The organism is Alteromonas sp. 5NW40-0090, assembly GCF_057552975.1.
This window is the reverse complement of record NZ_BAAJLT010000003.1, coordinates 230,686-288,356: the sequence shown is the minus strand read 5'-3', so window position 1 is coordinate 288,356 and position 57,671 is coordinate 230,686. Positions and strand designations below refer to the sequence as shown.

Annotated in this window: 46 protein-coding genes and 4 tRNA genes (2 of these 50 only partly in view); 12 read left to right on the top strand and 38 right to left on the bottom strand. The window is 45.4% G+C overall.

Translation table 11 applies throughout. The annotated features are described in order from the left end of the window. From mltG to yceD, 10 genes are all read right to left on the bottom strand, one after another. Positions 1 to 756: the 5' portion of an endolytic transglycosylase MltG gene (gene mltG / locus AC27KT_RS05260; RefSeq protein ID WP_487127998.1), read on the bottom strand. Its footprint begins 264 nt before the window's first position; only the first 756 of its 1,020 coding nucleotides appear in the window; its start codon is at positions 754 to 756; its stop codon lies off the left edge, out of view. A 113-nt stretch (positions 757 to 869) separates the two neighbouring features. Beyond that, entirely contained in the window at positions 870 to 1,721 is an 852-nt protein-coding gene (gene pabC, locus AC27KT_RS05255; RefSeq protein ID WP_487127996.1) for an aminodeoxychorismate lyase, read from the bottom strand. Between the two features lie 233 nt (positions 1,722 to 1,954). Beyond that, positions 1,955 to 3,193, bottom strand: coding sequence for a beta-ketoacyl-ACP synthase II (gene fabF, locus AC27KT_RS05250; RefSeq protein ID WP_014949215.1), 1,239 nt, complete (start codon positions 3,191 to 3,193; stop codon positions 1,955 to 1,957). 80 nt (positions 3,194 to 3,273) lie between these two features. Further along, the gene (acpP, locus tag AC27KT_RS05245) at positions 3,274 to 3,513 is read right to left on the bottom strand and encodes an acyl carrier protein (RefSeq protein ID WP_012518211.1); all 240 of its coding nucleotides are present in this window, start codon (positions 3,511 to 3,513) and stop codon (positions 3,274 to 3,276) included. 199 nt (positions 3,514 to 3,712) lie between these two features. Beyond that, the gene (fabG, locus tag AC27KT_RS05240) at positions 3,713 to 4,453 is read right to left on the bottom strand and encodes a 3-oxoacyl-ACP reductase FabG (RefSeq protein WP_014976326.1); all 741 of its coding nucleotides are present in this window, start codon (positions 4,451 to 4,453) and stop codon (positions 3,713 to 3,715) included. Between the two features lie 9 nt (positions 4,454 to 4,462). Continuing rightward, positions 4,463 to 5,392 (bottom strand): ACP S-malonyltransferase, encoded by a 930-nt coding sequence (gene fabD, locus AC27KT_RS05235; protein WP_487127993.1) that lies wholly within the window; start codon positions 5,390 to 5,392, stop codon positions 4,463 to 4,465. 79 nt (positions 5,393 to 5,471) lie between these two features. Next, positions 5,472 to 6,437, bottom strand: a complete 966-nt coding sequence (locus AC27KT_RS05230; RefSeq protein WP_014949212.1) for a beta-ketoacyl-ACP synthase III — start codon at positions 6,435 to 6,437, stop codon at positions 5,472 to 5,474. Then, on the bottom strand, positions 6,434 to 7,459 hold the full coding sequence (plsX, locus tag AC27KT_RS05225) for a phosphate acyltransferase PlsX (protein ID WP_487127990.1): 1,026 nt from the start codon (positions 7,457 to 7,459) through the stop codon (positions 6,434 to 6,436). The genes AC27KT_RS05230 and plsX overlap by 4 nt, the downstream gene beginning before the upstream one ends. A gap of 15 nt (positions 7,460 to 7,474) precedes the next feature. Continuing rightward, a complete protein-coding gene (rpmF, locus tag AC27KT_RS05220) occupies positions 7,475 to 7,645 on the bottom strand; it encodes a 50S ribosomal protein L32 (protein ID WP_012518206.1) in 171 nt (56 codons plus the stop codon). A gap of 3 nt (positions 7,646 to 7,648) precedes the next feature. After that, complete coding sequence (gene yceD, locus AC27KT_RS05215; RefSeq protein ID WP_179983187.1) at positions 7,649 to 8,182, bottom strand: 23S rRNA accumulation protein YceD; 534 nt, start codon at positions 8,180 to 8,182, stop codon at positions 7,649 to 7,651. Between the two features lie 153 nt (positions 8,183 to 8,335). Between yceD and AC27KT_RS05210 the strand changes: the two genes are divergently transcribed. Then, a complete protein-coding gene (locus AC27KT_RS05210; RefSeq protein WP_487127987.1) occupies positions 8,336 to 8,956 on the top strand; it encodes a Maf family protein in 621 nt (206 codons plus the stop codon). 51 nt (positions 8,957 to 9,007) lie between these two features. Here the strand turns inward: AC27KT_RS05210 and AC27KT_RS05205 are convergent, their stop codons facing one another. Both AC27KT_RS05205 and rluC read right to left on the bottom strand, forming a co-directional pair. Continuing rightward, positions 9,008 to 9,715, bottom strand: a complete 708-nt coding sequence (locus tag AC27KT_RS05205; RefSeq protein ID WP_487127985.1) for an HAD-IA family hydrolase — start codon at positions 9,713 to 9,715, stop codon at positions 9,008 to 9,010. A 3-nt stretch (positions 9,716 to 9,718) separates the two neighbouring features. Further along, positions 9,719 to 10,660 carry a 23S rRNA pseudouridine(955/2504/2580) synthase RluC gene (gene rluC / locus AC27KT_RS05200; protein ID WP_014979112.1) on the bottom strand — a complete coding sequence of 314 codons (942 nt, stop codon included), beginning with the start codon at positions 10,658 to 10,660 and terminating at the stop codon, positions 9,719 to 9,721. An 812-nt stretch (positions 10,661 to 11,472) separates the two neighbouring features. Between rluC and rne the strand changes: the two genes are divergently transcribed. The 5 genes from rne to AC27KT_RS05175 all read left to right on the top strand — a co-directional run bounded on the left by rne (position 11,473) and on the right by AC27KT_RS05175 (position 19,603). Next, positions 11,473 to 14,898, top strand: a complete 3,426-nt coding sequence (gene rne / locus AC27KT_RS05195; RefSeq protein ID WP_487127983.1) for a ribonuclease E — start codon at positions 11,473 to 11,475, stop codon at positions 14,896 to 14,898. 106 nt (positions 14,899 to 15,004) lie between these two features. Beyond that, entirely contained in the window at positions 15,005 to 16,147 is a 1,143-nt protein-coding gene (locus AC27KT_RS05190; RefSeq protein ID WP_487127981.1) for a phosphotransferase, read from the top strand. Positions 16,148 to 16,406: 259 nt separating this feature from the next. After that, complete coding sequence (locus tag AC27KT_RS05185; protein ID WP_487127979.1) at positions 16,407 to 17,972, top strand: sensor histidine kinase; 1,566 nt, start codon at positions 16,407 to 16,409, stop codon at positions 17,970 to 17,972. A gap of 44 nt (positions 17,973 to 18,016) precedes the next feature. After that, a complete protein-coding gene (locus AC27KT_RS05180) occupies positions 18,017 to 18,694 on the top strand; it encodes a response regulator transcription factor (RefSeq protein ID WP_487127977.1) in 678 nt (225 codons plus the stop codon). 81 nt (positions 18,695 to 18,775) lie between these two features. Further along, positions 18,776 to 19,603 carry a haloacid dehalogenase type II gene (locus tag AC27KT_RS05175; protein WP_487127975.1) on the top strand — a complete coding sequence of 276 codons (828 nt, stop codon included), beginning with the start codon at positions 18,776 to 18,778 and terminating at the stop codon, positions 19,601 to 19,603. A 133-nt stretch (positions 19,604 to 19,736) separates the two neighbouring features. On the opposite strand, the gene AC27KT_RS05170 is transcribed toward AC27KT_RS05175, so the two are convergent. Beyond that, a complete protein-coding gene (locus tag AC27KT_RS05170; protein ID WP_487127973.1) occupies positions 19,737 to 20,201 on the bottom strand; it encodes a GNAT family N-acetyltransferase in 465 nt (154 codons plus the stop codon). 210 nt (positions 20,202 to 20,411) lie between these two features. Continuing rightward, positions 20,412 to 20,810: a LysR substrate-binding domain-containing protein gene (locus AC27KT_RS05165; protein WP_487127971.1), complete on the bottom strand. Its 399-nt coding sequence runs from the start codon at positions 20,808 to 20,810 to the stop codon at positions 20,412 to 20,414. 296 nt (positions 20,811 to 21,106) lie between these two features. On the opposite strand from AC27KT_RS05165, the gene AC27KT_RS05160 reads away from it, so the two are divergent. After that, entirely contained in the window at positions 21,107 to 23,431 is a 2,325-nt protein-coding gene (locus AC27KT_RS05160) for an FdhF/YdeP family oxidoreductase (RefSeq protein WP_487127969.1), read from the top strand. Positions 23,432 to 23,492: 61 nt separating this feature from the next. Here AC27KT_RS05160 and fdhD read toward each other — a convergent pair whose 3' ends face one another. From fdhD to topA, 6 genes are all read right to left on the bottom strand, one after another. After that, positions 23,493 to 24,272: a formate dehydrogenase accessory sulfurtransferase FdhD gene (gene fdhD / locus AC27KT_RS05155; protein ID WP_487127967.1), complete on the bottom strand. Its 780-nt coding sequence runs from the start codon at positions 24,270 to 24,272 to the stop codon at positions 23,493 to 23,495. After that, positions 24,262 to 24,900 carry a molybdenum cofactor guanylyltransferase gene (mobA, locus tag AC27KT_RS05150; protein ID WP_487127965.1) on the bottom strand — a complete coding sequence of 213 codons (639 nt, stop codon included), beginning with the start codon at positions 24,898 to 24,900 and terminating at the stop codon, positions 24,262 to 24,264. Before mobA ends, fdhD begins: the two co-directional genes overlap by 11 nt. Next, positions 24,893 to 25,804, bottom strand: a complete 912-nt coding sequence (locus tag AC27KT_RS05145; RefSeq protein WP_487127963.1) for a LysR family transcriptional regulator — start codon at positions 25,802 to 25,804, stop codon at positions 24,893 to 24,895. Before AC27KT_RS05145 ends, mobA begins: the two co-directional genes overlap by 8 nt. 206 nt (positions 25,805 to 26,010) lie before the next feature. Continuing rightward, positions 26,011 to 26,850 (bottom strand): leishmanolysin-related zinc metalloendopeptidase, encoded by an 840-nt coding sequence (locus AC27KT_RS05140; RefSeq protein WP_487127961.1) that lies wholly within the window; start codon positions 26,848 to 26,850, stop codon positions 26,011 to 26,013. 348 nt (positions 26,851 to 27,198) lie between these two features. Continuing rightward, complete coding sequence (locus AC27KT_RS05135) at positions 27,199 to 27,750, bottom strand: DUF2058 domain-containing protein (RefSeq protein WP_014976306.1); 552 nt, start codon at positions 27,748 to 27,750, stop codon at positions 27,199 to 27,201. A gap of 139 nt (positions 27,751 to 27,889) precedes the next feature. Beyond that, positions 27,890 to 30,544 (bottom strand): type I DNA topoisomerase, encoded by a 2,655-nt coding sequence (gene topA / locus AC27KT_RS05130; protein ID WP_487127958.1) that lies wholly within the window; start codon positions 30,542 to 30,544, stop codon positions 27,890 to 27,892. Positions 30,545 to 30,939: 395 nt separating this feature from the next. Between topA and astB the strand changes: the two genes are divergently transcribed. Continuing rightward, positions 30,940 to 32,280, top strand: a complete 1,341-nt coding sequence (gene astB / locus AC27KT_RS05125) for an N-succinylarginine dihydrolase (RefSeq protein WP_487127956.1) — start codon at positions 30,940 to 30,942, stop codon at positions 32,278 to 32,280. Positions 32,281 to 32,334: 54 nt separating this feature from the next. On the opposite strand, the gene AC27KT_RS05120 is transcribed toward astB, so the two are convergent. Then, positions 32,335 to 34,875, bottom strand: coding sequence for a beta strand repeat-containing protein (locus tag AC27KT_RS05120; protein ID WP_487127954.1), 2,541 nt, complete (start codon positions 34,873 to 34,875; stop codon positions 32,335 to 32,337). Between the two features lie 114 nt (positions 34,876 to 34,989). On the opposite strand from AC27KT_RS05120, the gene AC27KT_RS05115 reads away from it, so the two are divergent. Continuing rightward, the gene (locus AC27KT_RS05115) at positions 34,990 to 36,336 is read left to right on the top strand and encodes a dicarboxylate/amino acid:cation symporter (RefSeq protein WP_039223919.1); all 1,347 of its coding nucleotides are present in this window, start codon (positions 34,990 to 34,992) and stop codon (positions 36,334 to 36,336) included. Between the two features lie 258 nt (positions 36,337 to 36,594). Here the strand turns inward: AC27KT_RS05115 and lolE are convergent, their stop codons facing one another. The 10 genes from lolE to dnaQ all read right to left on the bottom strand — a co-directional run bounded on the left by lolE (position 36,595) and on the right by dnaQ (position 43,351). Then, positions 36,595 to 37,821: a lipoprotein-releasing ABC transporter permease subunit LolE gene (gene lolE / locus AC27KT_RS05110; protein ID WP_487127952.1), complete on the bottom strand. Its 1,227-nt coding sequence runs from the start codon at positions 37,819 to 37,821 to the stop codon at positions 36,595 to 36,597. Beyond that, on the bottom strand, positions 37,808 to 38,518 hold the full coding sequence (lolD, locus tag AC27KT_RS05105) for a lipoprotein-releasing ABC transporter ATP-binding protein LolD (RefSeq protein ID WP_487127950.1): 711 nt from the start codon (positions 38,516 to 38,518) through the stop codon (positions 37,808 to 37,810). Before lolD ends, lolE begins: the two co-directional genes overlap by 14 nt. 77 nt (positions 38,519 to 38,595) lie before the next feature. Then, positions 38,596 to 40,158 carry an EAL domain-containing protein gene (locus tag AC27KT_RS05100; protein ID WP_487127948.1) on the bottom strand — a complete coding sequence of 521 codons (1,563 nt, stop codon included), beginning with the start codon at positions 40,156 to 40,158 and terminating at the stop codon, positions 38,596 to 38,598. 311 nt (positions 40,159 to 40,469) lie between these two features. After that, positions 40,470 to 40,546, bottom strand: a tRNA-Asp gene (locus tag AC27KT_RS05095). Positions 40,547 to 40,575: 29 nt separating this feature from the next. Further along, positions 40,576 to 40,652: transfer RNA gene (locus AC27KT_RS05090), tRNA-Asp, on the bottom strand. A 30-nt stretch (positions 40,653 to 40,682) separates the two neighbouring features. Next, a tRNA-Asp gene (locus AC27KT_RS05085) sits at positions 40,683 to 40,759 on the bottom strand. Between the two features lie 29 nt (positions 40,760 to 40,788). After that, a tRNA-Asp gene (locus AC27KT_RS05080) sits at positions 40,789 to 40,865 on the bottom strand. Continuing rightward, positions 40,856 to 40,984: a hypothetical protein gene (locus tag AC27KT_RS05075; protein ID WP_487127946.1), complete on the bottom strand. Its 129-nt coding sequence runs from the start codon at positions 40,982 to 40,984 to the stop codon at positions 40,856 to 40,858. The genes AC27KT_RS05080 and AC27KT_RS05075 overlap by 10 nt, the downstream gene beginning before the upstream one ends. A 96-nt stretch (positions 40,985 to 41,080) precedes the next feature. Continuing rightward, complete coding sequence (locus tag AC27KT_RS05070) at positions 41,081 to 42,577, bottom strand: TIGR03503 family protein (protein WP_487127944.1); 1,497 nt, start codon at positions 42,575 to 42,577, stop codon at positions 41,081 to 41,083. Positions 42,578 to 42,631: 54 nt separating this feature from the next. After that, on the bottom strand, positions 42,632 to 43,351 hold the full coding sequence (gene dnaQ, locus AC27KT_RS05065; RefSeq protein ID WP_136781242.1) for a DNA polymerase III subunit epsilon: 720 nt from the start codon (positions 43,349 to 43,351) through the stop codon (positions 42,632 to 42,634). A gap of 111 nt (positions 43,352 to 43,462) precedes the next feature. On the opposite strand from dnaQ, the gene rnhA reads away from it, so the two are divergent. After that, positions 43,463 to 43,933, top strand: a complete 471-nt coding sequence (gene rnhA, locus AC27KT_RS05060; RefSeq protein WP_014949181.1) for a ribonuclease HI — start codon at positions 43,463 to 43,465, stop codon at positions 43,931 to 43,933. 71 nt (positions 43,934 to 44,004) lie between these two features. Here the strand turns inward: rnhA and AC27KT_RS05055 are convergent, their stop codons facing one another. Further along, positions 44,005 to 44,982 (bottom strand): NAD(P)H-quinone oxidoreductase, encoded by a 978-nt coding sequence (locus AC27KT_RS05055; RefSeq protein ID WP_487127941.1) that lies wholly within the window; start codon positions 44,980 to 44,982, stop codon positions 44,005 to 44,007. 214 nt (positions 44,983 to 45,196) lie between these two features. On the opposite strand from AC27KT_RS05055, the gene AC27KT_RS05050 reads away from it, so the two are divergent. Next, positions 45,197 to 46,390, top strand: coding sequence for a class I SAM-dependent rRNA methyltransferase (locus tag AC27KT_RS05050; protein WP_487127939.1), 1,194 nt, complete (start codon positions 45,197 to 45,199; stop codon positions 46,388 to 46,390). A gap of 109 nt (positions 46,391 to 46,499) precedes the next feature. Here AC27KT_RS05050 and AC27KT_RS05045 read toward each other — a convergent pair whose 3' ends face one another. The 6 genes from AC27KT_RS05045 to AC27KT_RS05020 form a co-directional block, all read right to left on the bottom strand. After that, complete coding sequence (locus AC27KT_RS05045; protein ID WP_487127937.1) at positions 46,500 to 46,757, bottom strand: DUF2061 domain-containing protein; 258 nt, start codon at positions 46,755 to 46,757, stop codon at positions 46,500 to 46,502. Between the two features lie 287 nt (positions 46,758 to 47,044). Beyond that, positions 47,045 to 47,347 carry a PilZ domain-containing protein gene (locus AC27KT_RS05040; RefSeq protein ID WP_039223891.1) on the bottom strand — a complete coding sequence of 101 codons (303 nt, stop codon included), beginning with the start codon at positions 47,345 to 47,347 and terminating at the stop codon, positions 47,045 to 47,047. A gap of 322 nt (positions 47,348 to 47,669) precedes the next feature. After that, positions 47,670 to 51,665 (bottom strand): ATP-dependent RNA helicase HrpA, encoded by a 3,996-nt coding sequence (gene hrpA, locus AC27KT_RS05035; RefSeq protein WP_487127935.1) that lies wholly within the window; start codon positions 51,663 to 51,665, stop codon positions 47,670 to 47,672. A gap of 100 nt (positions 51,666 to 51,765) precedes the next feature. Continuing rightward, on the bottom strand, positions 51,766 to 53,112 hold the full coding sequence (locus AC27KT_RS05030; RefSeq protein ID WP_039223884.1) for a Na+/H+ antiporter NhaC family protein: 1,347 nt from the start codon (positions 53,110 to 53,112) through the stop codon (positions 51,766 to 51,768). A gap of 418 nt (positions 53,113 to 53,530) precedes the next feature. After that, the gene (locus tag AC27KT_RS05025) at positions 53,531 to 54,715 is read right to left on the bottom strand and encodes a helix-turn-helix domain-containing protein (protein WP_487127933.1); all 1,185 of its coding nucleotides are present in this window, start codon (positions 54,713 to 54,715) and stop codon (positions 53,531 to 53,533) included. Positions 54,716 to 54,803: 88 nt separating this feature from the next. Next, the gene (locus tag AC27KT_RS05020) at positions 54,804 to 55,715 is read right to left on the bottom strand and encodes a diguanylate cyclase domain-containing protein (protein WP_487127931.1); all 912 of its coding nucleotides are present in this window, start codon (positions 55,713 to 55,715) and stop codon (positions 54,804 to 54,806) included. Positions 55,716 to 56,087: 372 nt separating this feature from the next. Between AC27KT_RS05020 and AC27KT_RS05015 the strand changes: the two genes are divergently transcribed. Then, positions 56,088 to 57,671, top strand: partial view of a TonB-dependent receptor gene (locus AC27KT_RS05015; RefSeq protein ID WP_487127929.1) — the 5' portion only. It continues 1,122 nt past the right edge of the window; the window shows 1,584 of its 2,706 coding nt (coding positions 1-1,584); its start codon is at positions 56,088 to 56,090; its stop codon lies beyond the right edge, outside the window.

Here is a 57,671-nt window from a genome sequence, read left to right as displayed (position 1 = left end):
GGTGGGATCGGTTTGAAGGCGCATATTTCTGTTGAGCCTATTGACGAAAACGCCTGAAATCATGTCACGCTCTTCAGGCACAGCCGTTTCTTTTTCGATGATACTCGCCAAGACAAGAGCTTCGTAAGGTGTTGCCAATGGCAGTTCAGCATCCCGTTGCTCCCATTCGCGAGAAACAAAATCAATTAACGCGCGGTGTGCTCTTTTTAATATCTCGCTTGCGGTTGTGCCTTTGGTAAAGAAATACGTATCAGCCAAATATACGCCCTCTGTCTGCGAAACGTTTTCGCAACACCAATCTACGCCATTATCCTGAGTGAGCTGGTTTAATTTCCCTTCGTTTAAATCAAACACCAAATCTGTGTTTTGTTTAAGCGACTCAAGCCACTGTGCAAGGGTTAGTCCTTCGACTAAACTCACTGCAAAAAGGTGCTCATCACCCTCGGTAAACAAGGTAAACACATCTACTAGTGACTGCCCTGGGCGCAGCATGTAGGTGCCAGACTTAACAGACGTACTGCCTGCAAAGAATTTGAGCCACACCTTAGCAACAAAGGGCGACACATCGGTCATGCCTATTTTACGCAAGTGTTTCACGGTACGATAAGCGTTACTGCCGCTCTCTATCGTAAATAAGGTTTCACTTTTTAATGCTAGTTCATCGGTAACCTTGCTCGAGACATACATTACGCCAGAGGCTGCCCCAACAACGGCAAGCATGACAAGAGATAATAGAATAACAATTACCCGCTTCATGCTTGAACTTCCCCTTTCTTCATTGCTTTACATTCCATTTTATTTCTTTTTACTACTAATCTGGTGAAGCTCGTAAAACGTTGACGAACCCCGTTGTGAGAAGTGCGTTTTAGTTAATTTTGAAGCGCAGTCTGAAGCCGTTTCTTTAACGCTACAATCGCATCGCTTCTTACATCAAAATAGACATAAGAGAAATCCGGCATTTGTATTTTCTGTACCGGCATTACGCCCATTAGTGCATTGGTAATTACCACTGCACTCGCTTTTCGCAAATAAGAAAGGTCATATTCCCCCACGTGAAGCGAACAATTGTCGTTTAACAGCGAATCAATAAGACACTGCCTGACTACGCCATTGACACCACTTCCTTTCAAAGACGGGGTATACCATTGTTCATTGAGGTAGAAAAATACATTGCCAGCACTCGCTTCAATAATGTTATCTTGGGTATCGCAAACAATAGCATCGTGTGCGCCAGCGTCGTCTACTTCGTGCTTAACTAAGACTTGTTCTAGCCTGTTCATATGCTTTACACCCGCAAGCAATGGTTGAATGGCTAACCGCGTTTGAGCGCATATTACCGTTGCACCTTCATTCGCAAGACTATCGTAATGGACGGGGTACGGGTGCTGGCTGAATCTAACTAATGCTTCACTGTCTTCGCTTCGCGCATACCCTCTTCCGGCTTGACCTCCCGACACGTGAATTTTTAGCACATATTTTGGAGAAGCGTTATCACCTGAGCCGCTCTTTATCGTCTTAACCTGTTCAGCAATTGCGGCTTCAAGCGCGCGGATATCAATATTGAGCTTGATGGCTGCCGCATCGTGCTCTAAACGTGAAAGATGATAAGGCAATAATTCTACATGATGTTCACTTACCAACAATGTGGTAAATACACCGTCGCCATAATTAAACGCCCTGTCACTTGATGAAATAGGCGTAGCGCTAGGAATAATTCTCACTGCCTACTCTTGTTCGCCGTTATTGTGGTTGTTGGAAGTATACCAACTTGCGTTGGTCAGACAACGTCTAGCTGAATTGATTTGGCTGTAGCGGTGCTCAAAGAGACCTGAGTTTTATGATAATCACTGTGAGATTTAACTGTATTAACAACAAAAGGCAGCCGAAGCTGCCTTTTAAATATACGTGAAGTTCACATAATCAGCGATAATTACGCTATATTAGTCACGCCGTATTAGATACGCTTGAAAATCAATGAGCCGTTCGTACCACCAAACCCGAATGAGTTACACAGTGCGTAGTCTTCATTGAATGCCTTTGCTTTGTGTGCAACAAAGTCTAAGTCACAGCCTTCACCTGGTTCGTCCAAGTTAATGGTTGGCGGCGCCATTTTGTCACGCAGTGCCAAAATAGTGAAAATTGCCTCAACTGAACCTGCGGCCCCTAGCAAATGGCCTGTCATTGACTTGGTAGAGCTAACAAGTAGCTTGTGAGCATGGTCATTGAACACGCGTTTTACTGCTGCCACTTCCGCAATGTCACCTGCAGGCGTAGACGTACCATGTGCGTTAACATAGCCGATTTCGCTTGCATCCAACTTCGCATCATTTATCGCGTTTTGCATAGACGCAGCCGCACCTTCGCCATCTTCAGGTGGAGAAGTCATGTGGTATGCGTCGCCGCTCATGCCAAAACCAACCAGTTCTGCATAAATGGTCGCACCACGCGCTTTTGCGGCTTCGTATTCTTCTAGCATTACCACGCCAGCGCCCTCACCCATGACAAAACCATCGCGGTCTTTATCCCATGGGCGGCTTGCGGCTTGTGGGTTGTCGTTGCGAGATGACAACGCACGTGCTGCGGCAAAACCAGCCATGCCTAGCGGAGTAATAGACGCTTCTGCGCCTCCGGCCAACATGGCATCAGCATCGCCATAAGCAATTGTTCTTGCGGCAATACCAATGTTATGAACGCCTGTTGTACAAGCAGTCACAACGTTTAAATTCGGTCCTTTCAACCCTTCCATGATAGACAAAAAGCCTGAGATCATGTTGGTGATGGTTGAAGGTACAAAAAATGGCGATACGCGCTTAGGTCCGCTATTTGTCAGTTTCAAGTGGTTTTGTTCAATTTGTTCTAAACCACCAATACCTGAACCAATAGCTACACCTACACGATGCGCATTATCTTGTGAAATAGTTAAACCAGAATCGACCAAGGCTTGCTTGCCTGCTGCTATACCCAGTTGGATAAAGCGGTCCATTTTCTTGGTTTCTTTCTTTTCAATGTATTCCTGCGGATCAAAATCATTAATTTGACCTGCGAAACGGGTTGAATAGTTACTACAATCGAAATGGGTGATTTCACCGATGCCGCTTTCGCCCGCGAGCAATTTGCGCCATGTGTCTTCGCTATTAAGACCTAATGGTGAAAGCATTCCAAGACCAGTAACCACTACGCGACGTTTTGTCACAAAAAGCCCTCGCTTTGGAACTAAGGTAGGAGATACAAAAACGGCTCTGTTAGAAGAGCCGTTTTGTCGCTACTTAAGACTTAAGCGTCTTTGTTAGCGTTGATGTAATCAATTGCTGATTGAACAGTAGTAATTTTTTCTGCTTCTTCGTCAGGAATTTCAGTATCGAATTCTTCTTCCAAAGCCATTACTAGCTCAACAGTGTCAAGTGAATCAGCGCCTAAATCGTCAACGAATGAAGCTTCTGCTTTTACTTCTTCTTCTTTCACGCCAAGTTGTTCAACGATGATTTTCTTAACGCGTTCTTCAATGTTACTCATAATTCTAGGTTTCCCTTAAACGTCACTAGATAATAAAAGTGCCGCTAGTTTATTTTGCAAGGTGCATCCTTGCAAGCACCAGTTTAAACAAATTTTCTGGTCAAACCAGCGACATTCGAAATTCGTAAAATACTATTTTTACATCCAAGTTCGGGTAAATACCACCCCAAACTAAGGAAAATTCGCAATTTTTGCGAATTTACCCCATATACATACCACCATTTACATGGATAGTTTCGCCTGTAATATAGGCTGCACCATCGCTTACTAAAAAGGCAACAGTGGCTGCAATTTCATCAGGCTCGCCTAATCGGTTAGCCGGAATATCTTTGAAAATGGCTTCTTTTTGATCATCGGTCAGCGCTTTTGTCATATCGGTATCGATAAAACCAGGCGCTACAACGTTGATGGTAATACCACGAGAAGCCACTTCACGCGCCATTGATTTAGAAAAACCAATGACCCCTGCCTTCGCTGCAGCATAGTTTGCCTGTCCGGCGTTACCTGCACTGCCCACCACTGAACCAATATTCACGATGCGACCAAAACGCTTCTTCATCATACCGCGAAGTACCGCTTTTGACAGTGTGAAAATTGAAGTTAAGTTGGTGTCGATAATGTCCTGCCACTCGTCATCTTTCATGCGCATTAGCAGATTATCACGTGTGATACCTGCATTATTGACCAAGATATCGATACCACCATGTGCTTCATTAATCGCTTTAATCGTGGTATCTACGCTTTCTTTGTCGGTGACATTTAGTGCAAAGCCTTTGCCGCCGAATTCAGAAAGATAATCGCTGATCGCTTGCGCACCATTTTCACTGGTAGCGGTTCCGATAACCGTAGCACCTTGCTGAGCAAGCTGCGTGGCAATCGCTTTGCCTATACCTCGGCTTGCGCCGGTAACAAGCGCAATTTTACCGTCTAATTGACTCATTGCGTTTCCTTATTGTTTTAATGCTTCAACACCATCAGGTGTATTAACTGCAAGAGACGCTAGGCTCTTGTCGATACGTTTGTTCAATCCAGTAAGTACTTTACCTGGACCTACTTCAATAACGCGCTCAACGCCCGCTGCCGCCAAATATTCAACAGTACGCGTCCATTGAACGGGGCAATAAAGCTGTCTCACTAATGCGTTCTTGATTGCATCACCTTGGGTTTCAATAGTGACATCAACATTATTCACGATATTAATTGCAGGCTCATTAACGTTCAATGACGATAACGCGTCTTCTAACTTGTCTGCTGCAGGGCGCATTAACTCACAGTGTGAAGGAACGCTCACCGCAAGAGGAAGTGCGCGCTTAGCGCCCGCTTCTTTACATGCATTAGCGGCTTGCTCTGCTGCATTCTTTTCACCTGCAATAACCACTTGGCCTGGAGAGTTAAAGTTAACTGGCGCAACCACATCGCCCGTAGCAATAGCAGTTTGCTGACAAATATCAGCAATGGCGGCATCGTCTAGTCCGATAATGGCATACATGGCACCCGCGCCGGCCGGTACAGCTTCTTGCATATATTTACCACGGGCTTCCACAAGCTTGATAGCATCAGCAAAATCCATAGCGCCGCCACATACTAATGCTGAGTACTCACCAAGGCTGTGACCCGCTAGGTAATCTACGTCTATGCCCTGCTCGCGAATAACACGCCAAATTGCTACGCTAGCAGCAAGCAACGCTGGTTGAGTGATATGCGTTTCGTTAAGTTTACCGTCTGCATCGTTTTGGACTAAATCCCACAGGTCGTAGCCGAGCGCGTCAGAGGCTTCTTTAAACGTTGCTTCGATAATCGGAGAAGTCTCAGCAAGTTCCTTTAGCATACCTACGCTTTGAGAACCTTGTCCTGGAAATACACAGGCTGTCTTTGTCATGTCGATTCCTTATTATTTTTAATTTACTAGAAACGAGAAAACGTCGGAGTGCCCCCTAACGAGGCAAATATCAGCAAGGCTAATAGCGCACAAGCGCCGATGCCCATGCAAATCCGCCTCCGAATGCTTCTAGTAATAAATGCTGTCCGCGTTGAATGCGCCCGTCTCTGATAGCTGTATCAAGCGCTGTAGGCACAGTAGCAGCAGAGGTATTACCATACTGCTCTAACGTAAGCACTACTTGATCAAGAGACATATTCAGCTTTTTAGCTGTCGCTTTAATAATTCTAAAGTTTGCTTGGTGAGGTACTAACCAGTCAAGATCAGATTTTTGCATACCGTTGGCAGCAAGGGTTTGTTCTACCACTTCTGAAAGCTTGGTTACCGCCACCTTAAAGACTTCATTACCACGCATCACACCCCAGTTCTCGTGAACCGACTGCTCGTCACCACGGGTTGGATTACCCACGTACAGCAAATCGCCATGAGAGCCTGATGCGTTGATGTGTGTGGAAAGAATGCCAGGTTCATCACTTGCTTCAATAATCGTCGCGCCTGCCGCATCGCCAAACAATATAACCATGGTTCTGTCTTCAGGGTTTATCAAGCGGCTCAAACAGTCGGTACCGACTACAAGAATACGTTTCGCCATGCCAGACTTAATGTATTGATCGGCAACACTTAATGCGTAGCAGTAACCTGCACATGCAGCAGCTACGTCAAATGCAGGGATACCGTCAATATCAAGAATGCGTTGAATTTCACATGCTGTGCTTGGAAGCGCATAGCGACCACTCGTGGTGGCACACACAATCATGTCGATAGATTTCGGGTCAATGCCAGCCATCTCAATGGCTTTCTTACTGGCTTCGGCCCCCATGGTAGCAGCGGTTTCATCTGCTCCAATAATACGTCGCTCTTTTATCCCGGTACGGTCAGTGATCCATTCGTCACTGGTGTCCACCATTTGCTCTAAATCTGCGTTTGTACGCACGTCGCTGGGATAATAGCTACCTGTTCCTATAAAGCGTGAATATTTGCTCAAAGCTGCTCCAACAATACCGTTTCTATCTTTGTCTTTATCTTTTCAGGTAAATGCATCTTTGCTTCTTTCATTGCTTGCACGATGGCGTAATAAAAGGCGTCTTTTTGTGCATTTCCGTGACTCTTGATAACAATGCCGCGCAATCCTATCAGACTCGCACCGTTATACTGGTCGGGGTTCACGCTGTTATAGATAGATTTCAGTAATGGGAAGGCAATTTTTGCCAATAATCGGGTATAAAAGTTCTTCTGTGACTGGCGTTTTACTTCGTTTATCACTAACTTAGCCAGCCCTTCGCTCGATTTAAGCGCTACATTTCCGGTAAAACCGTCTGTTACCACTACATCGGCATGATCGGTGAAAATGTCGTCGCCTTCTACATAACCAATATAGTTTATGCCTGGCGCGTCTTTAAAAAGCTGGTCGGCAGATTTTACCTGCGCGTTACCTTTAATATCTTCTTCGCCCACGTTCAATAAGGCAACCCGTGGCGATGCTATGCCCGCCACCTCTTGCGCAAGCACTGAACCCATAACACCGTACTGGAAAAGAATTTCAGGCGTGCAGTTCACGTTAGCGCCTAAATCTAAAAGAAATACGTTATGGTGCCCTGTTGTAGGCATCATATTAATGAGTGCGGGCCTATCAATGCCTGATAAGGTTTTAAGCAAATAGAATGATAAGGTAAGTAATGCACCGGTATTACCTGCACTTACGCACGCGTTTGCCTCGCCACTTTCGACAAGTTCAATAACGCGGCGCATAGAAGAGTCTTTTTTATTTCGTAGCGCTGATGTAGGCGCTTCGCCCATTTCAACCACTTGTGAGCAATGCTTTATAGTAACGCGGTTGCGTTCAACATTGGTAAGGGGTTGTAAGCTCGAATTGATAATTTTTTCGTCACCGCACAATGTGAAATGCACATCGGGATGAAGTTGGATAGCCTTTACGGCCGCAGAAAGGATAACAGGGGGACCATGATCGCCCCCCATGATATCTAACGCGATGGTTAGTTTAGACAAAATGTAGTCGCCGTATTACGCGCCGATTACTTTCTTGCCTTTATAATAACCGTCAGCGGTCACGTGGTGACGACGGTGAGTTTCGCCCGACGTTGAATCGACAGACAAAGTCGCGCCTGTCAATGCATCGTGTGAGCGACGCATACCGCGCTTAGAACGCGTTTTACGATTTTGTTGTACTGCCATAACTTACTCCTGGTCTCGCTTAAGTTCTTTCAAAACCGCGAAAGGGTTTTGTCGCTCTTGTTCCGGTTCAATCTTTCCAAACGACATATCGTCTTGCTTCACTGTACACTCCGACTCTGCATGAAGGGGCACAATTGGCAAAGATAACAGTAGCTCGTCTTCAAAAATTTGAAGCAGATTAACTTCTCCGTGGTCGTTGACCTCTACCGGTTCGTAAGCCTCGGGAATGATGTCATCGCTTTCCTGTTCTTCTCCCTGCACTGGAGTAAAACAGAATTCCGCTTCCACGGGATAATCGAGTTCACCATTACACCTTTGACAGATAAGTGTTACCTGCGTGGCTAAATGACCGTGAAAAACAGTAAGACCCTGCGCGTCTTTTTCGAACTGCACTTCTGCGTCCACATAGTCACTGCATCGGACAACTGCTTCACTCAATCGTTCCATATCTTTAGACGCAATAACGCCCCGGTAATCGGAACGTTTCATGGCACTTTTAGTCGGTTCAACCGAATGAGGGAGTTTCACTTTCTGCATAGGGCGCGCATGATATAGGGTCAACCCCTTCCTGTCAAAGCAAAATTACGTTTTAACCTATAATAAAACACTGTATGTCACACGCTGTGATATTGTAACATTGCGCTATTAACTGAAAGTACGCAACATATTGATTTTATAAAAGGAGTAATTGTGGCCTCCCTTGTTCTCGCCTCATCATCGCAATACCGAAAAATGTTGCTCGCCAACATTGGTATTCAGGTAGACACTCACGCACCAGATATTGACGAAACGCCCTTTGCGAACGAAAGCCCTACTGCATTGAGTTTACGTTTAGCCGAACAAAAGGCGCACAAGGTTGCCGCCGAATTAGAAAAGGTAAATAGCGACACCATTATTATAGGTAGTGATCAAGTAGCTTTGGTCCAAACCGATGCGGGCCCGCAGCTACTTGGCAAGCCTGGCACGTCAGAAAATGCAGTAAACCAGCTAATGGCATGCCAAGGTAAGCAAGTGTCATTTTATACTGCACTTTGCCTTCACCAACCTAGCGCTAATAAAACGATAACACAGGTAGATGAAACACGCGTTTTCTTTCGCCATAACAGTGAAGCTGCCATTCGCGCCTATGTAGATAAAGAGCAACCACTTGATTGCGCCGGCAGTTTTAAAAGCGAAGGTTTGGGTGTGTTACTGTTTGATAAAATAGAAAGCCGCGACCCTAACAGTTTAATCGGTCTTCCGATAATGCTGCTAAATGAATTACTGGGTGCACACTTCGATGTCGATTTATTAGCAATGGCTGCTCAGTAAGGCTCTAACTTTGTAAAACAGCGCCAGCAAAGCAGTTCTATAGAACCATCGCTATTTAAGCAGCGCTGTTTCTAACTCGCTTATAGAGTGTACAAGTGCCACGGGTGACAACGCTTCTAAATGAACCTGTGCATGAACGCCGTATGATACCCCTATCCTATCCATACCGATAGATTTCGCCATTTGCATATCGTAGGTCGTGTCGCCAATCATCACGGCATCTTTTATTTCATAGCCCAGTTCATCAAGCAACTGTAGCAACATGTCGGGCGAAGGCTTGGATTCTGCCTCGTCGGCGGTGCGTGACGCACTAAAGAAAGGTCCCGTTCCTGTTTGTGCCCACGCTCTATCAAGACCTCGGCGCGCTTTACCTGTCGCAACGGCTAAGGTACATCCCGCTTCTTTCAAATCGCTAAGTAACTGTTCAACGCCATCAAACAAAGGACACGGCGTTGTATCACGGGTAACAAACGCCTCTTTATAAGCGGCGACTAAACGCTCGGCTAACCTATCGTCTTCAATATTAAAAAGCTGTTTAATGGCGGGCTTTAAACTTATACCAATAATGTGGCCTACTTCGTCGTAGGTAGGAACAGGCATCTCACACTGCTTTGCGGCAAGCTGCATGCAGCTAACAATTTTCGCCGCCGAATCCATTAGCGTGCCATCCCAATCAAAGATAACTAGTTTATACTTTGGAAGTTTTTCATTTAATGAAGTGAAAGGCTGTGCTACCACAGCCTGATTCTTTGAATGCATAACTTACAGCGCTTTAAGTGTATTTGAGAGTGTGTCGTCTAATGGCGCGGTGAATGTCACGCGCTCTTCAGTCGCTGGGTGCAGCAATGAAATACTGCGAGCGTGGAGGAAGAGTCTATTCAGCCCTTTCTGGCGCATTGCCGCATCAAAATCCGCATCACCGTATTTTGGGTCACAAGCAATAGGGTGACCTGCATGCAAACAGTGAACGCGAATTTGGTGGGTTCTACCTGTAATAGGCGACGCTTCGACCAAGGTTGCACCTGCGTATTCCTCTAATATGCGATAGCGCGTTTCTGACGGTTTACCATCGTCACTTACGCTTACCATGCGCTCACCCGATTGCAGCACATTTTTGCGAAGCGGCGCCTTAACTTTAAATCGGGTTTTAGGCCACTCACCTGCAACTAGCGCATTATATCGCTTGTCCATTTTACCGGTGCGAAGCTGCTCATGCATGTGGCGAAGGGCAGATCGCTTCTTGGCTATCAAAATACAGCCTGATGTGTCACGGTCTAGTCGATGTACCAATTCCATAAATTTGGCATCGGGACGCAAGGCTCGTAAACCTTCGATTAACCCAAAGCTTAAGCCGCTTCCCCCGTGAACGGCCATTCCCGATGGCTTGTTGATAACAAGTATACGGTCGTCCTCGAAAAGGATATGCGACTCTAATGATGCAATTTTATCGAGCTTTGGCGATGGCGCAGGCGCACCTTCCGACACGCGAACCGGTGGAATTCTGATTAAATCGTCGGCTTGTAACTTATATTCAGGCTTAACACGACCCTTATTCACCCGCACTTCACCTTTGCGTAAAATGCGATAAATCATGCTTTTCGGCACACCTTTTAGCTGGGTGCGCAAAAAATTATCGATACGTTGACCAGCCAAGTCGGCTTCAACCGTTACAAAACGTACTTTTTGGGGAGCTTCTTCTTTCATGCTCTGAGTATACCCCATTGCTATTTCTCTGGGCTAATTGAAAGTGAGAAATAATTGAAAAAAGCCCTTATCGATGCAATTTTAAACAAAGGTAGCTTTTCTTTAAGTCTCTAGCTTTCGTTACCAGCCTACATATTGAGATATACACAATTTATTCACTTGCTTTCCTTGCTAAAAAAGCGTTTTTGGTGCGATAATTAACGACGTTTTTTGGACGGTACAATTCACACATAAGTTTTTGATGTCAGGTGGTAAGTAAAGCCCCTCTCAAAAACGTGAAACCAAGCGTTATAAAAACAACAATCAAGAAAGAGATAGCAATCTATAAAGAATGACGATGCTGCTCAAACTTGTAAAACGAAAAAGTATGGCGTTCGCGTTGGTAGCATCCGCAATGAAAATTATTTTTCAGGCCAACCAAGCTAGAGAGGCAACGACTACACTGCCGTGATAAAGCAACCGCCATTGCTTGCGAACATAAAATAAGTTTGCCGTTAACTAACAGAATTAAATGACACGCAAGCAAATAAAATTGCTTGTAAAAAAGAATACAGTAATAAGGGCTAGTCGCTCCCGACATCCTTAAAGCAGTGTGGCCATTACAGTTTGCTTGAGAATTTGTCTGAAAATAAGACACAAGCGAATTCAATTGAATTTGAGTGCTAAAAACGGCGCTAACATGGCCAACCACCAGGGATAATGCGACGATACAACAAGGTCCCCGTCCAGCCGTGAGGTTGCGCGGTGAGGGTTTGCACATGTCACTTTAATTTTGTGTCTTAACGGCTGTACTAAAAACAGAGTTAGATACAATGAAAAGAATGTTAATTAATGCAACTCAGCAAGAAGAGTTGCGCGTTGCCCTTGTTGATGGGCAACGGTTGTACGATTTAGATATTGAAAGCCCAGGGCACGAACAGAAAAAAGCGAACATCTACAAAGGTAAAATTACCCGCGTTGAACCAAGCTTAGAAGCTGCTTTCGTTGACTACGGCGCAGAGCGTCACGGTTTCCTACCCCTTAAAGAAATTGCCCGCACTTACTTCCCTAAAGGTTACAAATTTGAAGGCCGCCCAAACATCAAAGATGTGATCAAAGAAGGCCAAGAAGTTATTGTTCAAATTGACAAAGAAGAACGTGGCCAAAAAGGCGCTGCTTTAACCACTTTCCTATCGCTTGCGGGTAGCTATTTGGTACTTATGCCAAATAATCCTCGCGCTGGCGGTATTTCTCGCCGTATTGAAGGTGACGAACGTACAGAGCTTAAAGAATCACTAAGCAAGTTAGATCTTCCTGACGGTATGGGCCTTATTGTCCGCACCGCTGGTGTAGGTAAATCTTACGAAGAGTTAGAGTGGGATTTAAAAGTCTTGCTTAAACACTGGGAAGCGATTTCAGAGGTAGCAGAAGAGCGAGAAGCTCCTTTCTTAATTCACCAGGAAAGTAACGTTATCGTACGCGCTATCCGCGACTACCTACGTCGCGATATTGGTGAGATACTTATTGATAAAACCAGTATCTACGAACAAGCGTTACAGCACATTCAATTAGTACGCCCTGACTTTGCCAACCGCGTAAAGCTTTATCGTGGTGAAGTACCATTATTTAGCCACTACCAAATCGAAAGCCAGATTGAGTCTGCTTTCCAACGCGAAGTGCGTTTACCGTCTGGCGGCTCAATTGTTATTGACCCCACTGAAGCACTAACGTCAATTGATATCAACTCTGCCCGCGCAACTAAGGGTGGCGATATTGAAGAGACAGCGCTAAATACTAACTTGGAAGCAGCAGACGAGATTGCCCGACAGCTGCGCCTTCGCGACCTAGGCGGATTGGTTGTTATCGACTTCATTGATATGACGCCAGTTCGTCACCAACGTGAAGTTGAAAACCGCATGAAAGACGCGGTAAGAAGCGACAGAGCACGAGTACAACTGGGTCGCATTTCTCGCTTTGGCCTTTTGGAAATGTCTCGCCAGCGTTTACGCCCTTCTCTAGGTGAATCTGCTCACCATGTGTGCCCGCGCTGTTCTGGTCACGGTACCATTCGCGGCACTGAGTCTTTGGCACTGTCTATTCTTCGTATATTGGAGGAAGAGAGCATTAAAGAAAACACAGGGCAAATTGAAGCGCAGTTACCCGTTCCGGTAGCGACTTATTTACTTAACGAAAAGCGTAAGTCTATTCAGCTTCTAGAAAAGCGCCACGGTGTTGACTTGTTACTTATTCCTAACGCAAATCTAGATACACCGCATTACCAGGTATTACGCAGACGCCCAGATGACGTTGTTTCGGAAGCGAGCTATGACGTAGAGTTAATGCCTGCGGTAGAAGCTGAGACGGAAACGACGACTTCTGCACCGGTTAAGCGTGAAGAGCCAGCACTTAAAGGCCTTGTTGCACCAACGGCTGCACCTGTTGTAGCGCCAAAAGAAGAGCCAGCGAAGAAAGCCGACGATGTGCCTTCGCTATTTGCACGATTTGGTAAGTGGATTAGTGATTTATTCGGTAGCGAAAGCGAAGAAGAAACCAATAAAGACAAGAAGCCACAGTCTGGTAATAAAAATAGAAACAACCGCAGCCGCAACAATGACGATCGTCGTCGCAAGCCGCGTAACAAGAATAATCGTCGTGGCAATCAGTCTCAAGGTAAAGACCAAAACCGCGATAGTGAGCAGCAGGATAATCGCAAACCGCGCAGCGAACAACAACGAGACCAGAGACAAGACCAGCGTCAAGATCAAGATGATAAGCGCAATAACAAAGGTCGTAAGCCTCGTAAGGCACAGCAACCACGCGATGAGCAACAAAAGCCTAAGCACGAAAGGCAAGATGGCGAGCAGCAAGAGAACCAAGCGCAGAAGAAACGTGAAGTTGCTGAACGTAGAAAACGTCGTGATAAACGCCGCAGCGTTCGTGTGAAGAAAGATGACAACGCGGTAAATACTGCTGAACAAAACGAAGCGCAGGCCGCACCAGTAGCCAAAGAAACGCCAGTGCAGCAGAAAGCTAAGGCTGACACTAAGCCGAAAGCGCCGAAAGCAGAGACTCCGGTTGAAAACACGGCAGAGCCGAAGCCGGATGCGCAAAAACCAACAGTGAAAGCAGAGAAAAAGTCAGCTGAAAAACCTGTTGAAGCGAAGCCAGTATCGGATGCTGTTAAGGGTGAAGATGACTCATCTGCGGTAACTAGTGATGCCGTTGAAAATACTGATGCAAATACCGACGCTAATAGTGAAGAGCAAGGTCAGAAGCGTGAAGGCCGTGGCCGTTCACGCCGCTCTCCACGTCATGTTCGCGCAGCAGGTCAACGTCGTAAGAAAGAGTCGCAGCAAGTTGACGATACAGACACGCAAGCTAAACAACCTGGTGAGTTGTCACCACAGCAGGCGGAAACTGAAGTTGAAGCAACAGCTAAAACCGAGGCACCTGTTGTTGAAGAAACACAAGCGCAAGAGCCTGGACAACTAGCGCCGGCAGACGAGCAACCCGTTTCTAGACAAGATAAGCAAGAAAAAGCTAAGCTCGATGTTGAAGCTGTTCAAGACGAACTTCAGTTTGATGCAGAGCCTTCAGCGGGTATAGAGCCTTTAGCGGGTAAAGAGCCTTCAGCGAGCGATAAAGTTTCTGCGGAAGAAGTAACTTCAGCAGAACCTGTTAATTCAACTCAAAAGGAAACGTCAGCTGGCGACAACGCCACGACTGAAGTCGAGTCTGCTCAAGCGACCGAAACTTCTGTGCAAGAAAGCAGCGCCGAAGAAAAGGCCCCGACAGCACAGACTGAACCTGCAGTTGAAGGTAAAGCAACGCAAGCTAATACTGCGCAAGAAGCTACGGCGCCAGAAGCTAAAGACGAAGCAACAGCATCGCCAGAGCAAGTTGAAATAAACTTGGCTGACGCACCTGTAGTTGCAGAACCAGAAGCACAGGTGCAAGAAGCGAAAGCAGATACGCCAGCGGCTAAAGAAGAAGCCGAAAAAACAGCAGCGCCTTCTTCGAGCTTAGCAGCGAGTGGCAAAGGAAAGCGTGGTGCATCGCACCCTATGGCATTGCCTGCAGCAGTAAACGACGCATTTGTTGATGTAGCGCTTACCGCTAAAGCTGACGACACACGACCTGCACTTGCAGTGTCGGGTAAAACTGCGGCAATGTCGCACGTTACTTCGCGTGCATCAGCAGTAACAACGCTTCCTCAGTCGGTAGATGACGTTGCCGAAGTAGCAGCAGTAGCTGAATAAGTTTCAGCTGCTAGTGCGCTACTAGCTAATTGACGTAAAAGCCGCTTTCGAGCGGCTTTTTTGTTTGTTAGTGTACGTTTAACATCGAGTCCGAGTTGAGAATAAAATGTCAGATACGGTAAACCAGCAGTATATAGATTGGTTAGGCCAAGTGTGTAACGCGCAAGTATTAGACACACAAATGATTCAACCTCTTTGGAGTGGCTACGGTGCGTGCTTTCGTGCCACTTTGGCCTATTCCAATAATACTTTCTCAAAGAACCACGACGAGAGTAGCCCTTTACAAGAAAGCCAGTATCACCGAGCTCAACAAAACCCACGTGACGCGCAACAAGGTGGAGAAGAAGCCGCGATAAAAGTAGTCGTGAAATGCGCCACTCCGCCACACAGGCTCTCACACCCTAAAGGCTGGAATGGTGAAGCTAGCCACAACCGTAAGCGCCAATCTTTTAAGGTAGAGAATTGTTTTTATAACGATGTTCAAGTCCAAACGGATGCTTCGTGTCGCACAGCTAAATATTTAGGGCACAGCCAACAGGGCGAAGCCTCCCTTCTTGTTATGGAGGACTTAGCACACAGCGGCTATTCTCGCACCGCCTCTTCCCTTACCGCTGCACAGTGCATCACTGTTCTAAAATGGCTAGCCAACTTTCATGCACGCTTTGTCAATGTAAGAGATGAATTTAATTGCCGAAATATACAGTTATGGCCTGAGGGCACTTATTGGCACTTGGCAACCCGTAAAGACGAGTTTCACGCCATGCCGGATGGATCACTAAAACAACATGCTGTCGCTATAGCTAACACGTTAAGCAACGCTCACTATCACACTTTGGTGCACGGCGATGCTAAAGTGGCTAACTTTTGTTTTACCGAAGATTTTTCTGACTGTGCAGCCGTCGACTTTCAGTACGTGGGGTATGGCGCAGGCATAAAGGACGTGGCGTATTTTTTGGGCAGTGCCCTGTCGACCCAAACCCATATGAAGTATCGTGATGCACTGCTTAATAGCTACTTTAAAGCGCTCGAAGATGCGCTTCACGCTCGATTGTCTAGCAATGACAGCCAAACCTATTTCAAGCGTGCTGATATTGCCCTAATCATTGCTGAATGGAAGTATTTGTATTCCTTCGCCTGCGCTGACTTTTATCGGTTCTTGGCGGGTTGGAGCCCCGAACACTGGAAAATAGATGAAGAGCTTCAGTATCAAACAGATATCGCCTTGTCTATTCTAGAGCGCAGTACTTAAACGTTTACTTTTTCATAGTGAGCATGACTAGGCCTGCTGGCCTTCGTTGTAGAACACAGGTCAACAGGCCCTAGATTCGTGCTTTTATAAACACGTTTTTTTCTTCTCCCCGCACCCTTTTGTAAGTTCAATTTTCACATCAATTCAACCGGCATATCGCTTGTAGCCCACCAGCTCAGAATCACTTTTATTGCCGTGAGACTGCACTATTAAATTACATTTAGCGTATATAGTTAAAACAATCATAATGCCGCTGCCAATGTACAAACGTAAACTTTATCTTTTTGGGCTACTGTCCACATTTATCTTGTTGATAGCATTGGCCAGTGCAGCTATTTCTGCACATTTAACACGCACTAACCTAGCGCAAGCGCAGCTCGCTCAATCTCTTCTGTCAGAACACCAACAGTTATCAAGTATTTCCTATAGGCTTTTCAAACAGCTAACCGATGAGCTTATTTTTGGCAAGAATGCGAACCAAGCGAAAGTGAGAAATAAGCAACAACAAATAGAAAACTCGTTGAACCGTATAAAATCTCTTGAACTTGCACAACGCGAAGCACTAGGGCTTGAGGCAACGCTAGGAAGCGTTGAAGATACTGATGAACTTGAGGCGCTTATTCAAGGCATTGTGGAAGAGTTTAGAGCTATCGCGCTAAGTAACGACAGCACCCCACTTAACCAACAACAGCGCCTTCAAACATTACTAGAGGTTACTATCGACAACCAGTTTAGGGAGGCCATCAACTCTGCAGTAAACCGCCAGACAGGCGTTGTATCGCGCATTAACGCTAGCATTGAAACGCTAAACACCAGCATTGTGTGGTTTACTATCAGTTTAGGCCTTATCACCTGTCCTTTTATTCTGCTGGGTTGCTATTGGCTATTCAATGCCCTGTATCAGCCGCTAACAGTCATTCGCACGGGTACCGATGCCATTACCTCGGGAAACTATCACTATCGATTGCCTGAAACCCTGGATAGCGAATTTACTGACTTGGTCAAAGCACTAAATTCCATGATAGCGCGACTACGGGAACACGAAGACCAGGCTGATGCCCATCGTAAGCACTTAGAGTTTGAAGTGGAAAGCCAAACCCGGGCGCTAAAAGAAGCCAACAATAAACTCACTCAGTTAGACACAAAGCGCCGTCAATTTATGGCTGATGTTAGTCACGAATTGCGCACGCCGTTAACCATTATTCGCGGCGAAGCTCAGGTTACTTTAAGACAAGCTGCAGCTAGCAACGAGATTTATAAAGAAACGCTAGAAACCATACTTGAGCAAGCCGTGAACTTAAGTAAGTTAGTTGATGATTTACTGCTGCTAGCGCGCGCCGAGATGCACGAATTTACAGTAGATTTGGTTAAATCGGACTTACATAACCTGCTTATACAAAATATGTCTTTATGGCAAAAGCTCACAAAGCCAAGAGACTTAGATCTCAAGTGGCTAGCCAATAAAGAGGTCCAAGTACTCATCGACAAAGACAGAGTTGTGCAGGTACTGACCATCCTTATCGAAAACGCGCACAAATATTCTTATCCCGATACGCCCGTTGTGCTGCGCGTCGAAGGCGAAGGTCCGAATATCAATGTATCAGTCATTGATAGCGGTGAAGGTATTTCTTCAAGTGATTTGCAGCACGTTTTTGAACGCTTCGTTAGGTTAAAACGCAAAGGCAATGGAATGGGGCTAGGTCTGTCCATCGCTAAAGCGATAGCAGAAGCCCACCACGGTACATTGAGTGCGCATTCCACATTAGGTAAAGGCTCGCAGTTCACGTTGACGCTGCCAGTGTTACAAGACCAACTGACGCCCTAATAACAACCGTTAAGTAACATCGAACGACTAGGATCATAACAACAATGAAAATTCTTATTGCTGATGACGAAGCCCCCTTACTACGCTTTCTTTCACGAGGCTTAAGCGCTGAAGGTTTCGAATGTATCGAAGAATCGGCATTACACAACTTAGTCACGCGCATTCGCCACGAAAGCCCTGCTATTATTGTACTTGATCGCATGTTTGGTGATGAAGATAGCGTAGCGCTGCTGCCCGCGATCAAATCGCTTCCCCATGCCCCTATGGTTTTGTTGCTAACCGCGGTGGACGAAGTGCGCGAGCGTGTGAATGGTTTAAAACAAGGCGCGGATGACTATTTGTGCAAGCCATTTGACTTTGACGAACTGCTTGCGCGCATAACGGCTTTACGCCGAAGAGTAACGAATACACCGGTTACCCATTTAGGCCTCACCATCGGACCATTAAACATCGATGACGAGTCACGTATTGCGACTTTGTCTGGAGAAGAGATTTCACTCACCAAGCTAGAATACGACATGCTCTACTACTTCGCCGAAAACGCTGAAAAAGTGCTGTCTCGAGAACGCATACTAAGTCGAGTATGGCGAAGTCACAGCGATCCACTAACTAATGTTGTTGATGTATATATCAGTAGGCTGCGACAAAAACTTCACAGCAGTGATGCCATATTTATTGAAACTCTGAGAGGCAACGGCTATCGGTTGACCATCAGAAAATAGTCGTTTCGTCTCATTAGCTATTGCATTCATGTGTTATCCCGTCTAACTTGAACACTCGTTCAAAAATTATAAAGGATAACTATGGCTCGCTCACCTTCTTCATTACTCTCTAGGCTATGTTGCGCAACCGCTGTAGGCATTAGTCTATTGTCATCACCTGCCTTTGCTCAGACAGACACCAGAGATGCCGCGCAGCCCGATAAGAATACAGCAATGTCCGCACGTGAATTGCGAGCACCAAAGGTTATCTTTTTCGATGTTAATGAGACCTTGCTTGACCTGACCGCCATGCGCAGCTCGGTAGGCAAAGCCTTGGGCGGTCGAGATGATTTATTGCCACTGTGGTTCTCTACTATGCTGCATCATTCACTGGTTGATTCAACAACGGGTCGCTTTCATACCTTTGGAGAAATTGGCGTTGCCTCCTTGCTTATGGTGGCTGAAATTGAAGGTATTGAGTTGACCGAAGCGCAAGCGAAAACGGCAATTGTCACGCCATTGCGAAGCCTTCCGCCCCACCCTGATGTGCGCGATGGCTTACAGGCACTTAAAAACAAGGGTTATAAACTAGTAAGCCTTACCAACTCGTCTAATCGAGGCGTATATACTCAATTTAAGAATGCTGATCTTTTATCTTATTTTGACGAGCGACTAAGTGTAGAAGACATCAATCTGTACAAGCCCGATACGCGCACTTACGAGTGGGCTATTGAAAAAATGGGTATAGCAGCAGAAGACGCTATGTTAGTGGCGGCACACGGTTGGGATATTGCTGGTGCAAAACAGGCAGGCTGGCAAGCCGCGTTCATTTCACGCCCCGGCAAGGTACTTTACCCGTTAGCAATAGCGCCTGACACGGTGGTAAGCGGACTAGATGAATTAGTCTCCCAATTACCCGATGCCAAATAAGCGTTAGGGTTGATGGTATCTAAGTGCACATAAAAGCACAGCTTATCGGTTGGCACGGGTGAACATAATTATGAGGTTAAACGCCTGGGCCATGAAAAGTCATGCCAACCAATATTTCGAGCAAGGCACTGAGCTACGCTGTTGCCGTGCCTGCTCTTTTCATATCGATGTGAGGAATATCGTCTTCCAAGTACATAGTCGAGGTGGCTTCAAACCCAAAGCTTTCATAAAACCGTTTTAAATACTCTTGCGCGCCAATTTCAATATCACAGCCTGGCCATAACGCCTCACAATGATCAATGGCTTCACGCATAAGTGCTCTGCCCGCCCCTTTACCTCTGAACGCTTCGCTGGTAGCTACTCGACCGATACTCACCGATGGATAACTTACCCCTTCGCCAAGTAATCGTGCACACGCTACCAATTTGTTATCTTGAAACCCCATTAAATGATGAGTTTTCGGATGGCGGTCTTTTTCGTCAAGCTCCGGATAGGCACAGTTTTGCTCAACGACAAAAACATCAACCCGCAGCTTGAGCAAGTCGAAGAGTTGATGATTAGTCAGTTCATTAAATGTAAGTGATTGCCAGGAAACCATGTTGCCTCGATGATTTTTTATTATTAACGTTTGAGTAGCGCCTTTAACAGATCCTGTTAAAGTTTTAGATGTCAAAATGCAAATTTTAAGATGCTAACTTTAAAATCTCTGCGACGATAACGATTGGTTTAGTGTAACGCAACCCATTTTACTCGCAACTTATGCTACAGCCTGAGCACCACACGCGTAGGCCAAGATACTCTGGAATATTCAGGCCTTAGGGTTAAGATACTCGTTGTTCGCCAACCCTGCCTTTACATAGTCAATGAACATTTTAACCTTAGTAAGGTTCTTACGCCCTTCAACACTTACCACCTGTATAGGCAACTTTTTGTCTTCCACATCTTCTAACAAACTTACCAAATCACCACTTCTAAGTGCTTCAGCAACCTGATAGGACATCAACCGAACAACCCCAACGCCTGCAATGGCGGCGTTAATAGCCGCTCTGTTTTGGTTGGTTTGAAAACGAGGTGTGAGCTTAATGGCAATAGGTCTGCCGTTTTTGTGATACTTCCATACCGCTGGCTCGTTAAAGCGCGTCGGTCTGTGTTTTTGGGATAATGAAACAGGTGACCTTCTGTTTATTAAAGCAAAGACGAGTATCAAATCCCTAGAATCGAATATAACCGTAATTGAAGGTGCAGAGCGCTTTGTGTCTCTTTCGGTACTCTCGGTAACCCATATTTCGGCTGTGTATCCCTACTCCCATGAGATCACAGACATGTCCCCCTATGCACTAAAGACAGGCGACTGGAAATAAGCGGTTAATTGATGAACCCTATCATCTAGTTAGCGTAATCAATTGGAATACCGTAACCAGAATGGTTACGCTGTTTAGACAATAAGTCTTGGTTAGGTTTTGTAGACAAGGGCAAATGCCCGCGTAGACACAGGGGCAGAACATGAGTGATAAGCGTAACATCAAAATGTACAACAAACCCGCTGGCGGATGGGGAGCATTAAAGAGCGTCACCCAAAGCTGGCTGCAGAGCGAAAAACCACTTAAGAATTTAAGAGCGATGCTCAAAACCAACCAAGATAAAGGGTTTGACTGTCCGGGATGTGCATGGGGTGAGTCACCAGAAAATGGATTAGTTAAGTTTTGTGAAAATGGCGCTAAAGCAGTGAACTGGGAGTCTACAGGTCGCTATGTAGACCCAATATTCTTCTCTAAATATTCGGTCGATGCACTTAAAAAACACACCGACTACTGGCTGGAGTCACAAGGTAGACTCACCCACCCAATGCGCTACAACGCCCAGACAGGCCATTATGAAGCCGTTTCATGGGACGACGCCTTTGCACTTATCGCTAAACATCTAAATGGTTTACCTTCACCTCACCAAGCAGAATTTTATACCTCAGGGCGCGCGAGTAACGAAGCCGCCTACCTATATCAACTCTTCGTACGCGCGTTCGGTACTAATAATTTTCCCGATTGCTCGAATATGTGTCACGAAGCCTCGGGACAAGGTATGAAGCCCACCATTGGCGTAGGTAAAGGCACGGTTACATTTAACGACTTCGAAAAGGCCGACACCATATTTGTTATAGGTCAAAACCCAGGGACTAACCACCCTCGCATGCTAGAGCCGCTGCGCGATGCTGTAAGAAGAGGCGCTCAGGTAGTTTGCTTTAACCCGCTAAAAGAGCGCGGGTTAGAAAAGTTTCAACACCCTCAGCATCCCATTGAGATGTTAACTAATGGCTCAACCCCAACCAATACCGCTTACTTCAGACCAGCACTTGGCGGAGACATGGCGGTTGTGCGCGGCATTGCTAAATGGCTGCTGACCTGGGAACACGAAGCCAAAGCGAACAATGCTCCCCCCGTATTCGACCACGACTTTATTAATGCACATACCAACGGCATGAATGACTATCTAACTGAAGTTGAAGCGACGAGCTGGGAGCATATTGAAGCGCAGAGCGGTTTATCAAAAGACGAAATACGCCACGCGGCTACCATGTACCAGCGTGGTGAACGGGTCATTATGTGCTGGGCTATGGGAATTACACAGCACAAGCACTCTGTTGCTACAGTTCAGGAAATAGTGAACGTCCAGCTATTACGAGGAAACGTGGGCAAGCCTGGTGCAGGACTCTCTCCCGTTCGGGGCCACAGCAATGTTCAGGGAGATAGAACCGTCGGTATTAACGAAGTACCGCCTAAAGCCTTGCTCGACGCGCTAGAAAGCAAGTTTAACTTCGCCGTTCCACGAGAAAGAGGTCACAATACCATTCAAGCTATTCAGGCTATGGAAAGTGGTGAATCTAAAGTTTTTATCGGCCTAGGCGGTAATTTCGCCCAGGCGACGCCAGATACGCCGCGTACTCATGCTGCGCTATCACGATGCGACTTAACCGTTCATATCGCCACCAAACTAAACCGCTCTCACCTAACTACAGGTAAAGACGCGCTTATCTTACCCTGTTTGGGGCGTACTGAAATTGACATGCAGGCAAGCGGGCAGCAGGGCGTGACTGTGGAAGATACGTTTTCCATGGTCCATATTTCTTATGGCCAACTTCCGCCAAGCTCGCCCGAACTTCGCTCTGAACCCGCTATTATTGCTGGCATTGCGAAGGCGACATTAGGCAACACGCCGGTAGACTGGGACTTCTTAATAAGCGACTACGACAATATTCGTGAGCTCATTGCCGATACCATAGACGGTTTTAAAGACTTTAACACCAAGCTCGCTCAACCAGGTGGTTTTCATTTAGGTAATGCAGCAGGTGAGAGACGCTGGTTAACACCATCGGGCAAAGCCGAGTTTGCTACTAACGCCCTGCCTGATTCACTGTTAAATGCTGACCTCGTTGCTAAAGGTGAAGAGCCGGACCTCATTTTACAAACACTGCGCTCTCACGACCAGTACAACACAACTATCTATGGTATGGATGACCGCTACAGAAACGTGTTTGGCGCGCGGGACGTTCTTTTTGTTAATGAACGTGATATTCAGAAGCTTGGATTTAACGATGGCGATAAAGTCGACATTACGTCAATGTGGAACGACGGCAAAACACGCCAAGTTAAACAGTTTATGTTGGTGGCTTACGACATCCCGCAAGGTCAAGCGGCAGCATATTACCCCGAAACCAATCCGTTGGTACCGCTAGAAAGCTACGGTGATGGCACGTTCACACCAACATCGAAATTCATCGCAATCAAACTTTCAAAATCAGAGGCAGATGGACGAATAGCGGTTTCTGCAGTTTAAGCTTATTAAATTTGGCCCCGAGCGCAGGGCCATTTAAATGCTCTTTGAGCCTTACGCCCCTTTAAACTTGTGGTGAATAAGCCCTTGGTGGATCATATTTAGGCACGTGGATAAGGGAAACGCCATAGCGGTTAGCCCACTTAACTGATAATGCAGTAGGTGCTGAAAGCGTGACGACCAAAGGTAATTTCGCTCGTATCGCTTTTTGTACTAGTTCTAAGCTACAGCGGCTGGTCAGTACTACAAGGAAATCCTTCTGATACAGTTTATTAGCCGCGATTGCCCCAATTAATTTATCAAAAGCATTATGCCTTCCTATATCTTCACGACACGCCAATACATTGCGCTCAGTATCAAGATAAAGTGCGCCGTGTACTGCACCGCTCTGCTGCGCTAATGCTTGAGCGTTGCTTATAAGGCTACGCAAACCTTTAAACCAGCTCACATCGGGTAAAGGCGATACATCAATAGACGTCAATTGAGGCAAAGCGTTGTCTAATGCCTCAACACCGCAGAGCCCACAGCCCGACGCTCCCGCCAATTGCCGTTTATTTTCCTTTAACTTCCAGAACGCCTGATTGGCAATTTCAACTTCAGCATTGATGTGTTCTTTGTGATGCGTTAATTCAATACCGTAAAGCTGGCGGGGATGTTCGATAATGTCGTTACTTAAACTGAAGCCCAGAATGAAATCTTCAATGTCTTTTGGCGTTATCAGCATTACGGCATAATTAATACCGTTATAACTAATGCTTAAAGCGACTTCTTCGGCAAGGGCAAACTTTTGAGTATAGGGTGCAGCATCTAAAACCAATGCGTGCTGTTCAATATTACTTTTCATGTGGCCAATCACCTGGAGTATTCACATTCAGCCACTCTACGTCATCTTCATTAGACATATTTGCGAGACGCTTTTTGTTATCGCTTTCATCTTTAAGCGCTGTTTTTTTGAGGTCGGCTTCTTTAAGAGAAACTGCATTGAGAATTTCTAAAAATCCTACCACTCGTCTTTTACTTTGCTCAACTAGATAGTTGGCTAAGAGGGCTTTGGTGTTCTGCGTAACGGGTAAATAGAAAGGCAAAAAACGTTTTTCCACATAACATGCCTTTTCAGCCTCGCGCCCTCGCGAAATTAATATTCTCAAAAGTTCGGGCGTCATCTGCGGCATGTCAACGGGAAGAACAAGTAGTTCACAAGGATTGCCATTGTGATTATCAGATTGAGATAGTGCGTCTAAAACAGCATGTACACCGCTAAGCGGACCTGCATCTTCAATTTTGTCATTCAAAAAGCCTGGCGCGTTGCGGCTAATTAACACTTTATCGCAACTCGCTGCCTGTAAAAGTAACGAAGCATTATCGATGAGAGTACGGCCCTGATAACGCATAAGTGCTTTATCTTGCCCCATTCTGCGCGATTGACCACCCGCAAGCACTAAACCGATGAGTGTCGTATTCACTTTACTCACTGCATATGCCCCCTTTGTTGAAAATCTCCTCATATCCTTTTAAAAACTCAAAGCATTGCTTGGCAATGGGAGAGCTGGGTTCGCCTTTTCGCATGATGAGCCCTAAAGGCGAAATGGTTTTACCATCGTCAACAGTAACATAGGCGAGTCCTAAATCATCATTGGCCTTTGCGACGTTGGTTGGAAGGATCGTACAACACATCCCCTTTTTCACTGCTTGCAGTAAACAATGAACCGAGTCTGATTCAATAACAGGCTCATTGTTCACGCCCACATTTGCCATGTTTAACGTGATTGACTGCCTAAAGTGCATTGAAGGTGTTAATAATCCAAGTGGCAGTGATGAAAGAGACTGCCAGCTTAGGGTACCTTGCTCAAAGCAGTAATGATTAGCGTTATACACCAACACCATAGGTGTAGCTTTAAACGGCAAAATATGGAAGTGTTGCGCGCTCATGCCTTCTAGGTAACAAAGACCCAAGTCAAGCTCGTTACGGTGTAGCGCGTTAACGATATACTCACTGCTATGTGTTTGTAAGGAAAACTGTAGTGCACTGTGCTGTTTTGAGAGGGTGTCAATAATGTCGATAGGATCGACACTCGCTAGAGGAACGGCACCGATCCGAAGTCGGCCAACTAAGGCGCCTTTGCACGATGCAGCTTCCGCTTGTAATCCGTCACACGCCGCTAAGATATTCCTTGCCCATGCCAAAATTCTTTCACCTTCCGGTGTAAAGCCTTGGAATCTGTGGTTGCGAGCCACCAACTGAATGCCAAGCTCATCTTCTAAATTATGAAGACGTGAAGAAAGCGTGGGTTGTGTAACATTGCACGACTTAGCCGCTTTACCGAAGTGCTGCGTCTCATCTAACGCGACCAGAAACCGGAGCTGACGAATATCCAAAGACCAATACCTTAATCATGATAGATAGCTTCTATCATGATTTTACCAATGGAACGCTTGACTTGTAAGTACATTAAACGCATGCTTTTAGAATAAGCCAAAAATTCCAAAAATATGTGCACGTGCTGATTGATAGAAACTATCACTCAAGATTATTCGCTCAGCATAGATTTAGGATTTTGTTCTGCGCAAGCGCTGCAACGCTGCTAGACCGACATCGCCTGAAAAACTTGTAGACGACGTGTACTAGCGCTTGTTGACCTTTGATGATGCCTTCTTACAACAAGCCCCATTGAAAATAGAAATAGCCATATCGTTGCGGCTTCACTTACTGCATGAGTAACCGTAGTCAAATAGCCAATATCAGCAAACGACGCTACAGTCGTATCACTTAACGAAATTGGATATGGCCCCAAATACCCTGTCATTACGTCTGATGAACCACCAGGCCAAGGCTCGTCCCAGTGACTGTTGGCAGTGCCGGCTCCTCCCCCTAGTTCTACAGGAATAAATGTGGCGTTTTCAACAAACTCGCGGCGATAAATTTCCAAAGCGTACTCTCCGGTGTAACGCCCTGAACCGCTGGCGTAGTTAGATTGGCTGCCCGCAATAAAAAAGTCGGTCGTCCACAATGTTCCAAATCCAATAACATGGGCCATCTCGTGTACGATGACATCAAAAAGCGTACCGCGACTTTCTAAGCTAGCAAGGTCTGCCTTATCAAAACGCATGCGGCCTTTATTTGCATAAACAAAAGTGCTGTCTGGTAGCTGAGTGATACCCGTTGGGCCAGCACTACCCAATACGCCACCCACACCATCAAGTGCAACGCCACTCGCATCTATAACAATATTGTGATTAAACTCGCTTTGAACGCCTATCAGATAAGACTCCCAATAAGCGATTGCATCATCAAAAACACTGGATTGTGAAGGTGTTAAACCACCAAGATCGTTAATAGAAATTTTGAATAGTCCTGCATTTGCTGAAAAAGACACACACAACGACACCACAACACTGAAGAACCACTTAATTGAGACACCCATAGCCCCCCTCCAAAACTAAGAAATAACGTTCGATGCAAATAAAATGAGTAACGTAGGCCTGTTTATCTTTGCTGTATTTCAAAGCTCAACAGGGTAAGGACTAAAAAAAACTATAGTAGAGAAAACCGTAAGTAGTTATGAGAAAGATTGCTTGTTAACGGCAAAAGTAAAAATTACTAAAGATCAACGTGTTGAATTTTTTAACAGAGAATGCTTAACGGTAAGTCGTTCGCCATTGGCACAATGGCGTATTGGGAGGGGGCGAATTATTGAAATTTTTTTACGTCTACTTTCCCGCTTACCACGCTCTGTGATACAGAGCGCGGCTGCGAGAATCAATTAGAGGGCCTACCAGGTTAAATCATCTGGAATTTCATAATCGGCGTACCAATCATCTTCTTCTTCATCTTTACCATCGGCTCCGCTCTTATCTAAATCAGCACGGTAAATAACTGAAGCCTCGTCGCGCTGCGCAATTTTGTCAGCAACGGGGGCTGGTACTAGTTCATAAGCGTCATCTAACAATACAACAGCCAAACGACCTTTTGTCACTTGCTTGTGCATCTCTTCACTCACATACAGACGCTTTACTACGTTGTCGTGTGTAAAGTTAAGTAAGGTTTCACCATTGCGCGGTTGTTTGTTTACGGTAATAAGCTGCCTTACCTGAGCAATAATTGAGCGCTTCTCTCGCTCCTGCTGCTGAAGCTGGTTTAGCTCGCGTGAGCGCGCTTTTTTCTCTTCAGCTGCTTGTTGAGCAGCAATAGTCGCTTCATCAACGACAGGTTGCTTTTGCTTATTCTTTTGCTTTTGTTTTTTGCGTTTATCTGCACGCGCTTGCTTTGCAGACGCTTTATCGGCCAAACCGGCTTTCAGTAGTTGGTCTTGTAAGGAGGCCATAATTACTCTCTGTTACTCTGTTTCTATTGATACGCTTTGCAGACGTTTACCGTCTTTTAACTACGTAACAAGCCCGAGCAATGTCGGGCTTGTTAATTTCAATTAAAGGTCAACTTTTACCTTTTCCGAATTAAAGGCGCTACTTCTTCTTGGCTTTAGTCGCTGGCTTTTTAGCGGCTTGCTCCTGCCATTTGCCATTGTCGTACCACGCAGACCATCCTGTTGCTTTACCGTTGTCATTCTCAGACATCACGTATTGCTGTTTGGTCTTCCTGCTGTATCTAACTATTGCAGGGTTACCATCAGGGTCGGTTTGTGGCGCATCAGCAAGATAGTAGAATTTCGGCGAAATTCTATCTCTAAAGCGAGAAAGTTCTTCTACTTTCGGCGCACGAGTTTCACGCGACTTTGGAAAGTTATGCGCCGCTAGGAAGATTCCCGAAGCGCCATCGCGTAGCATAAAGTGCGCGTCAGACTTTTCACACGGAAGCTCAGGTAAATCTACCGGATCTTCTTTTGGCGGCGCAGCTTCGCCGTTTCTAAGTAGCTTACGAGTATTCTTACACTCTTCGTTGGTGCAGCCGAAGTATTTACCAAATCGACCGTTTTTAAGCTCCATATCGCTGCCACATTTGTCACACTCAATAATGGGGCCGTCATAGCCTTTTATCTTGAATGTGCCTGTTTCAACTAAGGTGCCATCACATGTTGGCGTGTTACCACACACATGAAGTTTACGGGTTTCGTCAACCAAATAACTATCCATCGCTGTGCCGCACTTAGGACAACGCTTTTTAGAACGAAGCGCTTCTGTTTCGAGCTCTTCTTCATCGTCCACTTTCACGACTTCATCACCAGGCGTTAAATTCATGGTGTTTGTGCAGCGCTCTTTCGGCGGTAAATTGTAGCCTGAACAGCCCAAAAATACGCCAGTTGACGCGGTTCTCACGTTCATTTCACGGCCGCATTTTTCGCATTCAACACCTGCAGGCACTGCCTGATTCAAGCGCATACCGCCTTCTTCAGGGTCTTTTTCGGCGTTTAACAGTTTTCCGTAGAAGCCGCTGTAAAAGTCGTTGAGCACATCTTTCCAATCTTTATTGCCTTCAGCAATATCATCAAGATGTTGCTCCATATTGGCAGTAAAGTCATAGCTCATTAAATCGTCAAAGTTTTCCATCAGACGATCATTTACGATTTCGCCCATTTTCTCGGCATAAAAACGCTTGTTTTCTAAGCGCACATAGCCGCGATCTTGGATCGTTGAAATAATGCTGGCGTACGTCGATGGACGACCAATACCGCGTTTTTCAAGCTCTTTTACCAATGAAGCTTCATTAAATCGCGCTACAGGTTTAGTAAAGTGTTGTTTAGGATCAAGCGCTTTTAAGTCAAGCACATCGCCTTTTTGCACATCAGGCAACATGAGCTCTTCGTCGCCTTTTTTGCGAAGCTGAGGCTGAACGCGAGTCCAACCATCGAACTTGAGTACGCGACCTTTTGCCGTCAGTTCGTAATCACCTGCCGCCACCTTGATAGTGGTTGCATCGTACTTAGCTGGAGTCATTTGACAGGCCACAAACTGGCGCCAAATAAGCTCGTAAAGACGCTGTGCATCGCGTTCCATATCGCCTAAACTCGCAGCACTAATGCTCACGTTTGAAGGGCGGATCGCTTCGTGCGCCTCTTGCGCTCCTTCTTTACTGCCGTAGCGATTTGGCGAATCAGGCAGGTACTTGTCACCAAAATTATCTGAAATGTACGCACGAGCACTGTCCAACGCCTCTTGGCTTAAATTGGTTGAATCCGTACGCATATAGGTGATGTAGCCCGCCTCATAAAGGCGCTGCGCCATCATCATGGTCTTTTTAACACCAAAGCCCAATCGAGTACTTGCCGCCTGTTGCAGCGTTGAGGTAATAAACGGTGCTGAAGGACGACTTTGCGTAGGCTTTGACTCTCGGCTTTCTACCGTGTAGTTAGCCCCTTCCAAGTCTGCAAGCGCTTTATCTGTTTCGGCCTTGTTTTTGGGCTTAAACGCATTACCCTGGTGCTTTGCCACCAACATGCGTAGTGCCGCTTTTTGCTGGCTGGTTAAATCTGCGTGTACGTCCCAAAATTCTTCAGGCACAAACGCTTTGATTTCTCGCTCACGCTCTACTACAAGCCTAACCGCTACCGATTGAACACGCCCTGCTGAGAGCCCTCGCGCAATTTTCTTCCACAGAAGTGGCGATACCATGAAACCTACAACACGGTCTAGGAATCGACGAGCCTGCTGCGCATTGACGCGAGAGATATTTAGTTCGCCCGGATCTGAAAACGCATCTTGAATCGCGTTTTTGGTAATTTCGTTGAACACTACCCGCTGATAGGTCTTATCTTTTTTGCCTAACAGCTCTTGTAAGTGCCATGCAATTGCTTCCCCTTCGCGGTCCAAATCGGTCGCGAGATAGATAGTATCGGCATCTTTGGCAAGTTTTTTAAGTTCGTTAACGACTTTCTCTTTACCCTGTAGCACTTGATAGTGGGCTTTCCAGTCTTTCTCTGGATCTACGCCCATTCTGTCTACAAGCTTCAAATATTCGTGACGGCGAAGATATTCTTGACGCTCTTCTTCGCTTAAAGTTTTGAGTTCTTTAGCCGGTTTTTTAGGCTCTACTTTGCCTAAAGCCTTCGTCGGAAGATCTCGCACGTGGCCAACCGAACTTTTTACGATAAAATTTTTACCAAGATATTTATTTATCGTTTTCGCTTTGGCTGGTGACTCGACTATGACCAGTGATTTTGCCATATAATTGAACTAAACCTATTGATTTTTAATGACTATTTACGTCAAATTCTGAAAATTGGAGGAGCCCAACACTATATATAGGGCACTCGCTCTTTTTTAACATATATCTACAAAGTGAATGGAAAACAAGATCTTCTTCATACTTATTCTTCTCTCCGCTCTAAACGCACACAAAAACTGTACATTAATTAAGCAGTGCGATTGGCATCGGTATTAAAAGCCGTATAATGCCAGCCATTCGAACCTGACCTAACAACCCGCTCAGGTTTAAAGACGTGCCATGTTTGACCCTGAACAAAATCAAAAGCGTTGCTATTGCTATCAACTTAATCGCAGCGTTTGTAAGAATGTAGCATATGGGGTCAACAGCCAAAACTACAAGAATGAGGGAAAGTATGAAGCAGTTTGAAGTTAACTTTGATGGTCTTGTTGGACCTACCCATAACTATGCCGGCTTATCGTTTGGCAATGTCGCTTCCCTGAACAATGCGAACGCAAAGAGCAGTCCTAAGCAGGCTGCAAAGCAAGGTCTTGCAAAGGCCAAAGCGCTAGCCGATATGGGAATGGTTCAAGGTGTATTAGCCCCGCAAGAACGTCCTGATATCGCTGCGCTCCGTCGATTAGGTTTTACCGGTTCTGATGCTCGCGTGCTAGAAAGCGCTGCAAAGCAGTCTCGCGAGATTTTCCTTGCATGTTGTTCTGCTAGTAGTATGTGGACTGCAAATGCCGCCACTGTGTCTCCTAGCGCCGATACTGCCGATGGTCGCGTTCACTTTACCCCTGCAAATTTAACGAACAAGTTTCATCGCTCGTTAGAGCCTCAGGTAACAGGCAATATTTTACGTGGCACTTTCGCTAATGAAAAGCACTTTGCTCATCACCAGCATTTGCCAGATAACGAGCATTTTGGTGATGAAGGTGCAGCCAACCACACGCGGCTTTGCAGCAACTATGGTCAGGCAGGAATAGAGTTGTTTGTTTATGGTCGTCATGCATTTGATACCAGCAAACCTGCACCAAAAAAATATCCGGCTCGCCAAACGCTTGAAGCATGCCAAGCAGTAGCTCGATTACACGGTCTGGACGACGATGGCGTAGTTTACATGCAGCAAAACCCAGACGTTATCGACCAAGGCGTATTCCACAACGATGTGATCGCTGTAGGTAACCAAAATGTATTGTTTTTCCATGAGCAAGCGTTTGCTCAAAAAGACGCAGGATTTAAAGAGCTTCAAGCCAAATTTGGTAGCGAACCGCTTCATTTTATTGAAGTACCGACTGCCGAAGTGTCTGTTCAAGATGCAGTAAAAACCTACTTATTCAATACGCAAATCATAACCCTTCCAAGCGGCGATATGACCATAATCGCGCCAACTGAATGTCAGGAAAACGAAGCCGTTAAGCGTTATTTAGACAAGCTAGTGACACTAGGCACACCGATCAAGTCGGTGAACTTTTTTGACGTTAAACAGAGTATGCGCAATGGCGGCGGCCCGGCATGTTTGCGTTTGCGCGTTGCAATGAATGACCAAGAACTTGCCGCGGTTAATCAAAATACCTTAATCAACGATACCCAGTTTGCTCGCTTAAATACCTGGGTCGACAAGCACTATCGTGATGAATTAGGTGAAGATGACTTGCGCGATCCGCAGTTGTTAATTGAATCTCGTACTGCGCTAGATGAGCTAACGCAAATTCTGAAGATTGGTTCGGTTTACCCGTTCCAGCAGGGCTAAGTGTGATTAGTAAGCCCGTTATTCGATTGAATAACGGGCTTTTTTATTTCTGACTTATGGTAAAGGTTCTTCTACGGGACATTCACCCGTTCCAAACGGATTAGCAGGTGGGCTCCTTCCTTCATCAGTTATATCGTCAGCAAGAATTTCTAATTGATACTTCATAGAAGCTTGGGCTTCACTTCCAGTTGATTGGCCAAACACAGTGATTTCAGCAAAATACCATACCGCGTAGCTTTCAGGGTAACGGTATTCAAGCTCAGCAAAACCATTTTCGTCCGTTACTCCATTATTTGAAAGAGTTACGGTACCGACGATACCAGGGGTCAATTGTTGGTCCTTATTCGTGTCTTCCCCCCCATCGAGTATCCCATTGTCATTTTTATCCTCGTTGTCACACTGGAAGACATCCACGACGTTCCAGATCGAGTCTACATCGTTGTAAACCCAGCGACCTTTCAAATAAACTCCATCTTCATTGTATTTAACAGGATTTATTGAAGCTGTAAGGTTAACGTCACTAACAGGACGACCTGATGAATCTGATACAAATACAGCAAACTTTTTGAGATATGATGTTGTGGAGGGCGTTTCTATTTCATTACCTGTCCCAATGACAATATCAAAAGCTCGCGCCCCAACGGTAAGTGCGACTTCATCAGAAATTGATTCGTCATCTGCAATCGAAGCAGTAATAATAACGGCCTCATTAGATGACACAGAACCTGAGGTAAACACTGTTGTTGCAATACCTTTGCTATCCGTAGTTGCTTGAGAGGGAGAAACAAAGCCTGTTGACACATCGGATACAGTAAAGTTCACCACGCTGTTTTTCACCAAGTTGTTGTTAGCATCCCTAACAACGGCGCTAATAGTGCTCGTTTGCCCATCTGGACCAAGGTTGTCTAATGTTGCATCAGCAATAATGGTCGCCGGCGTGGTTGCAATAAACTCAATTTGAGTGAGTGCTGAAACCAACACGTTTCCGCTTCCATCGCTTGCCGTTGCGGTAATTGAAGAGATGCCAGCATTGTTGGCGCTAATATCAATACTTGCTTGTCCTTCTGCGTCGGTTTGTACTGTTGAGTCGCCGTCAATTACGCCACGTGATGCGCTAAAGGTTACCTCTTGACCTACTACTGGCGTGTTGTCTTGACGCCACTGCACGGAAATAGTCTGTGTTTGCCCTAACGGCACTTCTTCTGTTGGTAAGTTAACGAAGTTAAACTCGTCTTGCTGTACCTGCACCGTAAAGCTTGTTTCAGCATTAAGTGCTGATGCCGTAATGGTATTTTCTCCAGAGGCAGATGCAGTATATGACACAGTAGCTTGACCATCAGCTCCGGTATTAACTGTGGTGCTGCTAAGCGTGCCATTAGTAGCGCTTAAGACGACATCTTTGTTATCGATAGGCTGGCCGTCGGAGTCTTGAAGACGGATAGTATAATCAACAGTATCATTTAAAATGACAGATGAGGCGCCATTAATAATTACTTCCGTTCCTCGAATCGTAATATCAACAGACTCAGTAAGACTGCCCGCGCCGGCTGTAATAGTAATCGTACGGTTTGATTTATCATTTTGCGACGTCAGTATTGCACGGGCGGTACCATCGGAAAGAGTAACCGGTTGCGTGAGCTGAAGCTCAACGCCATCGCCTGTCGCTGCCGAGAAGCTTACTTCAACCCCTTCCATCAACACGCTTTGCTCATTTTTAACTAATGCAATGAGTTCGACTTCATCGCTTCCGCTTGAAGCCAGCTGAATATTGTCAGCGAAAAGCTCCAAAGATGCCGGGTCTTCACTTACCGTTGCACTGCCTTCAGAACTAAAAGTCGTGGAGTCTGTTTCACCAGTAGGTAAAGTCGCTGTCACTTCACCGTCACCAGACGCGCTTCCCACCGACATACCTATTGTTGCAACACCTTCTGCATTGGTAAGTGCTGTTGCTGTGTCGTTTGAAAAGGTAGCCAGCTCATCGTTACTTAATGAAAAGGTAAGCAGGAGATCTGCCTGAGGCTCGCCCAATGAATTAGTTACCGTTGCAACTGCTGTCAAAGCATTGCTCGATGAAAGGTTGTTATCAGCCTCGCCGCTATCATTTTGCAACGAGAGAGAAACGCTAATTGTAGAAGGGTCTGTGCTGGTAACTGCGGTCGCAGAAAACGTGGTAGTTCCTGTTTCGCCACTGCCTAGCGCTGCGGTAATTTCTCCATCCCCCGAAGCCGTGCTTGCATCTAAACGAATTCTGGCGACACCGCTTGAGTTAGTTCTTGCCGTGCCGGTATCATTGCCAAACTCGGCAAGTTCTTCGTTACTTAGGGTGAAAGTTAGCAGAGCATCTGAGTGCGGATTCCCGTCTTCATCTGTTACAGTCGCTACCGCAAACAGGCTGTTGTTTTCTGATAAATTGTTGTCGCTTGCGCCACTTTCATTTTCTAACGATAAGGCAATTGAATAGGTAGGCGTGGTTGTACCGCCGTCTCCGCTTCCATTATCCGTGTTATCCCGAGAGACTGAAGAGCCGCCCCCACCACATGCTGTTAGCATAAATATTGCGCTAATTAAGCTTAGCACTCTCGCTAATGTCGACATAATTCGTTCCTGAACCTCTTTTATTGACAATTGCGTCGTTTTTTATGTTTAAAAATCAACTGAATCTGGCACACTACGAAAGATTAAAAATATAAAAATGCACAGGAAACATTAATGTCTTCATCTGCACACAAATATAGTTTAACCGCTCGCATATTTATCGGCATGGCTGCCGGTATCTTGACTGGTGTCTTTCTCCAATTATTATTTGATGATAGCGGAGATTTTACTTTTTCGATATTCGGTTTAGAGCTCTCAACGTATAACATTCTTGTCGAAGGTATATTTTCTACTCTCGGACAAATATTTATCGCTAGCTTAAAAATGCTGGTGGTTCCCCTCGTCTTCGTTTCCCTTATTTGCGGAACAAGTACCTTATCAGATCCAAGCAAGCTAGGAAGACTTGGCGCTAAGTCAGTCGGACTCTATGTTGTCACAACCGCAATTGCCATAACACTAGCCATGAGTATAGCTTTAGTTGTTTCTCCAGGTGACGGACTGAACCTTACCACTGAAACCACGTTCCAAGCGAAAGAAGCACCTAGCCTGTCAGACGTTATTGTTAACATGTTTCCTAGCAACCCTATAAACTCAATGGCACAGGGCAATATGCTTCAGATCATTGTTTTTGCAGTACTCTTTGGTATAGCAATGGCGATGACGGGTGACGCGGGCAAACGCCTTACCGCTATCTTTGAAGATATTAATACGGTAATCATGCGTTTGGTGACAATCATCATGAACCTAGCGCCATACGGCGTGTACGTGTTGATGGCCAAGCTATTTTCAACGATAGGCGGCGAAACTATATTAAGTTTGGCGAAGTATTTCTTCTTAGTATTTGGCGTGTTAATTCTTCACGGCCTCGTCACCTACTCTGTTCTGCTAAAAGCCTTGTCAGGGCTTAACCCCATTATCTTGATGAAGAAAATGCGCGACGCTGCACTTTTCGCTTTTAGTACGTCGAGCAGCAGCGCGACTCTGCCAGTTACTATGGAAACCGCTAAAAACAAATTGGGTGTAGGTAACTCAGTTTCATCATTCACGCTACCTTTAGGTGCAACAATTAACATGGATGGTACCGCCATCATGCAAGGCGTTGCTACGGTATTCATTGCCCAGGTGTACGCCGTCGATTTAAGTCTAAGTGACTATATGATGGTAGTGTTGACGGCCACGCTTGCTTCTATCGGAACCGCTGGTGTACCTGGTGTTGGCCTTATAATGCTTGCAATGGTGTTGCAGCAAGTGAATTTACCCGTTGAAGGTATAGCGCTTATTATCGGCGTAGATAGGCTATTAGATATGACACGTACGGCAGTAAACATTACGGGAGACTGTATGGTGTCTTGTGTGGTTGCGAAGAGCGAAGGCGCATTAGATGAAAGTGTCTACAACGACCCTAAAGCAGGGTTAAAACAAGAAGATGTTGATTTCGAACACTTCGAAAGGAACAAATAGCTAAGACTTAGCGCCAGTTGTGTGTAATGCTCACACAAAGCCAGTGTTGCAGCAGCGTACAAGCTAACCATAAAACAAGGCCAGCATTATTTGCCGGCCTTATTTTTTGCTGTCGTACTCCATGAGTTTAACTACAGCCGTTACCCACATTAATTGGATACCGCCTTTGTGCCAGAAAAACCATCAGTTTGTCCATATGGCCAAAAAGCAAAGCCTAGACAAACTAACATAAGGTTTAACAAGCTGGCGCGTTATTGACTAGTGAAGCGCTGAAGACGGCGACACTTTTGCTGCTTTTTGCGCCGGATATAAAGTTGCGCCAATACTCAAAAGAATGGCGACCACAACTGTTATCACAACATCTTGCCAATGTAAGCTTGAAGGTAGAAAGTCAATAAAATATATATCTCCGGAGAGTATCTCTACTCCTAAGGCTGCTTCGATAAATCGAACAATATCTGAAAGATTTGGTGCGACGAGTAAGGCAAGCGTTACGCCAACTACGATACCAATGAGTCCGTTAATGGCCCCCTGCAATACAAAAGTTCTACGTATTAAGCGGTCAGAGGCTCCCATTGTTTTCAATATCGCAATAGCGGCTTGTTTGTCTCTAACAGCCATAACTAATGACGACACTATGTTAAAACAAGCTACAGATATAACAAGAATAAGCGCTATATAGACCACAGCCCTAACAAGCTGAATGTCGTTATATAAATGCCCTTGGGTACGTGTCCAATCAGACATATAAACGGCTTGGGGGTAGCTATAACCAATATCTCGCATGATATCGTAGGCAGAAAATGGGTCATTAAGAGTAAATTGAATACCCTGGGCTTTAGAGATAATACCGATGGAGTCCGATGCCGTCGCTAAATGCATTAGCCCAAGTTGGTTGTCTAACTCTCCGCCAACAGACAGTATACCTGCGATAGTTAACGTAATGGAGCGAGGCGCTTTAAAGGTTAAATCTTGAGTAGTTTGGGGAATCAATACTTGCACAGTGTCCCCAATGGCTAGGCCCATCGATGACATGATGCCCTTACCTACAATGAGGCCATTTTCTTGCGCTGAAAACCGTTCCCAGTCCTCATTCGCCACCCTTTCGGCATATTTATCGGCAACTTGAGTTACCGGAATACCTGTTACGCTAATGGCTTTTAACTCACCTTTCGACTGCAGCATACCCGTTAAACGTGTGTAGGGCGTCACAGATGCAATTCTGCTATCTTGGGAGAACCGGTAAAGCTGTGCATCTAGATTCTCGATTCCACTCTCGCTTTTGCTGTATATCTCTCCGTGAGGGACTACGCTCAAAATACGACTTGTCAGTTCTTTTTCGAAACCGTTCATAACGCTTAGCAAAACGATAAGTACGAAACAGCCTAACCCTATCCCTATGGTAGAAGACATTGAGATGAAGGAGATAAAGCGCTGTTCTGAACGTGTCTTCCTAAATCTTTTAGCCAGTTCAAGGGCGAGCATTTTGCTCCTCCTTTGACAGTACTTCACTGACTAACCGGCCATCTTTAATTTTCAACACCCTGTCCATTTTTCCAGCAAGAGCAATATCGTGAGTCACCACCACAAAAGCAGTGCCCTTCTTCTCGCTTAAACTTGTCAAAAGCTTATAAATTTGTTCACCCGTAGAATCATCCAAATTCCCGGTAGGCTCATCTGCGAGCACAACAGAGGGTTCGGTTACTAATGCCCGTGCTATTGCCACACGCTGTCTTTCGCCTCCCGACATCGTCGAGGGTAAATGGTCCGCTCGATGGGAAAGTCCAACTTCGTCTAACATAACCTTAGCTTTACTGTGCGCTGCTTTTGTCGGCAGGCCTCTTATTCTCAGCGGCATGGCTACGTTTTCTAGCGCAGTGAATTCACCAAGCAAATGGTGGAACTGATAAATGAAGCCCATTTCGTCATTGCGAAGTTTCGCCAGCGCATTACCACTTAATTTACCCAATGATTTACCATTGAATTCAACATCGCCACTAGAAGGCTTATCTAATCCCCCAAGTATATGTAATAGCGTACTTTTCCCCGAGCCAGAGCTACCCAATATGGCAACATGTTCACCAGTTTTTATTGAAAGAGAGACATCGTGTAAAACGGGGGTGGCATTACTGCCATCTTGATAGGTTTTGTAAATATTGCGGCAAATTAGCACGTCCTGCATGCGACTGTTCTTCTTAATTTTCCAGACGGTGAATGGTAGCGCTAAACACTACCAACACCAACTGAAAAATAACAGCGCTAAAACGTGTTATGTGTGTCTTGTACGCTTTTAGCTAACAAATCGGCAGACTGAGGCTTGCCAAACAACCACCCTTGCCCAAAGCCAATGGTTAAACTTTTCAGCTCATTGCATTGCTCTATGTTCTCAACGCCTTCGGCAATCAAGTCAACATTAAGTCCTTCAGCAATACTGACAATGTGCGGGATGAGTGATGAGCGAATACTGTTATCTTCCATATCCATTACGAAACTTCGGTCAATTTTAAGATAGTCACAGTTCAATGTTTTAAGCTGACTTAAGTTGGAGTAACCAACACCAAAATCGTCAATAGCAAACAAGAACCCTTTGCTTTTGAGAGACTTGATATGTTTAACGGCACTATGAGTAGCTATCTGTTCGTCCTCAGTAATTTCCAAAACCAACTTAAAGTTTTTGACGTTCATCTCAAGAACAAAATCTAAGTCTAAACAATCTTCTCTTGTGAAATCAAAAGGGAAAAGATTAAACGATACTTTGAACCCTTCAGGAATATTCGTGTTTTCGTTAAGCTCTTTCATTGCTGTTGTTATCATATCTACGGTGAATTCCCACGTCATATCTTGCTCTTTGACTTGAGGAATAAACTCATCAGGATAAATAGGCCCGAATTCGTCTTCAAACCTACTCAGTACTTCACAACCAATTACTTTGCCGGTATCTAAATCAACGAAAGGCTGATAGAGGCTATAGAACTTATGTTCTTTCAAGCCTTTGCTCACACGAGATTCCAAAGAGCGGCGACGGCGTAAATAATTAAACATTACCATATGCGTTAACGCTGCGGTCATCAACATAGCAAAGACAAATAAGACGATTTTGCCTGAGTGTAAATCTAATACTCTCCCGTGATCAGATTTCACTTTTAAGCACGTGTTGTTGTAGCGCTCGTCACACAATATAAATTGTAATGAGAAATATCCAGTGCGCGCATCCATTTCATCCTCACTAAGTCTTGTGTCAACCAAGCCAGGATTACCTGCTATATGATAAAATTGATCGCCATTGTAAAAAAGCTGCCAATCTTGTGTGTAGCTATAGCCAATTACACTGTCCATGTCTAATACGGCGTTGTAGCGCCCACGCTGTACAATGGTGCCCGTAGCCTGCTTATCGAAAAGTTGCAGAGGTGTATTTATCCAGAATGCATCGCCAAGCTGTGTATAAAAGTCGGGCTCAATTTCTTTAAACGGCGTATCTATAATACCAAGATAAGTACTACACTTAAGTTCATTATTCTCATAAAAACCAATCTCTTTTACAAAACGAGACCGGAATAAGGTTTTGCGCATTTCGGCCAAATTATCGAGCTCGCAGGACTGGTAGGGCAGTGCGTTAAGGTAATCGAGAGTAATTTCAGCATCTCTGAAGACGAGACGAACATTATCCAGAATTTCTTTGGCTCGGCTTTCTTCTTGTTCTTTGATAAACACAAACATAACGATGGCAAGGATAAGTGTTACCAAGGCTACGCTTAATAGAGAAACGCCAATCGCTTTTAAGTTATCTGCAAGGAAATACCGTTTTTGATCGCTTTTATTCATAGTTTCCATTGTTATTAAGCACTAACGCCCTAACTGTAGTACAGATTCAAAAAAACACACTACGACTTTAGGTCACATGTTACTGTTTGTTGAGTAGTTTTTGACGTAACGCCGTTGAGTGCATGATATTGGCCTGCATAAGGCAAGGTGTTCAAACAACGAAAGATAGAAGCAATGTAAAAATTGGAAAGACGTATTTGAAATAAGAAAAGTGAAATACTGGCGACGTACTTAATTTATGATAGGAGAAGATAGATGTAATTTGGAGATAACCCCGAACGGGGAACTTGTTATAAAAAACATATCATTAATGGCGGAGCGGACGGGACTCGAACCCGCGACCCCCGGCGTGACAGGCCGGTATTCTAACCAACTGAACTACCGCTCCGCATAATGGGAAGCGCGCTTTTCGATTAATGGCGGAGCGGACGGGACTCGAACCCGCGACCCCCGGCGTGACAGGCCGGTATTCTAACCAACTGAACTACCGCTCCATATAATCGAGATTGCGCTGTATAACTAAATGGCGGAGCGGACGGGACTCGAACCCGCGACCCCCGGCGTGACAGGCCGGTATTCTAACCAACTGAACTACCGCTCCGAAGACATTTAATTATACCATTGAAAGCGTGGCGGAGCGGACGGGACTCGAACCCGCGACCCCCGGCGTGACAGGCCGGTATTCTAACCAACTGAACTACCGCTCCACATCTTCAATGTTATCAGTAAGTTGACTTGGCTGTTGTTGCCCTGTCCCCTGACTGCGGCGCAGATAATACGTATTCCCCCATGTGTAGTCAACGCTTTTTATTAATAAAATTGTCATCTGCGGTTTGTTTGCCTGTTAAATAGGCATTATGTCGAAATAAAATTCAAACTGGGTGATTTAGCAACACTTCATCACATGATTAATAAAAGGGATTTAGGGCTTTTCAGATTTGTCCCCTTTCTTAAACATGCCTAATAGCTTTTGAAAACCTTTTGGCGCTTCCTCCATGGAAAGATCGGCATCTGTCGTGGTTTGAGCTTGCTTTGTTGGTGTGGGCGACGATTTTGAAGACGTGCGCTTTTTGCGCATAAAAATAATAACAACGGCAGCAATCACGCCGATCAGCACAATTGAACCGTTCACCGCAATTAATATCATCGTCAAGGTACCGTCATCCATTTCATCTTGCGAAGACTGACCGTCTGGCGTCATGGACGCGGGGTTCATTTTTGGCGATGCAACTAAGGGCGCACTTCCGTCGACTATTGGGTCTTTTCCATTTATTAAAGGATCTTCAACTTCAGGCTCTTGGGGCCCATCAGCCACAAAACTAAATTCAGGCACATCTAAAATGAAGTCTCGCCCATTCACTGTTGTTCCATACGCCGTAACCTTTACTCTAAAAATGCCTTCCTCATAGGCAACAATTAGATGCTCACGAGGATCACTCCCCCCTTCAGTTAAAGAAAAGTTCTGCATGTCTGCATTAGGGAACTTTACTTTTCCATCCACAAGTAAAGACTCAATATCCACGAGTTCCCTATCAACATCAATTATGATCTTGTGGTAGCCATCACCACCGCCATTCATTTCGACGTCAATAGAAACAGGGTTATTATGTAAAACAACCGGTTGGCTTTCTTGCTCACGGGTGTACATGGGAGTAATAACACGAAAAACGGGCTTCCACTCACCCGCCGGTATTTTTAAATTAAATTGCCCGGTAAAGACACCATCTGCTGGGCGCTCGTCCATTCCTCGGCCGTCGTCTTGAAACGTAGCAATGTTTTGATCGCCTGTACCGAAATTTCCGAAGTTAGGATTGTTTGTGCTTTTAAACTCAATATCGAGCTCAACCACATCTCTAAACTGCTTGTTATCAATCGGCTCGCCGTTATTAGTGAGATAAGCCGTAGATTTTAAAATTTCACCGGCAAACAAAACGTCAGGTAACGGGTCCGCATGTAACTCAATGCTCGATATCACCATAACGCGGCTCTCTGGCAACACTTGACCAACAGCCTGCCACGGCCCAGGAACTGGGTTTTTAATGGTGATCATGTCGAAGGTGTCGGCATCGAACCACTCTACTTTCTCTTCGTCCACTCGCCCTTGAAACAGTTTAGAGCCATCAGGCCTTACAAGTACTACGGGGGCAGAGCCATATTCTCTGAAGAAAACCATAGTGATTTCTTCAACGTTATAATCGACGCGAAATCGGTTTTGTAGGAGTTTGATTGAATTTGTGTAGCTATCGCCTAAGTCAGTAAGCGGCGAGGTATCAACATTTTGATTATTCGACTGAGGGTTTTGTACCGCACTATCTGCTAGCTGCCTTGCAGCATCGCGCTCGTCCTCTTGCGACTGAGCGCCAGCGGTTAAGTGTATAAACAATGATAAAAGAATTACCCAATAAAACCACACTCTCACGCTACGCTGCTCCTGCATTGTTTGGCTACTTTATTTCTATTTGATTATGTTTTGCTAAGACACCTCTTCAGGCTGAGGACGCCATAAGCATTTGCCACCCGCTTTTTCCACTATGTCCAAGCGAGCCTCGTGCTGTGTTATTTCATCGGCGGTAGCTTTAATAACCTTTAATTTATTTGCGCTTCGCTTAACTCTTCGTATCGCGGTGGAATCGGCATCACTGCCAGAGCTAGATGCTAGTTTAAGTTTGGTCTGCCCACCGGTCATTAACAGGTAAACATCTGCCAGAATTTCCGCATCCAGCAAAGCGCCGTGAAGAGTTCGATGACTGTTGTCTATACCATAGCGCTTACAGAGCGCATCGAGGTTGTTTTTCTGGCCAGGGTGCATTTGGCGAGCAAGGGTCAACGTATCAAGTACATCACAGATTTGATTGGTGATAACGCCCTTTGTTGAAGTTTCCATGCCAAACTCGTGATCCATAAAGCCCACGTCGAAGGGGGCGTTGTGAATAACAAGTTGTGCCCCTTTGATAAAGCTAACAAACTCCTGAGCCACCTGAGAAAATGTTGGCTTGTCGGCAAGAAATTCATTGGTTATACCGTGAACTTCAATTGCCTCTTGTTCAATGTGACGGCCTGGGTTGATGTAAACGTGAAAGTGATTCCCCGTCAAACGGCGGTTAACCACTTCAACACACCCTATTTCGATAATGCGGTGGCCTTCTTTGGGGTCAATACCTGTGGTTTCAGTATCGAGAACAATTTGGCGCATGGAACCTCTACTATAATTGCACTTTCATTTTTTGATAGTATATCAATCCCTTCGCAATCCGCTAAGGGAAAAGATACGATAAATTACGCTAGTTAAATCTAAGGAAACACTGTGGCTCAAAAGACCATTCATATATACACCGACGGCTCGTGCTTGGGTAATCCAGGGCCGGGCGGGTACGGTGCTGTGTTAATTTATAAGCAACACAGAAAAGAGTTGAGCGATGGCTTTGCCCACACCACTAACAATCGCATGGAACTCTTAGCCCCTATCGAAGCACTTAATAGCCTAAACGAACCGTGCAACGTCGAATTAACCACCGACAGTCAGTACGTAAAAAACGGCATTAATCAGTGGATCCATAACTGGCGCAAAAATGGTTGGCGAACGGCTGACAAGAAGCCAGTAAAGAATGCAGATTTGTGGCAACGTTTAGATGAAGCGGTAAAAAAGCACAAGATAAACTGGCATTGGGTGAAAGGCCATTCGGGTCACCCTGAAAACGAGCGCTGTGATGATCTTGCACGCGGTGCTGCAGAGGCAAACCCAACAAAGCCTGATGAAGGCTTTGTTGGAAAGTAGTATACCTCAGCGAAGCGTCTTTACTACGAGCATTACTAAAAGCTCTCACCGATAGCTTTTATCAAAGACGTTTACCACGAAAGCACCAACTTGCCCTGTGTGTCGTTGTTTTCCAATCGCGCATGAGGCTTGTCGATATCATCAATGCTGTAATGGGTATCGATGTTTACATTTAGCTCTTTATTTTCAAAAGCGGGCAAACATACGTTGGAAAAGTCACGTATCAAGTCCGCTTTATACTCGTCACTCCGGTTTCTCAGTGTAGTTCCAATAATCGAGGCTCTTTTACCTAACAGCATTGCCATGTCGAGGTTGTCGGCGTAACGTCCTGCGAGCATAGCTAAATAAACCACTTTTCCATCTTGCTTTAGTATTTTGAGGTTTCGATTTAAGTAGTCGCCACCTACCATATCAAGCACCATATCAACCCCTTCAGGCCACACTTTTTTAAGAACGTCATCAAACTGCTGCTTTTTGTAGTTAATAAGGTGTTCTGCACCATTGTTTTCACAAAGGGTAAGCTTATCTTGGCTTGACGCTGTTACGGCACTATGTACGCCCCAATATCGACATAGCTGAGTGGCGGCCAACCCCACCCCACTTGCACCACCATGAATTAACGCCCGTTCAGCCGGTTTAATATGCGCGATTGTGCGTAAGCACTGAAAAGCCGTAAGAAATACTTCAGCCAAACCCGCAGCTTCAAAAAACGGCATACTTTTAGGGATAGGCATTAAGTGCGCTGGATTAACAATGACTTCAGTGGCATAGCCGCCACCGGCAACCAAACCAAATACTTCATCTCCCTCTTTAAAGGTACTCACATCACGGGCAACTTCCGTTACGACGCCAGCGACCTCTAATCCGAGGATTTCACTTTCCCCTGGCGGAGGTGGATAGTTGCCTTGACGCTGCAACGTATCTGCTCGATTTACACCGAATGCTTTGACCTCTACTTTTACTTTTCCTGATGTTAGCGATAAACCTTCGCATTCCTTAACAACCAACTCGCTTGGGGTACATCCCTTTTCAAAATCCACATAGCGCATACTTTGCACCTAATCCTAGTCTTAAAATTTTAATCGTAATGTGTCTACGTACATCAATAACAATCAGTTTGGGTTTCTTATGAGTTTATACCAATCCGGATTGGTATTATTAAACACAGAACCTCTGAAAATGCGTATAATCGCGGCCATTACCGTAAGCATCTAGAATGGCTTACATCAAATATATATTGTTTAAACTACCACGAGAGCCTACATGTCAGCACAGGTCATATTACAACCATCCAGAGATAAATCACTTCGCCGTAAACACCCGTGGATTTTCGAGAGCGCCGTGGCTGAGCTAAAAGGCCGTGCTCGGGTTGGCGATACGGTAGATGTTTTCGACTCTGAAGGCGACTGGTTAGGGCGAGGCGCTTACTCGCCAAACTCAAAAATTCGCGTTCGCATGTGGACGTTTAAAAAAGAAGAAAGCATTGATAATGGCTTTTTCCTGCGCCGCTTAGAAACTGCGCTAAGCCTTCGTAAGCGCTTGTTTGACCCAACCAAAACGAATGCGTTTCGTTGGGTAGCGTCTGAAAGTGATGGTCTTCCCGGTATTACCATTGATCTCTACGACAATGTGGCCGTGGTACAGCTTCTTAGCGCTGGCGGTGAAAAGCACCGAAATAAGATTGTATGGGCAATCACCAAGCTAATGCCTGATGTTCACATCTATGAGCGCAGTGACGTTGATGTACGTAAAAAAGAAGGGCTAGAGCCTGTAACAGGCGTGCTTCACGGCGAGCCACCAATGCAGGTTACAGTAAAAGAAAACGGTATTAATATCGTTGTTGATATAGAACACGGTCATAAAACCGGTTTTTATCTCGATCAGCGTGATAGCCGTGCCGCCGCTGCACATTACGCGAAAGATGCTGACGTACTCAACTGTTTTAGCTACACAGGCACGTTCTCGTGTTATGCCCTTTCAGGTGGTGCCAAGTCAGTGACTAACGTTGATGTGTCTCAACCAGCTTTAGATTTGGCTAAACATCATGTGGCAATTAATGGATTAAGTGAGGACAAAGCGCATTTCGTCAACAAAGATGTATTTAAAGCGCTTAGAGAGTATCACGAGCAGGGCAAACTGTTCGATATGGTCATACTCGATCCACCAAAGTTTGTTGACAGTAAAGCTACACTAAATCGCGCTGCCCGCGGCTATAAAGACATTAATATGTATGGTATCCATGCGGTCAAATCTGGTGGGTTGTTGCTGACTTTTAGCTGTTCAGGTCTTATGCCTGCCGATTTATTCCAGAAGGTTGTTGCCGACGCCGCCCTTGATGCTGGCCGTACTATAAAAATCATTGCAAGACTAAATCAAGCATCTGACCACCCTATCATTGGTAGCTACCCTGAAGGCTACTATTTGAAAGGTCTAGTTTGTGAAGTCACCGACGATTAGAAATGAAAAAGCGCCCTCGTTGTTACAAGAACGTGGGCGCTGATTTCACTTATTGAATTAACAATAGGTTATGCAAATAGCTTAGAAAGCGGACAATAAACCTTACATTTTAAGAAGCGAAGGTTACATCATTTTTGGAAAAGCCATTCGATAGCTGCAGTGAAGACTCACTTGCTTGCCCTTCAGTAACCTCCTCTTTACTCTCCAATTTTTTCCATACCATTTCGTGGAAATAAAATGCTACGGTATTAATCGCTGGCTCGACCAAGGCCACCGCACCGCCCACTATTAGGCTACCTGTTAGTAAGTAAGCAACGGTGAAGGCAACCGAAAAGTGCATGACTGCAAAGGTAAATGTCTTTTTCATAATAATCGCTCTCTCAAATGTTTAAATTTGTTTGCTTTCGCTTTAATGAGAATTATTATCAATTGAAGATAGAAGTTAAAATAGAAAAAATTGAACGGCTTATTCGGAATACTGAATGAAAATAATGAGTAATGATGTCGTCATTTCTCGGGGGTTACCCATAAAGACTGGTAGTCAGTGTAATCTCGGCGAATAAATCAATGTCGAAAGTACTGCAAAACAATTTCTCGTGTATTACGACTGAATTGGGCGAAGGGGGGAGCTTCGCCTAAGTAACAGAAAAGTGACTACTTCATCTGAGAAATTTCAACACCTATTATGCAACTAGACTCAGATTCAGGCTTACAGCGCACAACAGTCGCCAACGCGGCCAAGGAGGGTATTTGAGAACTAGATGATTCGATAGCAACACTCACCTGAGTGCCTACTTCAATCGAGGGTTCATCAACCTCTAAAGACATACCAGTAGCGCTGATATCTCTACACATTGCCTGCATGGTGCGGCTCGACTCATCGTCAGTAATTTGCAACTGACACGGCGAATTTACCATCATCCTGAAAAAATTTCGCTTATCGTCGTATCCCAACATGTCTACTTCTCCCGATTTTTAGCTTTACGCTTTCGACTACACTGTTGTTATAGGGTGATGACGATAACTTGTCAATCGAACTGTCCAAAATTTATTCAGCAATGTTGTAAAAATGATATTGGTCTTACCTCAATCGTACGTTGAAATGCAGAGCCATTGGATAATTGCATTAGGTATTTTTCTACATTGTGAGTGGCGCGATACCACGCCCGCTTGACGGCGAGCGTGCTTGTTGTCACGAAAAAAATTGATACATATACACTTAAGATCCTATTCGCGCCCTACCTCCTGCGCGCTAAATGGATATTTACCGTTCTCGGCCTTAAAAGTCCGCCAAATGAAGCGTAATGCGCTTCGCCGAAATCGGGTAAGCCGTTCCGAGTTGTTGCGCAAACAAAGAAACCCGCAGTTCTTCTATCATCCAGCGCACGTCATTAAGAGCTTGAGGCACTTTACCTTTGGGGTACTTGCTGCACGCTTTTTCCCATTCTTTAATAGACTTTTCTACCGTAACCTGATGCATTCTGTCTTTGTTGGGGTCAATGGGGAGCTTCTCTAGCCGACGAGCTAAACCTTTAATGTAACGATTCCAATCATCTAATCTGCTCTCGCCAATTTCAGAAACAAAACCAGGAAAAACTAACGATGCCAAGTGGGCTTTACAGTCACCTAAGGCGTTTATCATCGTCAGCGGCACGTTACCTTTCATTTGTTTTTGGCATTGATGCGCGAGAGTAAGCCCCTGCTCTACTTGTTTGGCAATCTCTAACACCCTGTCATTAATGTTGGCACGAGCAATCTCTAAACAGGCCTCAAAATCGGCTTTGCTGCGAATGTCGGTGTTATTGGTTTTGCAGTAATCACTGACAATGGCGTCGATACCCGCAAAAATACAATCATCAATCAATGCTTTCACTTGTCCAAATGGATTGAAATACAAACCCAGTTTGGCTTTGTTAGGCAATTTGCTTTGCAAATAATTAAGCGGCGACGGCATGGCGTTTTTAATCAAGACATTCACGCCTTGCTTATGCAGCACTTGGGCTTTATCCGCCTCTTCAATTAGCGCAATATCTACCTTATCGCCCTTTTGCACCAGAGCCGGGAACGCCTGAACTTCAAACCCGCCAACTTTCTGCACAAAGGTTTCCGGCAAGCTTTCGAAATCCCACTGTTCTATGTTGTTGCGCTCTAACTCGGGTGTTGCGGCTTTCTCAAAGGTTTGCTTCACCTGCCCTGCACACTGTTGTTTAAGTGCGTGCAGGTCGTCACCTTTGGCAATATCATCACCATTGTCATTAACTACCGCAAAGTGCATTTTCAAATGCTTATCAAGCTGATCTAGATTCCACTCTTCGCTTTCAATAATTACGCCCGTCATTTTGCGTAGCTTATCGGTTACAGCTTCAAGCAGCGGCACCGGACGGTTGTTCTTATCCGTTTCACTGATATCAGCAAGGCACGCTTCGGCAAAGTTGGGCGCAGGCACAAAGTTACGACGCAAACGTTTTGGCAAGGTTTTAATTAACCCCACTATAAGGTCGTGCCTTAGCCCCGGCACTAGCCAATCAAAACCTACGTTATCAACTTGGTTAAGCACTGGCAGCGGGATCACCACAGTTACGCCATCGTCTTCAGCATTAGGTTCAAAGTTATAGCGTAACGGCAGCGTGATATTGCCCTGGCGCCATACATCAGGAAACGCGTTTGCAACCGATTGCCCCGGCTGCTGGCGATATACGTCTTCTTCTTTAAAGGTTAAACTGTCGTTGCTTCCGTGTTGTTTAAACCACTTTTTAAACGCCGCATCGTTATTGGCTTCAATAGGAATACGCTTCGCGTAAAAGCTAACAAGCTCTTCATCATCGACTATCAGATCGCGACGACGGGTCTTTTGTTCAAATTCATCAGCTTGTTCCAGCAGTGCCTGATTTTCCTGTAAGAAGCTGTAATTGAGCTTAGTATTGCCCTCGACTAACGCTTCGCGGATAAATAGTTCGTGGCAAATTGGCGGGTCGATAAGGCTATAAACCTTCGCACGCTTCATCACTATGGGCAGTCCAAACAGAGTAACCTTTTCAAAAGCAATCACCGCACCGCGCTTTTTAGACCAGTGTGGCTCTGAATAGCTTCTTTGCACAACATGCTCGGCCAAAGGCTCTACCCATGCTGGGTCTATTTTTGCCACCATACGAGCAAATAGCTTAGAGGTTTCTACAAGTTCAGCTGCCATTACCCATTTGGGCTGAGATTTTGATAATCCCGAACCCGGGAAAATAAGAAAGCGCGAATTACGCGACCCCATATACTCGCGCTCTTTATCTTTAAAGCCCATGTGCGACAGCAAGCCGCTGGCGATGGCTTGGTGAATAGCCTGATAGTCGGCTTCTTGCTTTGAAATGCCAAAGCCCAGCTCAGCGATAGACTTTTTAAGTTGGCTAACAATGTCCTGCCACTCACGCATACGTAAATAGTTGATGAAATTTTGCTTACACCATTTGCGCAATTGGTTTTGACTCAGTGCGTTTTGCTGCTCTCTAAACGCCACCCACAAGTTGTAAAGACTGATAAAGTCAGAATCTTTATCGTGGTATTCGCTGTGCTTCTCGTCTGCTTGCTGGCGTTTTTCCTGTGGACGCTCGCGTGGATCTTGAATTGAAAGCCCCGCCGCAATCACCATGACTTCGCTAAGCGCGTTCGTGCGCTCGGCTTCAATCACCATACGAGCATAGCGAGGGTCAATAGGCAATCGTGCTACTTGACGACCTAACGGAGTAAGCTGCATCTTGCCGCTTTGCTTGGTTTTCCGGTTATCTTTGCCTTTCGCGATAGCTTGAATTTCTTCAAGTAAACGAAAACCGTCGTTGATATTGCGGTTATCAGGCGGCTGAACAAATGGAAAAGCAGCGATGTCGCCTAACCCTAAAGCAAGCATTTGCAAAATAACCGACGCTAAGTTGGTTCTAAGGATCTCTGGGTCAGTAAATTCTGGGCGGCCTAGATAGTCTTCTTCACTGTAAAGACGAATACAAATACCGTCAGACACACGGCCGCATCGCCCTGCACGCTGATTCGCTGATGCTTGAGAGATGGGCTCAATAGGTAAACGCTGCACTTTACTTCTAGCGCTGTAGCGTGAAATACGGGCAAAGCCCGGGTCAATGACGTATTTAATGCCGGGGACTGTGAGCGAGGTCTCTGCCACGTTGGTGGCAAGTACAATGCGCCTACCGCTGTGAGACTGAAATATGCGGTTTTGCTCTGCCGCCGACAACCTCGCATAAAGCGGAACAATTTCAGTGTTGCGATAATGCTGTTTGCTCAAGGCATCTTGGGTGTCGCGTATCTCGCGCTCCCCGCTTAAGAACACTAAGATATCGCCTGGCGCCTCACGCATTAGCTCGTCGACTGCGTTTACGATAGCGTCACTTTGATCAATATCGTCATCATTGTCTTCTGGCGCGTGGTAACGAATTTCTACCGGATAAGTACGTCCACTCACTTCGATAATAGGCGCATTATTAAAATGCTTAGAGAATCGCTCTGGGTCAATAGTAGCTGATGTTATGATGAGTTTTAAATCAGGGCGTTTATCTAAAAGCTGGCGCAAATAGCCCAACAAGAAGTCGATATTCAGGCTTCGCTCGTGGGCTTCATCGATGATGATAGTATCGTACTGATTTAAAAAGCGGTCTTGCTGCATTTCAGCTAGCAGCATACCGTCGGTCATAAGCTTAACGTAGCTTCGCTCGCTTACCTGATCGCTAAAGCGAATTTTAAAGCCCACCTTTTCACCAAGCGGCGTGTTGAGCTCTTCGGCTATACGGGTGGCTACGCTTCGCGCCGCTAGTCGTCTTGGCTGGGTATGGGCTATCATGCCATTTACACCGCGACCTAACTCTAAGCATATCTTAGGTAGCTGTGTCGTTTTACCCGACCCAGTCTCACCCGCAACAATCACCACTTGGTTATTCGCAATCGCTTCTTTAATGTCTTCTTTTTTATCGCTAACCGGCAGCGGTGGGTATTCAACTTTGGGTAGGTTGTTCTTACGCCAATTACGCTTTTCTATCGATGCATTGATGTCGCCTTCGAGCTTTTCAAACTGCGCTTTTAAACTATCTTCGCTAACCGCGCTGTCACGTTTTGAAGCTTTGGGATTAGCAGCTTTTTTCTCCCCGCCTTTTCCGTCAACACCAGATGTACCATTCGCTTTTTGTGCTAGCTGCGTAATGCGGCGCTTCAAGCGAAATTTATCTGCGCTCAAACAATCATCTAGTTTGTTGTAAAGAGGTTTTATTGCAAGTGGTGAAGACAAAGTGACATCCTAAAGCGTGTTTCTAATCATCAATAAAATTCGGGCGGTGATCCTAGAAGATACCGCCCTAAAAAGCCAGTGTGTTAAGCGTTACGAGAATTTAAGCGCTTTGGGTTAACTCATCGTCCTGGGGCGTTTTAAAACGGGGAAAGCCAAACCAAATGGCCGCCACGCCAAACACAAATATAAGCATGGGGTACCAACAATACGGCGTAATGGCCAACGGTGAAATACCTACTACGGCCGCGGCACTTAAAAGTTGTGCCCCGTAAGGGACTAAACCTTGGAAACTGCACGAAAAGATATCTAAAAGTGATGCCGTACGACGAGGGTCAACGCCGTATTTTTCATTCAGGTCTTTAGCAATGGGACCTGCGGTAACTATCGCAATAGTGTTGTTCGCCGTTGTAATGTCCAAAAAGCTAACCAAACCTGCAATACTGAACTCAGCACCTTTCTTTGATGTAACTTTGCGGGTCAAGCGTTCTATTAACCAGGTTATACCGCCGTTAGCGTGCATAAGCGCCACAATGCCGCCTATGGTTATGGCAATCATAGCCAAGTCCTGCATCCAGCCCATCCCTTTTTGAATGCTCTGCATCATTGACAGTGGCGTAAAGCTTCCTTGTAGCAAGCCTACTACGCAGGCACTGGCAATACCCACTGCAAGTACGCTAATGACGTTAAACCCTGTTAGCGCAAAAGCGATAATGCACAAGTACGGCACTATGCGCCAAAAATCGTAGCTGCCACCTTCCACTATGCCAGAAGTATCAACATCCACCATAAGCAGCAACGCCATGGTGACGATGCATGCCGGCACAGCAACCATTAGGTTTGCCTTAAACTTGTCTTTTAGCTGTACGCCTTGGGTCCGGGTTGCGGCAATGGTGGTGTCTGAAACAAACGAAAGGTTATCACCGAACATTGCGCCCCCCACAACAATACCCAGTGCCATTTCTACCGGCAGCCCGAGGCTGGTGGCAAGACCTGCACCTATGGGCGAGAGCGCGGTAATGGTGCCCATGGACGTGCCCATTGAAAATGAAATGAAACAGCAAATCAAAAACAGACCTGGCAATATCAGTGCAGAAGGCACAAACTGTAGCGCCATATTGACCGTGGCATCTCGAGCGCCAATATCTATAGTCACCGCATAGAACGCACCGGCTAACAAGAAAATAAGCACCAAAAGAATAATGTTTTTATCACCGCCGCCTTTACAAAACGTTTGTACTTTTTCAGAGAAGCTGACCTTTTTCCCTTTCGGATTTAAACATAGGCCATAGCCAGCGCTGATAAAAAACGCCACCAAAATAGGCATCGCAGTGATGTCGTTTGTAGTGATGCCGGTTACCACAACAAGGATCACAAAAAGCAAAATAGGTGTTAAACCTAGCGGATTGGGTGCGATAGAATTTGGTGCAATGTCATTATTTTCGTGCACAGAACACTCTCTTTTGGGTTTTATTGCGTGACAGCAAAAGTTTAAAGGCTACGCGGAAAAGCCACCTGCCGGTTGCGAGTGCGTAAAAAAAGCTTCAACGAAACCATATTGTGACGGTTTTTGAAGGTTAAAAGCTAAAGCAGCAAAGGATAAAAGTTTTTCGCGACATTGAAAAGGGATTTACTTTCTAACGACTCTCTCTCCTGCATTGTGCAAAACGCCGCCATTAACTCAGATTTTGAATTTCTGATTAGGTGAGACGACAGCCGTTTGGCGGTTTAAGGAGTGTGTCGCCTAGTTCTTTTTACAGCCTTTGCATAGCTGTATGGCATAGTCCTTTTTTGTAGCCGTATTGCATAGCTCTGTGGCATAGATCTGTTACGTAAAAATGTGCATAGGCACACTTTAGTCATTCTCGTTAAATTCTCAGTTCGCTAGGAGTTTTACCGGTAAGCCTTTTTACCGTACGTCTAAAGTTAGGTAAATCGTTAATGCCCATTGCATTGGCCGCTGCCACGTTACTGACCTTTTGAACCGACAGAAGCAAAAGTGCATGATTGCGCTGTACTTCTTCACACAGCGCGCGATAGCTAGTACCGTATTCCTTTAATTTCCGCTTAAGCGTAGCCACACTGATATCAAAAGCATCCGCCAATTCAGGTAATCCGATATTTGATGCCTGTGTGCTTGAGGACACATAAACATAACGCCTCACAAAATCAGGCAAAGACAAACGGTTATGTAGTTCAACAGAAGCCCTTTCTTTTATTTGCGTTGTACTTTCATTAAAACAGTCTTTCGAAGATACCTGCAAACCAGCAGAGCAATTCGGCTGAACTGTCTTCTCCAAAGGTTCGCGTAATACATCTTTTTCAATGCAAATACTGTTAAAAGGGCGATTAAACGATAACTTAAGTCCAAGGTGGGTTTCGTAATCAGCAATATTTTTTGGTCGACTCCCGGTAAAAGTAAAAGACAAGCGCAATCGCTTATTTGCAATATTTTTCATGAGTGCGACAACGCTTGCGAATACCACTTCAATGATGAACTGAAGTTGCTTGCTGCTTACCCCGGTGAACTGAGGCACTAAGATTATATGGTCGGCGGTTTCAAAACGCTGAAACTGGCACAGCGGTAAGATGCACCACCTGAATGTTTGGCGTTGAACAAGGTGTAAAAGTAGCTGCTCAACATCCTCACATGTTTTAAGCACACTAAGTGGACTAAATAGCCACTGCGAGGCCAAAGCCCCTCCCAGCAAAAAACTAACATCGCCGCCTTTTGCTTGGTTTTGAACATTCACTAACAGCGATGAATATTGATTTATGCTTAAGAGTGTATTGGGTTTCAGCGCATCTTCAAAAATGCCTGTACCGCGCAACAGCTTATTTTTATTAGCGCCACGAGACAGCGACACATTGAGTACCGCCTGTACCAACCAATACCCAAAGATCACTTTCTCTTGGCTAGACATCACTACGTTATCACTACCAGAGACACCCACGCCAGATAGACCTGTTAAATAACGACGCTGAGCACCTGCAGTTTTCTCTTCGTCAGCAGAATCTCGTAGTGCGTTGAATCGTGGTAACGTTAAATCCATGAGTTACTCGCTGCAGGCATCTTCATTTATCTTCACCGGTTACCCTTACCTATTACTTTCGCCAAATACACCGACCAAACCGGCCTAGTTACGCTGCGCTGTCATGGGCTCTTTCAAGTTTTGAGAGCATGGTGTTGAGCACAGTTGCTAGGCGTTGGTTGGATAGCAAAGTCACTTGAGTACTGCGTGCTGTGGTGTAAATAGCGTTTGCATTTTGGCTGTGTCTAAACGCAAGGTGCTGAATGCTCACTTTGATATCGTTGAGGATAACGTCAGCCTGCATAGGCGAGACGTCTGGCATCAGAATAGCAAAGCGGTCACCGGCATAGCGGCACGCTAAATCTTGCTGACGCAAATTCATGATCACCAATTGCGCAATGTCGTGCAGATACCTATCACCTTCTGTGTACCCATGTTTTTGGTTAAACAAAGAGAAGTTGTTAATATCGATAATAGCGATAACCGCCGACTTTCCCGACTGCTGTAGCTTATTGATTTGTGCTTTCCAATACTCTGCGCGGTAAAGTTGAGTGATCGGATCGATGGCATCGTGATCGCGAAAATCCCATTCTCTACGTCGTAATTGCAAATTCAATGCGCGCTGCTCTAAATGCCACTGATACAGTGCCGCGGTCATCACTACCATACCCACAGCCGCTGGGTAAGACTCGATCATACTTATCCAATAAGCCGCGTCTGGATAATGAAAAAACTCATCTAAGAAATCTAAGCTGACCGAGAATAAGAAGAAGCCGAGCCCGACAGTGAGAAGACTGGTTACTTTGCCGGGAGGACGGCTGGCAAGCGCAGCTAGCATCCACGCCAGAGTTAAAAAAGCAATGCTCCCCTCCCCCACAATATCAAGGCCTGATATCACCGCACTTTCTTTTGCATTGCCAAACATAAAGGCTAAACAAATCGCCAATGCCACTACGCAAAATGTAAATGCGAGCCAAAGCTTGTGATGTCTAAATTGTGTTGTATTTGTAAAGGTAAACATATTGCTCTCTTTGGATTCACTTGTATTAGATGCATCACCCGTTAGTCCGGCGACCACCGGCCTTCAACCAAAACAAGAGTCTTGACCAAATATGATGAAACTGTCGAGGGTCAGTTTGGCTCAGTAATGTGACATCTTGATGGCAACGAACTCAAAGAACGCTAGAAATGAAATTTAAACCAATTAAATTCAATCACTTAAATTAGGGTCAAATTAGCTCAACCGTTTGCAAATAGTCGACAATTGCCCATAGCGAGCCTTTTGTTCTGTTAAATCGTCATATAACTGTCATGCAGTGTTCTTAGGGTACTCATTCACTTATTTAGCACTTATTCAAAACGCCTTTTTACTGCTTAATTAACTGGAAAATAAATGAAAATTAAAACCGCGTACTCTTCTCTTACACTTGCCTGCGTAGCGGCATTAGGCCTAAGCATAGCTTCACCTGTTTCAGCTGCTGATGGCGTAATTATCGGTTCAGTAAAAGATGTGGCACAGGCGCGCAGCTATACCGGTGCCCAAATCAAACTTCTTGAACTAGGACTGGTCACCGAAGCAGGTACAGACGGCACATTTCGGTTTCCCTCTATTCCAGAGGGTACTTACACGCTAGAAATTTCGTATCTTGGTGAGGAAACTGTTACGCAAACGATAAAAGTAACAGACAACGGCATTGCGCGCGCAGCCGTGGAGTTTGGCAGCGGCGATACCATTGATGAAATCTTGGTACGCGGTCAACGAAGCGGTCAGGCAAGCGCCATAAATCAGCAACGAACTTCAGATCGTATCTCGTCTATTGTATCTGCGGATGCCATTGGGCAGTTTCCAGACCAAAATGCTGCGGAGTCGTTACAGCGTTTACCAGGCTTATCGATTGAGCGAGATCAGGGTGAAGGTCGTTTCGTCGGCATACGCGGTATCGACCCCAACTTAAATAACGTAACCATTAATGGCTTAAATATTCCCTCGCCTGAATCGGGTGTACGCTCAGTAGCACTTGACGTTATTCCTTCTGAACTTATCCAGACTTTAGAGGTGTCTAAATCGGTAACGCCCGATATGGACGCAGACGCCATTGGTGGTTCAGTCGCGGTGAAAAGCGTGAGTGCATTCGATAAGGCTCGAGATACCGCGAGCGTTACTGTGCAAGCCAGTCAAAATGATTTACGCGATGAAACCAGCCCAAAGCTTTCTGGTACGTTTACTAAGAAGCTTTCACCCGAATTGGGCGTGGCTGGCGCTATTTCCTATTTTGACCGAGATTTTGGTTCGGACAATGTTGAAAGTAACGGTGACGATGAGCTTGAGCAACGCCACTACACGATCACTCGCGAACGTTTAGGTAGTGCGTTAAATATCGATTTTCGCCCTGACTTCAACAACCAATACTTTCTTCGCACACTTTACAGTGAGTTTTCTGACGACGAGTACCGCCAAGGCAATATATTCACGTTCGATGGCGAAGACTCAGAAATAGAAAGAGAAAGCAAAGACCGTTTTGAAAGCCAAAGTATTTTTACCGTAGCGTTAGGCGGTGAACACCAACTAGATACCTGGAAAGCAAACTGGCAGCTCGGTTATGCAAAGTCTGATGAAGACGAGCCGGATGCACTGTATTACGTATTTAAAACTGAAAATGACAGTATTGAAGCTGATTTAAATACTATGCGTCCAACCGTATCGCAAAACGCTGATGCCATGGACTTATCAACCTATGAGGTCGATGAGATAAGCTTTGAAGATAACTACACCAAAGATACCGAAACCAGCATTAAATTCGACGCGGCTCGCCCCATTAATTTTGGCGGCTACATCGGTGAATTAAAAATTGGCTCGAAATACCGAAGCCGAGAAAAAGACCGCGACAGCAGCATCGCTATTTTTGATGGAGACTTCGACGACCTAGATGCTTCGCAATTTGGTGCTGCTAGTCCAGACTACTCTCTTGGTGACTTT

Coding starts and splice junctions, on each gene's coding strand:
- acpP (WP_012518211.1), bottom strand. CDS start 3,513: ATGAGTAACATTGAAGAACGCGTTAAGAAAATCATCGTTGAACAACTT.
- fabG (WP_014976326.1), bottom strand. CDS start 4,453: ATGAGTCAATTAGACGGTAAAATTGCGCTTGTTACCGGCGCAAGCCGA.
- fabD (WP_487127993.1), bottom strand. CDS start 5,392: ATGACAAAGACAGCCTGTGTATTTCCAGGACAAGGTTCTCAAAGCGTA.
- rpmF (WP_012518206.1), bottom strand. CDS start 7,645: ATGGCAGTACAACAAAATCGTAAAACGCGTTCTAAGCGCGGTATGCGT.
- yceD (WP_179983187.1), bottom strand. CDS start 8,182: ATGCAGAAAGTGAAACTCCCTCATTCGGTTGAACCGACTAAAAGTGCC.
- AC27KT_RS05205 (WP_487127985.1), bottom strand. CDS start 9,715: ATGCATTCAAAGAATCAGGCTGTGGTAGCACAGCCTTTCACTTCATTA.
- rluC (WP_014979112.1), bottom strand. CDS start 10,660: ATGAAAGAAGAAGCTCCCCAAAAAGTACGTTTTGTAACGGTTGAAGCC.
- rne (WP_487127983.1), top strand. CDS start 11,473: ATGAAAAGAATGTTAATTAATGCAACTCAGCAAGAAGAGTTGCGCGTT.
- AC27KT_RS05190 (WP_487127981.1), top strand. CDS start 15,005: ATGTCAGATACGGTAAACCAGCAGTATATAGATTGGTTAGGCCAAGTG.
- AC27KT_RS05185 (WP_487127979.1), top strand. CDS start 16,407: ATGTACAAACGTAAACTTTATCTTTTTGGGCTACTGTCCACATTTATC.
- AC27KT_RS05180 (WP_487127977.1), top strand. CDS start 18,017: ATGAAAATTCTTATTGCTGATGACGAAGCCCCCTTACTACGCTTTCTT.
- AC27KT_RS05175 (WP_487127975.1), top strand. CDS start 18,776: ATGGCTCGCTCACCTTCTTCATTACTCTCTAGGCTATGTTGCGCAACC.
- AC27KT_RS05170 (WP_487127973.1), bottom strand. CDS start 20,201: ATGGTTTCCTGGCAATCACTTACATTTAATGAACTGACTAATCATCAA.
- AC27KT_RS05160 (WP_487127969.1), top strand. CDS start 21,107: ATGAGTGATAAGCGTAACATCAAAATGTACAACAAACCCGCTGGCGGA.
- fdhD (WP_487127967.1), bottom strand. CDS start 24,272: ATGAAAAGTAATATTGAACAGCACGCATTGGTTTTAGATGCTGCACCC.
- AC27KT_RS05140 (WP_487127961.1), bottom strand. CDS start 26,850: ATGGGTGTCTCAATTAAGTGGTTCTTCAGTGTTGTGGTGTCGTTGTGT.
- AC27KT_RS05135 (WP_014976306.1), bottom strand. CDS start 27,750: ATGGCCTCCTTACAAGACCAACTACTGAAAGCCGGTTTGGCCGATAAA.
- topA (WP_487127958.1), bottom strand. CDS start 30,544: ATGGCAAAATCACTGGTCATAGTCGAGTCACCAGCCAAAGCGAAAACG.
- astB (WP_487127956.1), top strand. CDS start 30,940: ATGAAGCAGTTTGAAGTTAACTTTGATGGTCTTGTTGGACCTACCCAT.
- AC27KT_RS05120 (WP_487127954.1), bottom strand. CDS start 34,875: ATGTCGACATTAGCGAGAGTGCTAAGCTTAATTAGCGCAATATTTATG.
- AC27KT_RS05115 (WP_039223919.1), top strand. CDS start 34,990: ATGTCTTCATCTGCACACAAATATAGTTTAACCGCTCGCATATTTATC.
- lolE (WP_487127952.1), bottom strand. CDS start 37,821: ATGCTCGCCCTTGAACTGGCTAAAAGATTTAGGAAGACACGTTCAGAA.
- lolD (WP_487127950.1), bottom strand. CDS start 38,518: ATGCAGGACGTGCTAATTTGCCGCAATATTTACAAAACCTATCAAGAT.
- AC27KT_RS05100 (WP_487127948.1), bottom strand. CDS start 40,158: ATGAATAAAAGCGATCAAAAACGGTATTTCCTTGCAGATAACTTAAAA.
- AC27KT_RS05075 (WP_487127946.1), bottom strand. CDS start 40,984: ATGACAATTTTATTAATAAAAAGCGTTGACTACACATGGGGGAATACG.
- dnaQ (WP_136781242.1), bottom strand. CDS start 43,351: ATGCGCCAAATTGTTCTCGATACTGAAACCACAGGTATTGACCCCAAA.
- AC27KT_RS05055 (WP_487127941.1), bottom strand. CDS start 44,982: ATGCGCTATGTGGATTTTGAAAAGGGATGTACCCCAAGCGAGTTGGTT.
- AC27KT_RS05050 (WP_487127939.1), top strand. CDS start 45,197: ATGTCAGCACAGGTCATATTACAACCATCCAGAGATAAATCACTTCGC.
- AC27KT_RS05045 (WP_487127937.1), bottom strand. CDS start 46,757: ATGAAAAAGACATTTACCTTTGCAGTCATGCACTTTTCGGTTGCCTTC.
- AC27KT_RS05040 (WP_039223891.1), bottom strand. CDS start 47,347: ATGTTGGGATACGACGATAAGCGAAATTTTTTCAGGATGATGGTAAAT.
- AC27KT_RS05025 (WP_487127933.1), bottom strand. CDS start 54,715: ATGGATTTAACGTTACCACGATTCAACGCACTACGAGATTCTGCTGAC.
- AC27KT_RS05020 (WP_487127931.1), bottom strand. CDS start 55,715: ATGTTTACCTTTACAAATACAACACAATTTAGACATCACAAGCTTTGG.